General features: G+C 32.0%; 55 protein-coding genes (2 of these 55 cut by a window edge). 34 read left to right on the forward strand and 21 right to left on the reverse strand.

The window, feature by feature from the left end; all coding sequences use genetic code 11:
* The 5 genes in view from H510_RS0105340 to moeB are tightly spaced (at most 26 nt apart) and all read left to right on the forward strand, a layout consistent with a single transcriptional unit that may run on beyond the window.
* Positions 1-113, forward strand: partial view of a hydroxymethylpyrimidine/phosphomethylpyrimidine kinase gene (locus H510_RS0105340; RefSeq protein WP_036692027.1) — the end only. 643 nt of this gene lie to the left of the window's left edge; the window shows 113 of its 756 coding nt (coding positions 644-756); its start codon lies off the left edge, out of view; the stop codon is at positions 111-113.
* Entirely contained in the window at positions 110-739 is a 630-nt protein-coding gene (locus H510_RS0105345; protein WP_026903369.1) for a thiamine phosphate synthase, read from the forward strand. The genes H510_RS0105340 and H510_RS0105345 overlap by 4 nt, the downstream gene beginning before the upstream one ends.
* A 15-nt stretch (positions 740-754) precedes the next feature.
* Positions 755-1,519: a thiazole synthase gene (locus tag H510_RS0105350; protein ID WP_026903370.1), complete on the forward strand. Its 765-nt coding sequence runs from the start codon at positions 755-757 to the stop codon at positions 1,517-1,519.
* The gene (thiH, locus tag H510_RS0105355) at positions 1,512-2,621 is read left to right on the forward strand and encodes a 2-iminoacetate synthase ThiH (RefSeq protein WP_026903371.1); all 1,110 of its coding nucleotides are present in this window, start codon (positions 1,512-1,514) and stop codon (positions 2,619-2,621) included. Before H510_RS0105350 ends, thiH begins: the two co-directional genes overlap by 8 nt.
* A 26-nt stretch (positions 2,622-2,647) precedes the next feature.
* On the forward strand, positions 2,648-3,688 hold the full coding sequence (gene moeB, locus H510_RS0105360; RefSeq protein ID WP_026903372.1) for a HesA/MoeB/ThiF family protein: 1,041 nt from the start codon (positions 2,648-2,650) through the stop codon (positions 3,686-3,688).
* Here the strand turns inward: moeB and H510_RS0105365 are convergent.
* The gene (locus H510_RS0105365) at positions 3,685-4,866 is read right to left on the reverse strand and encodes a glycosyltransferase family 2 protein (protein ID WP_026903373.1); all 1,182 of its coding nucleotides are present in this window, start codon (positions 4,864-4,866) and stop codon (positions 3,685-3,687) included. The two genes, moeB and H510_RS0105365, sit on opposite strands and share 4 nt — an antisense overlap.
* Positions 4,863-5,783, reverse strand: coding sequence for a glycosyltransferase family 2 protein (locus H510_RS0105370; RefSeq protein WP_026903374.1), 921 nt, complete (start codon positions 5,781-5,783; stop codon positions 4,863-4,865). The genes H510_RS0105365 and H510_RS0105370 overlap by 4 nt, the downstream gene beginning before the upstream one ends.
* A gap of 45 nt (positions 5,784-5,828) precedes the next feature.
* Here H510_RS0105370 and H510_RS0105375 point away from each other — a divergent pair, with 45 nt between their 5' ends.
* From H510_RS0105375 to H510_RS0105390, 4 genes are read left to right on the forward strand one after another with little or no spacing between them, the layout of a single operon-like run.
* Positions 5,829-6,362 (forward strand): hypothetical protein, encoded by a 534-nt coding sequence (locus tag H510_RS0105375; protein ID WP_036692030.1) that lies wholly within the window; start codon positions 5,829-5,831, stop codon positions 6,360-6,362.
* 14 nt (positions 6,363-6,376) lie between these two features.
* The gene (locus H510_RS0105380; RefSeq protein WP_026903376.1) at positions 6,377-7,501 is read left to right on the forward strand and encodes a response regulator; all 1,125 of its coding nucleotides are present in this window, start codon (positions 6,377-6,379) and stop codon (positions 7,499-7,501) included.
* Between the two features lie 13 nt (positions 7,502-7,514).
* Entirely contained in the window at positions 7,515-7,853 is a 339-nt protein-coding gene (locus tag H510_RS0105385; RefSeq protein WP_026903377.1) for an STAS domain-containing protein, read from the forward strand.
* Positions 7,850-8,344: a hypothetical protein gene (locus H510_RS0105390; protein ID WP_026903378.1), complete on the forward strand. Its 495-nt coding sequence runs from the start codon at positions 7,850-7,852 to the stop codon at positions 8,342-8,344. The genes H510_RS0105385 and H510_RS0105390 overlap by 4 nt, the downstream gene beginning before the upstream one ends.
* Here the strand turns inward: H510_RS0105390 and H510_RS0105395 are convergent.
* Positions 8,328-9,665: a lipopolysaccharide biosynthesis protein gene (locus H510_RS0105395; RefSeq protein WP_026903379.1), complete on the reverse strand. Its 1,338-nt coding sequence runs from the start codon at positions 9,663-9,665 to the stop codon at positions 8,328-8,330. The genes H510_RS0105390 and H510_RS0105395 overlap by 17 nt on opposite strands.
* Positions 9,666-9,762: 97 nt before the next feature.
* On the opposite strand from H510_RS0105395, the gene H510_RS0105400 reads away from it, so the two are divergent.
* Genes H510_RS0105400 through H510_RS0105420 form a run of 5 tightly spaced genes read left to right on the forward strand, consistent with a single transcriptional unit; the run spans position 9,763 to position 14,499 of the window.
* Complete coding sequence (locus tag H510_RS0105400) at positions 9,763-10,551, forward strand: glycosyltransferase (protein WP_026903380.1); 789 nt, start codon at positions 9,763-9,765, stop codon at positions 10,549-10,551.
* A gap of 3 nt (positions 10,552-10,554) precedes the next feature.
* Positions 10,555-11,313: a glycosyltransferase gene (locus H510_RS0105405; RefSeq protein ID WP_026903381.1), complete on the forward strand. Its 759-nt coding sequence runs from the start codon at positions 10,555-10,557 to the stop codon at positions 11,311-11,313.
* 2 nt (positions 11,314-11,315) lie between these two features.
* On the forward strand, positions 11,316-12,191 hold the full coding sequence (locus H510_RS0105410) for a glycosyltransferase family 2 protein (protein WP_026903382.1): 876 nt from the start codon (positions 11,316-11,318) through the stop codon (positions 12,189-12,191).
* A 15-nt stretch (positions 12,192-12,206) separates the two neighbouring features.
* Positions 12,207-13,163 carry a hypothetical protein gene (locus H510_RS0105415; RefSeq protein ID WP_026903383.1) on the forward strand — a complete coding sequence of 319 codons (957 nt, stop codon included), beginning with the start codon at positions 12,207-12,209 and terminating at the stop codon, positions 13,161-13,163.
* Positions 13,156-14,499, forward strand: coding sequence for a flippase (locus H510_RS0105420; protein WP_036692034.1), 1,344 nt, complete (start codon positions 13,156-13,158; stop codon positions 14,497-14,499). The genes H510_RS0105415 and H510_RS0105420 overlap by 8 nt, the downstream gene beginning before the upstream one ends.
* On the opposite strand, the gene H510_RS0105425 is transcribed toward H510_RS0105420, so the two are convergent.
* The 12 genes from H510_RS0105425 to H510_RS0105485 form a co-directional block, all read right to left on the reverse strand.
* Complete coding sequence (locus tag H510_RS0105425; RefSeq protein ID WP_026903385.1) at positions 14,484-15,686, reverse strand: glycosyltransferase; 1,203 nt, start codon at positions 15,684-15,686, stop codon at positions 14,484-14,486. The two genes, H510_RS0105420 and H510_RS0105425, sit on opposite strands and share 16 nt — an antisense overlap.
* Complete coding sequence (locus tag H510_RS0105430) at positions 15,686-16,300, reverse strand: acyltransferase (protein ID WP_026903386.1); 615 nt, start codon at positions 16,298-16,300, stop codon at positions 15,686-15,688. The genes H510_RS0105425 and H510_RS0105430 overlap by 1 nt, the downstream gene beginning before the upstream one ends.
* Positions 16,297-17,502, reverse strand: a complete 1,206-nt coding sequence (locus tag H510_RS0105435) for a glycosyltransferase (RefSeq protein ID WP_026903387.1) — start codon at positions 17,500-17,502, stop codon at positions 16,297-16,299. The genes H510_RS0105430 and H510_RS0105435 overlap by 4 nt, the downstream gene beginning before the upstream one ends.
* A gap of 5 nt (positions 17,503-17,507) precedes the next feature.
* On the reverse strand, positions 17,508-18,665 hold the full coding sequence (locus H510_RS0105440; protein WP_026903388.1) for an acyltransferase family protein: 1,158 nt from the start codon (positions 18,663-18,665) through the stop codon (positions 17,508-17,510).
* A 111-nt stretch (positions 18,666-18,776) separates the two neighbouring features.
* On the reverse strand, positions 18,777-20,219 hold the full coding sequence (locus H510_RS18310; RefSeq protein ID WP_036692037.1) for an O-antigen ligase family protein: 1,443 nt from the start codon (positions 20,217-20,219) through the stop codon (positions 18,777-18,779).
* Positions 20,216-21,412: a glycosyltransferase gene (locus tag H510_RS0105455; protein WP_026903389.1), complete on the reverse strand. Its 1,197-nt coding sequence runs from the start codon at positions 21,410-21,412 to the stop codon at positions 20,216-20,218. Before H510_RS0105455 ends, H510_RS18310 begins: the two co-directional genes overlap by 4 nt.
* 12 nt (positions 21,413-21,424) lie before the next feature.
* On the reverse strand, positions 21,425-23,572 hold the full coding sequence (locus tag H510_RS0105460; protein WP_026903390.1) for an exopolysaccharide transport family protein: 2,148 nt from the start codon (positions 23,570-23,572) through the stop codon (positions 21,425-21,427).
* Positions 23,569-24,252, reverse strand: a complete 684-nt coding sequence (locus H510_RS0105465) for a TolC family protein (protein WP_026903391.1) — start codon at positions 24,250-24,252, stop codon at positions 23,569-23,571. The genes H510_RS0105460 and H510_RS0105465 overlap by 4 nt, the downstream gene beginning before the upstream one ends.
* Positions 24,252-25,334, reverse strand: a complete 1,083-nt coding sequence (locus H510_RS0105470) for a sugar transferase (protein WP_026903392.1) — start codon at positions 25,332-25,334, stop codon at positions 24,252-24,254. The genes H510_RS0105465 and H510_RS0105470 overlap by 1 nt, the downstream gene beginning before the upstream one ends.
* 1 nt (position 25,335) lies before the next feature.
* The gene (locus H510_RS0105475; RefSeq protein WP_026903393.1) at positions 25,336-25,731 is read right to left on the reverse strand and encodes a response regulator; all 396 of its coding nucleotides are present in this window, start codon (positions 25,729-25,731) and stop codon (positions 25,336-25,338) included.
* Positions 25,732-26,098: 367 nt separating this feature from the next.
* Complete coding sequence (gene yidC, locus H510_RS0105480; RefSeq protein ID WP_026903394.1) at positions 26,099-27,883, reverse strand: membrane protein insertase YidC; 1,785 nt, start codon at positions 27,881-27,883, stop codon at positions 26,099-26,101.
* A gap of 22 nt (positions 27,884-27,905) precedes the next feature.
* Positions 27,906-29,519, reverse strand: coding sequence for a CTP synthase (locus H510_RS0105485; RefSeq protein WP_026903395.1), 1,614 nt, complete (start codon positions 29,517-29,519; stop codon positions 27,906-27,908).
* A gap of 246 nt (positions 29,520-29,765) precedes the next feature.
* On the opposite strand from H510_RS0105485, the gene H510_RS0105490 reads away from it, so the two are divergent.
* Positions 29,766-30,197: a hypothetical protein gene (locus tag H510_RS0105490; RefSeq protein WP_026903396.1), complete on the forward strand. Its 432-nt coding sequence runs from the start codon at positions 29,766-29,768 to the stop codon at positions 30,195-30,197.
* Here H510_RS0105490 and H510_RS0105495 read toward each other — a convergent pair.
* Positions 30,194-31,216, reverse strand: a complete 1,023-nt coding sequence (locus H510_RS0105495) for a DNA/RNA non-specific endonuclease (RefSeq protein ID WP_026903397.1) — start codon at positions 31,214-31,216, stop codon at positions 30,194-30,196. The two genes, H510_RS0105490 and H510_RS0105495, sit on opposite strands and share 4 nt — an antisense overlap.
* Positions 31,217-31,569: 353 nt before the next feature.
* Here H510_RS0105495 and H510_RS0105500 point away from each other — a divergent pair, with 353 nt between their 5' ends.
* Positions 31,570-32,796 (forward strand): outer membrane beta-barrel protein, encoded by a 1,227-nt coding sequence (locus H510_RS0105500; RefSeq protein WP_051291068.1) that lies wholly within the window; start codon positions 31,570-31,572, stop codon positions 32,794-32,796.
* Between the two features lie 44 nt (positions 32,797-32,840).
* On the opposite strand, the gene H510_RS0105505 is transcribed toward H510_RS0105500, so the two are convergent.
* Positions 32,841-33,824 (reverse strand): aldo/keto reductase, encoded by a 984-nt coding sequence (locus tag H510_RS0105505; protein ID WP_026903399.1) that lies wholly within the window; start codon positions 33,822-33,824, stop codon positions 32,841-32,843.
* 27 nt (positions 33,825-33,851) lie between these two features.
* Positions 33,852-36,557: a hypothetical protein gene (locus tag H510_RS0105510; RefSeq protein WP_026903400.1), complete on the reverse strand. Its 2,706-nt coding sequence runs from the start codon at positions 36,555-36,557 to the stop codon at positions 33,852-33,854.
* A gap of 177 nt (positions 36,558-36,734) precedes the next feature.
* On the opposite strand from H510_RS0105510, the gene H510_RS0105515 reads away from it, so the two are divergent.
* The 6 genes from H510_RS0105515 to H510_RS0105545 all read left to right on the forward strand — a co-directional run bounded on the left by H510_RS0105515 (position 36,735) and on the right by H510_RS0105545 (position 43,479).
* Positions 36,735-37,166, forward strand: coding sequence for a DUF2147 domain-containing protein (locus H510_RS0105515; protein WP_026903401.1), 432 nt, complete (start codon positions 36,735-36,737; stop codon positions 37,164-37,166).
* Positions 37,167-37,459: 293 nt separating this feature from the next.
* Complete coding sequence (locus tag H510_RS0105525) at positions 37,460-37,825, forward strand: response regulator transcription factor (RefSeq protein WP_026903402.1); 366 nt, start codon at positions 37,460-37,462, stop codon at positions 37,823-37,825.
* 1 nt (position 37,826) lies between these two features.
* A complete protein-coding gene (locus H510_RS0105530) occupies positions 37,827-38,969 on the forward strand; it encodes a HEAT repeat domain-containing protein (protein ID WP_026903403.1) in 1,143 nt (380 codons plus the stop codon).
* A 6-nt stretch (positions 38,970-38,975) separates the two neighbouring features.
* Positions 38,976-40,457 carry a glycosyltransferase family 2 protein gene (locus tag H510_RS18315; protein WP_051291069.1) on the forward strand — a complete coding sequence of 494 codons (1,482 nt, stop codon included), beginning with the start codon at positions 38,976-38,978 and terminating at the stop codon, positions 40,455-40,457.
* Positions 40,458-40,472: 15 nt separating this feature from the next.
* Positions 40,473-42,536: an LTA synthase family protein gene (locus H510_RS0105540; RefSeq protein WP_026903404.1), complete on the forward strand. Its 2,064-nt coding sequence runs from the start codon at positions 40,473-40,475 to the stop codon at positions 42,534-42,536.
* A gap of 61 nt (positions 42,537-42,597) precedes the next feature.
* Entirely contained in the window at positions 42,598-43,479 is an 882-nt protein-coding gene (locus H510_RS0105545; protein ID WP_026903405.1) for a glycerophosphodiester phosphodiesterase, read from the forward strand.
* On the opposite strand, the gene H510_RS0105550 is transcribed toward H510_RS0105545, so the two are convergent.
* Both H510_RS0105550 and H510_RS19510 read right to left on the reverse strand, forming a co-directional pair.
* Positions 43,466-44,647, reverse strand: coding sequence for a hypothetical protein (locus tag H510_RS0105550; RefSeq protein ID WP_036692041.1), 1,182 nt, complete (start codon positions 44,645-44,647; stop codon positions 43,466-43,468). The two genes, H510_RS0105545 and H510_RS0105550, sit on opposite strands and share 14 nt — an antisense overlap.
* A 2-nt stretch (positions 44,648-44,649) precedes the next feature.
* The gene (locus tag H510_RS19510; protein WP_026903407.1) at positions 44,650-46,395 is read right to left on the reverse strand and encodes a YaiO family outer membrane beta-barrel protein; all 1,746 of its coding nucleotides are present in this window, start codon (positions 46,393-46,395) and stop codon (positions 44,650-44,652) included.
* 223 nt (positions 46,396-46,618) lie between these two features.
* Between H510_RS19510 and H510_RS0105560 the strand changes: the two genes are divergently transcribed.
* The 6 genes from H510_RS0105560 to H510_RS0105585 are packed head-to-tail and all read left to right on the forward strand — an operon-like array spanning position 46,619 to position 51,424.
* Entirely contained in the window at positions 46,619-47,026 is a 408-nt protein-coding gene (locus H510_RS0105560) for a cytochrome c maturation protein CcmE domain-containing protein (RefSeq protein WP_026903408.1), read from the forward strand.
* 9 nt (positions 47,027-47,035) lie between these two features.
* Positions 47,036-49,480 carry a heme lyase CcmF/NrfE family subunit gene (locus H510_RS0105565; protein WP_026903409.1) on the forward strand — a complete coding sequence of 815 codons (2,445 nt, stop codon included), beginning with the start codon at positions 47,036-47,038 and terminating at the stop codon, positions 49,478-49,480.
* Between the two features lies 1 nt (position 49,481).
* Positions 49,482-50,270 carry a Rossmann-like and DUF2520 domain-containing protein gene (locus tag H510_RS0105570; RefSeq protein ID WP_026903410.1) on the forward strand — a complete coding sequence of 263 codons (789 nt, stop codon included), beginning with the start codon at positions 49,482-49,484 and terminating at the stop codon, positions 50,268-50,270.
* 20 nt (positions 50,271-50,290) lie between these two features.
* Entirely contained in the window at positions 50,291-50,623 is a 333-nt protein-coding gene (locus H510_RS0105575) for a 2Fe-2S iron-sulfur cluster-binding protein (protein WP_026903411.1), read from the forward strand.
* A 12-nt stretch (positions 50,624-50,635) separates the two neighbouring features.
* Positions 50,636-50,878, forward strand: coding sequence for a Fe-S cluster assembly protein IscX (iscX, locus tag H510_RS0105580; protein WP_026903412.1), 243 nt, complete (start codon positions 50,636-50,638; stop codon positions 50,876-50,878).
* A 15-nt stretch (positions 50,879-50,893) separates the two neighbouring features.
* Positions 50,894-51,424 carry a KdsC family phosphatase gene (locus tag H510_RS0105585; RefSeq protein ID WP_026903413.1) on the forward strand — a complete coding sequence of 177 codons (531 nt, stop codon included), beginning with the start codon at positions 50,894-50,896 and terminating at the stop codon, positions 51,422-51,424.
* Here the strand turns inward: H510_RS0105585 and H510_RS0105590 are convergent.
* Complete coding sequence (locus H510_RS0105590) at positions 51,414-51,977, reverse strand: hypothetical protein (protein ID WP_026903414.1); 564 nt, start codon at positions 51,975-51,977, stop codon at positions 51,414-51,416. The genes H510_RS0105585 and H510_RS0105590 overlap by 11 nt on opposite strands.
* Before the next feature lie 124 nt (positions 51,978-52,101).
* Between H510_RS0105590 and H510_RS0105595 the strand changes: the two genes are divergently transcribed.
* The 6 genes from H510_RS0105595 to H510_RS0105620 all read left to right on the forward strand — a co-directional run.
* Positions 52,102-52,662, forward strand: coding sequence for a Maf family nucleotide pyrophosphatase (locus H510_RS0105595; protein WP_036692044.1), 561 nt, complete (start codon positions 52,102-52,104; stop codon positions 52,660-52,662).
* Positions 52,663-53,397: 735 nt separating this feature from the next.
* Complete coding sequence (locus H510_RS19515) at positions 53,398-54,819, forward strand: tyrosine-type recombinase/integrase (RefSeq protein ID WP_081659199.1); 1,422 nt, start codon at positions 53,398-53,400, stop codon at positions 54,817-54,819.
* Positions 54,820-54,910: 91 nt separating this feature from the next.
* Positions 54,911-55,582 carry a hypothetical protein gene (locus H510_RS0105605; protein ID WP_026903417.1) on the forward strand — a complete coding sequence of 224 codons (672 nt, stop codon included), beginning with the start codon at positions 54,911-54,913 and terminating at the stop codon, positions 55,580-55,582.
* Between the two features lie 299 nt (positions 55,583-55,881).
* The gene (locus tag H510_RS0105610) at positions 55,882-56,508 is read left to right on the forward strand and encodes an FEKKY domain-containing protein (RefSeq protein WP_155977851.1); all 627 of its coding nucleotides are present in this window, start codon (positions 55,882-55,884) and stop codon (positions 56,506-56,508) included.
* Between the two features lie 168 nt (positions 56,509-56,676).
* Entirely contained in the window at positions 56,677-57,306 is a 630-nt protein-coding gene (locus H510_RS0105615) for a hypothetical protein (protein ID WP_026903419.1), read from the forward strand.
* Positions 57,307-57,334: 28 nt separating this feature from the next.
* Positions 57,335-57,671 carry the 5' portion of a hypothetical protein gene (locus H510_RS0105620; RefSeq protein WP_051291071.1) on the forward strand. It continues 410 nt past the right edge of the window, so the window shows 337 of its 747 coding nt (coding positions 1-337); its start codon is at positions 57,335-57,337; the stop codon falls past the right edge of the window.

Here is a 57,671-nt window from a genome sequence, read left to right on the forward strand (position 1 = left end):
CTTCATATTTAGCCTTAGGTTTTTGTTTGACTGAATCCTGCGAGTTGGCCAAAACCTATACAGAACAATTTTTAAATAGTGAAAAAGGACTTTTAGGATACCATCATTTATGATTTCGAAACTACACTATATCTCGCAAGGAGAAACTTCTGAAGCACATTTAATGGCTATAGAAAGCGTATTAAAAGCTGGTGCTAAATGGATTCAACTGCGTATGAAAAAGTTTGATGAAGCCATGGTTTTGGCTACCGCAAAAGAGGCTAAATCACTTTGTAATACTTATGAAGCAAAGTTAATTATCAATGATTATCCATTGGTAGCCAAGGAAGTACAGTCTTTTGGTTTACATTTAGGTTTAAATGATATGCCTATTCAAGAGGCTAGGGCAATTGTTGGTCATCAAATGATTATTGGTGGTACAGCTAATACTTTTGCTGATGTTGAAAAACGTATTACGGATGGTGCAGACTATATAGGTTTAGGTCCTTACAGATTTACCAAAACTAAAGAAAACTTAAGTCCGGTTTTAGGTGCACAAGGCTACCGCCACATGATACAAAAGATGAAAGAATATGGTTATAAAACACCAATTATTGCCATAGGAGGTATTGTTAAAACTGATATCCCTGAGTTGAAACGCAAAGGTGTATATGGGGTTGCGCTATCTGGCGAGTTAACCAATGCCAATAATAAATATCAACTAATTAGTGAAATACATAGCTTATTAGAAGCAGAATAAAATATAAAAACATCTATGTTAAAAATAGCAGATAAAACTTTTAAATCATGTTTATTTACGGGAACTGGTAAATTTGGCTCTGCCAAGTTGATGGAAGAAGCTTTATTAGTATCCGAGTCAGAATTGGTAACGGTAGCCTTAAAACGAGTTGATTTACAGCACAAAGAAGATGATATCCTTCAACATTTAAATCATCCACATTTAAACTTATTACCTAATACATCGGGTGTTAGAAATGCTAAAGAAGCGGTTTATGCCGCACAACTGGCTCGTGAAGCATTAGAAACCAATTGGGTTAAATTAGAAATACATCCTGATCCGAAATATCTGATGCCAGACCCGATAGAAACTTTATTGGCTACTGAAGAACTGGCAAAATTGGGCTTTATAGTTTTACCTTACATACATGCCGACCCAGTGTTGTGTAAGCGTTTAGAAGATGCAGGTACAGCAGCAGTAATGCCTTTAGGCTCGCCAATTGGTAGTAATAAAGGCCTAAAAACAATTGATTTTCTGGAGATTATCATCTCGCAAAGTAAAGTCCCTGTAGTTATTGATGCTGGCATTGGAGCACCATCAGATGCAGCAAAAGCCATGGAAATAGGTGCCGATGCTGTTTTGGTAAACACAGCTATTGCTGTTGCAGGTAATCCTGTAGAGATGGCTAAAGCCTTTAAAATGGCCGTTGAAGCGGGTAGAAAGGCCTATGAAGCCAAATTAGCAAAAACAGTAAACCATGCAGTTGCAAGTAGTCCATTAACTTCTTTTTTAGATGTCTGAGTTTTTAGAAATATTTAAGCAATACCATTGGGATGATGTTAAAGCATCTATCTACAATAAAAACCATATTGATGTTGAAGAGGCTTTACACAACCCCAAAAGAGGTTTAGAAGACTTTAAAGCCTTGGTTTCGCCAGCAGCATCAGCTTATTTAGAGCCTATGGCACAATTAAGTCATCAGCTTACGCAAAAGCGTTTTGGTAAGACTTTGCAAATGTATATTCCACTTTATTTATCTAACGAGTGTAATAACATTTGCACTTATTGCGGTTTTAGCCTCGATAATAAAATCAAAAGGAAAACGCTAAGCCCCTTAGAGATTATGCAGGAGGTAAGTGTTATCAAAAATATGGGGTACGACCATGTTTTACTAGTTACAGGCGAAGCCAACCAAACGGTACATGTAGATTATTTTAAAAAGGTTTTAGATTTGATTAGACCTCATTTCTCACATATATCTATGGAAGTACAGCCTTTAGACCAAGAAGATTATGAAGCTTTAATCCCGCTAGGTTTAAATACTGTTTTGGTTTATCAAGAAACTTATCATCAGGAAGATTACAAAAAACATCACCCGAAAGGGAAAAAATCAAATTTTGAATACCGTTTAGCAACGCCTGATAGGTTGGGGAGAGCCGGAATCCATAAAATGGGTTTAGGTGTTTTAATTGGATTGGAAGATTGGAGAACAGATTGCTTTTTTACAGCCTTACATTTGCAATATCTAGAAAAAACCTATTGGCAAACAAAGTACAGCTTATCGTTCCCGCGATTGAGACCTTTTAGTGGTGGTTTAGAACCAAAAGTAGCCATGAATGATAGAGAATTGGCACAATTAATTTGCGCTTATAGGATTTTTGATGAAGAGGTAGAATTGTCTTTATCTACCAGAGAGTCAGCTTCTTTTAGAAATCATATCATTAAAATGGGAATTACCTCTATAAGCGCCGGAAGTAAAACCAACCCAGGCGGCTATACCGTAGAGCCAGAATCTTTAGAACAGTTTGAAATTAGCGATGATCGTAGTCCGCAAGAAATTGCCCAAATGATAAAAAACAGCGGATATGAGGTTGTTTGGAAAGATTGGGATCAAGTTTTGTAAATTGCTGAGCTTTTAAATATGATAAGATGGACTTAAACGAGGCAGAAAAGATAAGATATAACAGGCAACTCATTTTACCTGAGCTAGGTTTATCTGGCCAGAATAAACTTAAAAATGCCAAAGTTTTAATGATTGGTGCTGGAGGTTTAGGTTGCCCGGTTTTGCAATATCTGGCTGCAGCAGGAGTAGGGCATATAGGCATTATTGACCATGATGTGGTTGATGAAAGTAATCTTCATCGTCAAATTTTATATAACCATTTAGATATAGGTAAAAACAAAGCTTTAGTTGCCCAAGAAAAATTGTCTTTGTTAAATCCTTTAATCAAAACTGATGCTTATTCCTTTAAGTTAAGTGATGAAAATGCTTCAGAAATTATCCAAAACTATGATTTAATAATTGACGGTTCTGATAATTTTAAAACTCGGTATTTGGTTAATGATGTTTGTGTTACCTTAAATAAACCGTGGGTATTTGGTTCTATTTTTAAATTTGAAGGTCAGGTTGCTATTTTTCATCCCGAAAGGGCAAATACTTATCGTGATGTTTACCCAGAAGCTCCAGATGAAAGTACAGTACCCAATTGTGCAGAAATTGGTGTTTTAGGAGTGCTACCGGGTTTAATAGGTTTGATAATGGCTAATGAAGCTATCAAGTTTATTTGCGATATTGGTGAAACTTTATTGGGTAAATTGTTGGTTTATGATACTTTAGAGAATGATTTTAAGATTTATCAACTTACACAACCCAAACTAAAAATAGAAGAAAAACCATTAAAAGCGGATAAAAACGTGGCCACAGAAATAGAATTTGACGATTTAGAACAATTAGGAAATTATTATTTATTAGACATAAGAGAAGAGTGGGAGTTTGAAGATTTTAATAAAGGAGGTACCAATATCCCTTTAAATCTTTTACCTCAGCAATTGCATGTATTAGCAGGAGAGGATAAAATTGTTTGCTGCTGTAATTATGGTAATAAAAGTAAAATAGCAGTAAAACTTATTAAAGACCAATATCCTTATAAGGAAGTTTATAGCGTAAAAAACGGTATAGAAGAGTGTTAAGCTACTTTTCTTTTAGATTTTTCCCATGCAGCAGATTGTTGGCCTTTAAAATATCTGATAGTGCCTGCCAAGGCTGCATAGTTCATTAAACAAAAATAATAAGGAATAAAAAACAGCTTAATTTTTAGTTTTTTCTGTTCTAAAAACCAACCCAAAGCTGATGCTGTATAGAAAAGCACTTGCATAAGCAAAATTACTTGGTATAAAAGTAAATCTGGATATTGGTAAACAATTAAACAGTTTAAAATAAAAGCTACCAACATTAAAGCTGGTGTAACTGCCCATCTCAATACTTTATGACTAATGTATTGAAAAGTTAAAATAGGATTATTAAAAGGATTAGCAGCCTTTTTTAACCTAAAAATAGATTGAATTCCGCCAGCTACAATTCTAATTTTTCTTTTAAGTTCTTCTGCGGAGTTTTCTGATGCGGTTTCAATAGCATAAGCCTTTGGCTCATAAGCAATAATATAACCTTGCTCTGCAATGCGCATGGCTATCATGTGGTCGTCTATAATGGTATCGCTTTCTACAGGTTGGTATAAAGCAGTTCTGATACTGAATAGCTCTCCAGCTGCGCCAATACTAGAATAAAGCTCGTAATCCCATTTTTTTAAAGCCGATTCATATTTCCAATAAAAACCTTCTCCGGCAGCGCTGGCATCAGCTTTTTCATCAACCATAATGCGTTTTTCGCCAGCAACAGCACCAACTTTAGCTAGTTGGTAATGTTTTACAAGTTCTTTTATCGCCTCGGGATTTAAAAAAGTATTAGCATCCGTGAAAACGGTAATTTCGCCTTTTATGTAGGGGATAGCCCTTTTAATAGCTGCCATTTTTCCTGCTCTACTATCTTGATGAAGCAGCTCTATATCTTTATACTGACTAATAATTTGCGGTGTTTGGTCTGATGAGCCATCTGTGATAAACAAAATCTGAAACTTATTTTTTGGATAATCTATAGCTAAACAGTTTTGTATTTTTTCTTCTATAAAATCTTCCTCGTTAAAAGCAGCTATCAATAAAGTTGTATTTGGTAAATGGTTATCTACTAGGTTTTTAATCTCTTTTTTAGGTTTAAAAAGTCTTTTTATTTTTATCAATACAAAAAGTAAAATTCCATAGCCCAAGAAAGCGTAAAACACCACAAATAAAGAAAACCAGAAAAAAGCTATCATGAATTTTTAATTTTAAAGCCTAAATTTTTGCTGTTTTTAGGGTTGGTAAAGTTCCATAAAACACCTTTTAAAACCCATTTTATTAAATCTTTTCTGCCTTTTAAAAGGTATTGAAGCATCATTCTAGGGCAGGCAATGCTACAATAATAAATACTAAAAGCAAAAGTGTTTAAAGAGCTAGTATTTTTTCTGATGAAAAGCATCCTGTTTCTTACAGAGAAATAGGTTTTTAATGCGCTCTCTTTGCCAACACTTACTGATTCTTTATGGTAAATATGTGTTTTTCCGGTAAACCATATTTTTTTACCCATTCTTTTAAACTTCTCGCACCAATCTAATTCTTCGTAATACAAAAAATAATTTTCATCCATTTGCCCAGCTTTTTGTAAATCGGTTTTACGGCACATTACAGCGGCACCGTGGCAATAACCAGTTTCGTTACTTATTTCTAGGTATTGCCCATTATTAGTTTCAAACTGGCCAATACAATCATTTCTGGCAGTTAAATAGTTCAGAGGAGTGAAACCTGCATATTGTATCAGGCTTTTATCTTCATGGTAAAGAATTAATGGAGATAGTAAGCCAATGTCTGGGTTTTGTTCCAATTCAGAAATCATGGTTTCTATGCAACCCGGGATTATTTCTGTATCATTGTTTAAAAGGAAGAGATAATCTCCTTTGACAACTTGTAAACCTAAATTGTTACCACCGGCAAAACCAAGGTTTTTTTCTGAGCGTATAAAAACTATTTCTGGGTAATGTTTAAGAAATGTTTCATGATGATTTTCATCACTGCCATTATCTATCAAAATAACTTCTAAATTAGCAGTTGAATAATGTGCCTTAACTGATTTTAGAAAATCTATTGTAGCTTGTGGCTGATTATAGTTTACAGTGATGATGGAGACTAAACGCATTGGTTAAAGAGAATAAAAAATATACAGCTTTCAAAATAAAAGATTTTGTCTGACGAAAAAAACATATCCGAGCAATTTAAGGCCTTTAAAGACCTTGAAAACAAAGATTTAAGTTTGGAAACAAAGTTAGATGAGTTAATTCTATTGCTTGAAAAAAATGAGTTAGATACAGAGAGCATTAAAAAGATGCAACAGAAATTTAACCATGTGGTTAATAAAAAGATTGCGCAGAAAGCTACTATTAATGAAATTAAGGATATATCCTTAAAAAATTTAGATCATATAGATAAGTTAAATCAGCTTGAAATTTTATTAAATACAAATCATATAGACTCTAAACAAGCTAGCAAAATCAAAATAGAAAATGGTCTAGTAAAATTTGTTAAAGTAATTATTGGCTTTTTGATGATTACACTAGGTTTTGCCATGATTATTTTACCTACACCACACTCTTTTGAGATGTTTACCATTTTTTGGTTTAACCCAAATGATGGTGTTACCTTAATGGATTTAATTTCTTTGATTATCATTGCTACGGGCGTGTACATAGTCATCAAATCTTATGTTAAATTTGATTAACAAAATAATACCACGTGAATAATAAAATACTTTTGGTAGACGATGAGGTTTTACAGCTAAAAATCATTGAAAGATTATTAAAATCTAATGGCTACCAGTGTGTTTCTGTCACATCTGTTCAACAGGCCGAGGAGGTATTGAAAAATTTTGTTCCAGATTTAATCATATCTGATTACGAAATGCCAGAGGCTAATGGCTTTGTTTTTAGAGAGAGATTACTAAAAAATGATGATTTAAAAAATGTACCTTTTTTATTCTTAACATCCTTTAATCAGGATGATTTGGTACAAAAAGGACTAGATTTACAAGCCTTAGATTATATTGCTAAAAATATACCTGCTACACAGCTTTTAGCAAAAATTAACAATATCATGAATACCGTTCATGAGCAATATCAGAAATCATTATCAGAAATAACAAATATTGCTAAAAGGCTTAATTTAAATATCGTTCCTACTAAAGCGCCATTACTTAAAAATTTTGAAATACATTATTTTAATCATTCTTACCAAAATCATCCGGGCGGAGATTTTATTGATTTTATAAAAGTTAATGATAGATATACTTTTTTAATATTAGGTGATGTGATGGGGAAAAAATGGGGAGCATGGTTTTTTTCTTTTAGCTTTTTAAGTTACATCAGAGCAGCTGTAAGAATATGCGTATTAGATGGTACGCTCTCTTTAAACGATATCCTAAAAAAAATAAACAAGGTTATTTATGCTGATGATTTTTTAAGAGATATTTTTTCTACCCTAAGCATGGTTTTAGTGGATGATGATGAAGCTAAGCTCATTTATGCGGGTGCCGGAGATTTACCTTTATTGAAATTTTCTTATCAGCATCAGCAATTATTGTCTTATAAATCTGAAGGGATTTTATTAGGCTTTTTAGAAGATAGTAATTTTCCTGAACAAGAAATTGCTTTTGAAGTAGGAGAAGAAGCTTATTTAGTTTCTGATGGGATGATAGATTTTGAAGTTAATGCAGTAAAAAAATCAGATATTAATTTACTGAAGCAAAGGTTATATGATTTAAAAATATCAGGAAAATCAACCGAAGAAATAAAAGAAATTTTATTTAATAGTCAAGCATCACAAATTGATGATTGTAGTTTTATCATCATCAAAAGAAAATAGTTAATTTTAAAACATGAAAATAAATAGTGTAAAACAAGATAATTGTCTGGTTATTTACATCAATGAAAATGAGGCAAATTTTTCAAAATCAGATAAATTTAAAGAGCTAGTTTTTCAAGAGATTGATCAAGGTAATTTAAATATCATTATCTCATTTAAAGAGGTTAATTATTTAGATAGCTCTTTTTTAGGTGCGGTTGTAGCAATTTTAAAGCATCTTATTCCGCTAAATGGTAAATTGGTATTAACACAACTTAATCAAGATATTAAAAACCTATTTGAGTTAACCCGCTTAGATAAAGTGTTTAATATTGAATATGATTTTTCTGAAGCTTTAAATGTTTTTAAATGAGTTTAACTTTACCTCTTATCATACAATCAGAAGCACCACAAAAGCCAGAAGAAATTCATGATTTTGTTATATCATTTACAGATTTACTTTGTAAGCATATTAAATTTTTAGAGGCAAAGGTTTTAGCTAATATCAAACTTATATTAATAGAATATTGCACCAATGCTTTAAAACACGTTGCAAATGAAGTAAATATCATCCAAGCCGAATTTGATAATCAAATATTACAATTAAAAAAAATAGATAAAGCACCCAAATTTAAAATGGGAAATTTGATACTTTCTCAAGACATTTTAAGAAATTATTCATTTATAGAACTTGATGCCCATAGTTTTCAATTTGTTTTAAAACAAGAGTACCAGCAAAAAGAAATACTCTTAATACCAGAACATTTTGGTTTTGAAATAGTGATAAGAGCATCTAAAAAATTTACTTACTCTTATCAGGAAGATACCAAAGAAAATATTTTTTGCGCTACGTTAACTTTCTAGTTTTAATAATTGCTACAATAGTTTGCCAGCTGCCTTTATAAAGACTTATAAAACTAAATTTTTGATAATCTTGTAAAGCAAAATAACCAACACCTACTGCTATTAAAGTAGGTACCAAAGTAGCTAAGGCAAGGCCATAAATATTTCCCAATGTAAATACCCCAATAATATCAAAAATGATATTTGCAGCAAGCATAACCATCACTTTGATAAAGTTAACTCTTGGTTTGTGTATAACATCAAGGGTAAGAGCCATAAACCTATCTGCTGGATAAAGCAATGCAAATAGCATGAATAACCTTAATACATTTGCTGCCTCTGTTTGGGTATATTGTGGTCCGCCAATCAGAGCAATGGCAAAATCTGCTAAAAACAAAGAAAGTATAGCTGCTGGTATTAAAAAAATGGTTAGCAAACCAATGTATTTAGACATCTCCTCAATAACCAGTTTGTTTTTTGCTTGATTATAAGCTGTAGATAAACTAGGCATAGCAGTAGCAGCAAAACTTCTTAGTGGAATTTCTATAATTTCTAGAAGTTTTTGCCCTAAATTATAAATTGCCAAAGCGGCATCGCCTAAAAAAACTTTAATAATAATAGTATCAGATGTTCTGAAAAGATTTGCACTGATAGTTGTTCCGACACTAAATTTTCCAAAATTGTATAAAGCTAAAACGCTTTCTTTACTTTTTCTATTAAACAATTGTATACCAGACCATCCTTTCAAGACAACAAATAAACTGGTGATAAAAAACGATAAAAGATAGGCATACAGCACATATTGTAGATTTACTTTACCAGTAATAATTAGCCCGGTAATAAAAATTATAAAAGAGGCTGTATTAATGGTTCTGATATATAAAAGCCTATCAAAACGTTGTTCGCCCTGCATCATATTGGTAGCCATATAATAGGGTAAAGAAACAATATAAGTAATGCCAAACCATTTTAACAGTAAAGAAAAGCCTATATCACTAATATAATCTTCTAAAAAAAAAGCAGGAATATTAAGTCCAATAAATCCTAAAGTTATCAGTAAAGCAATATACCAAGACGAAGCCACAATTTCCTCTGCTTTTTCTACAGACGCACCAGCATAAAACTTTATAAATGCAGTAGTTAAAAAGCCAGATCTAAAAGTTTCAAGAAGTAAATAGCCAGTGGTAAAAAAAATCCATATACCCATCTCTTCTAAACTAAGCGCATGAGACAGTAAACCATAAGTTACCATCCCTAAAACAGACATCACGGCATTTCCAGTTAAAGATAAAAAATGCTTGTTTTTGATGATAATAAACAGTTTATGTAGATATTTAAACATGAATTTTTATAAACAAAATAATTTCTTGTAAAAAAATAAATACTTCTTAAAATTTATAGCAATTTAACTAGTTTTAACAAAAAATAACAGCTAGCAAATGCACAATAATACATATAGTTTTGAAGATATTGCGCTTTTAATTACAGTTTACAATAGAAGCTCTTCTTTAGAGAGGTTACTTAAAGCTTTTGATGAATTAGGAATCTGTTTTGGAGAAATAATTGTTTCTGACGATTGTAGTAAAGCACAACATCAAGAAAAAATGAAGCTTTTGCAGCAAGATTATCCTTTTAAGCTTATTACAACCCCAATTAATAAAGGATTAGCCAATAATCTTAACAAAGGGCAAAATGCCGTAACCAAACCTTTTACGCTATACGTACAGGAAGATTTTATTCCTCAACCAGTTTTTATAAAAAATCTGGAAAATGCAGTAAAAATCATTAAAAAAGATACATCTGTTGATACCATAAGGTTTTACGCTTACTTTCCTTATCCTTATACAAAACCTTATGATACAAATTTTGATGAAATGATTTTTAAAAAATCTATTTTGTACTGGAATCACTTAAAATTTTATGTTTATAGTGATCATCCTCATCTTAGAAGAAGCAATTTTTTAAAAAAGTTTGGATACTATAAAGAGGGGATACAAATGGATAAAACAGAATTTGAAATGGCCTTATCATTTATAAAAGGTAATGGAAAAGGGCTTATTGCCAAAGATATTTATGCTTCTTTTGAGCAAAAAAATTCGCCCGATGAACCTAGTACTGTAAACCGGAAATCATGGAGAGAGGATAAATCATTAATCATTTTAGGTTTAAGAAAAGTATTTCTACTTTACAGGTTTCTTAAAAATACTTTCCAACTTTACAGCAAATAAAAGATGGCTATTTTTTCAAACATCAGTTTATTAATTACCCATTACAACAGAACGGCTTCTTTAGAAAGACTTTTAAATTCTTTTGTAGATATTGATATTTCTTTTGGCGAGATTGTAGTTTCAGATGACGGTAGTAAGCCAGAGAATTTAAAACGCTTAACTGATTTACAAACAAAGTTTGATTTTAAATTGGTAAGCACTCCCATAAATAAAGGCTTAGGAAATAATATCAACAAAGGGCAAAAAGCAGTTAGTAAACCTTTAACCTTATATGTCCAAGAAGATTTTATTCCTTGCGGGGATTTTTTAAATTATTTAACTCAAGCAGAAGAAATTATGATAGCAAAGCCAGAGCTGGATATCATCAGATTTTACGCTTATTTTAAATATCCATATTTAAAACCTTATAAAAATGGATTTAGTGAAATGATTTTTAAACTGTGGTATCCTGGGTATAAAAAGTTTTATATGTATAGCGACCATCCGCACCTCAGAAGAAGTAACTTCCTAGAAAAGTTTGGATATTATACAGAAGGAGTAAAAGGCGATGTTACCGAGTATAACATGATGATGAGTTTTTTAAAAAATAGAGGTAAAGGGATGTTTCATCAACATTATAGAACCATCTTTAATCAAGAAAACTCCTCTGCCGAGCCCAGTACGATGAAACGTGATTTTTGGCGAGAGTCTAATAACCCGCTTATCAAACTGATGAGACATGGTTACAGGCATCTGAAATTTAATATAGATTATTTAAAGTAAATATGTTATACTTAAAATTACCCACTTGGTTAAAGCAGCATTTGTACACACAAAAAGGCTTTGCTGATTTAAGCAACACAGAAATTGAAGATTTAAAACAAAGGATTAAGGTTTTTACTCATGATACACCCGATGTTTCTGTTGTTATACCTGCGTGGAATGAAGAGAATAACATTTTTAGAGCAGTTTCTTCTCTAGCATCTAACATCACCAATCTTAAGGTTGAAATTATTGTCATTAACAATAATTCTTCTGATCATACACAAATGGTTTTAGATACATTAGGTATTAGAAGCTATTTGCAGCCAGAGCAGGGCACACCACATGCCAGACAAATGGGATTATATAAAGCTAAAGGTAAATATCATTTATGTGCAGATTCTGATACTTTTTACCCACCCCGTTGGATAGAGTTAATGACAAAACCCATGCAAGATAACCATGATATTGTTGGTGTATATGGTAGATATTGCTTTATTCCGTTACCGGGAGGCAGTAGGTTAGCGCTTATCCCTTATGAAAAACTAACAGGTATTATGGTAAGGATAAGAAATATAAACAAGCAATTTATAAATGTATTAGGCTTTAATATGGGGTTTAAAACCGATGTTGCAAGGTCTACTGATGGTTTTAAAGTAGAGGGTGTACGTAAATTTGATAATGCAGCCGGTAGCGATTATTATATAGAAGAAGCAGAGGATGGGCAAATGGCTATTCGTTTAAAAACAAAAGGCAAATTGTTTATGGTAACACATCCAGATGCTAGAGTTTTTACTTCATCAAGAAGGTTAGTTGCCGAGGGAGGAATCTATCAATCTTTCATAAATAGGTTTAAACTTAATTTAAGCAGAATGAAAGAATTTTTGCTTGGTAAATAAAATTATTCATTTACTATGAAAATAATAGCGCTCAAAATCATCAGTTTATATACCAAAATTAGACATTTTACGGTGCCAGTTACATTACGGTATTTTTGTAGAGATACTTATTATTGCCGTTTTCAGCAGCTTAAATATATTTTTAAAGACTATTTTTTTAAGAAACCTTATAAAGAAATTACATTTAGCGGAGAATTTGCTCCAGAATTACAATTTGTCTTACCTTTTGCCTACTGGCATTATAAAAACGGAACTTTACTAAAAACACAATCTTCTGTACATACCAAAGCTTTATATTTTTTTTCTCCACAGCATAAAGAAGTATTCACCAATAGAACAAATGAAGGCAATTATAACTATGAAGTACCCAGGGTACTTTACAGTCATAATTACAATATGAGTAAATGGTGTAAAGTACCTTTAAAAAAGCATTATCAAAACAAGATTTATGTTTTTGAAAAGCCTACATTGATTATCGCTAACAGATATAACTCTGAGTGGGGTGGGCCTCCAATTAGCTTTATCCCTATAAACGTTTTACAAGAACTTATTCCCCAACTAAAAGAGAAATACACCATTGTTTACAACAGAGCCAAAAGTGATTATATTGTTAATGATAACAGCAATATATTTGATCTAGAGGATTTTGAATGGCTTAGTAAATATCATCCGGATGTTACCATCATGAATACGCTTTATGAGCGAGATAAACACTTGGTAGATAGCTTTAATCATTTACAATTAATGGTTTATGCCAACGCATCTTGTTTTATTTCTACGCATGGTGGTACGGCTACTTTGGCAAGTTATTTTGGTGGGATTAATATTATTCTTTCAAAAAAAGGCCCAGAGCATTATTTTAAATGTTATAAAAAATTATATCCAAAATTGTCTGATGCAGAAATTTACCACGTAAAAACTGACCAAGATTTAATAGCAAAAACAAAAGAAAAGTTTCTTGACAATGCTTGAAAAGTTTAAAAATAATTATTGGATTGTTTCTGGTACTTTAAATTTCTTACAAAATTTTTCTGGAGTCTTGTTTGGCTTTGGTTCTTTTTTTTTCTTAGTCAGAATTTTATCTAAAAATGATTTCGGTGTATGGACATTATTTATGTCTACCACAACCATTTTAAGTGTTTTTAGAGATGGTTTATTAAGAAGTGCAACCATCAAATTTTTAGCTTCTACAAACGATAAAGAAGAAAAAGGTAAGATTATATCGAGTTCATTCTTACTAGCTATTTTCATAACACTTATAGTCTTATGCTTACTTTTATTCTTGTCTGATGAACTTGCTAGCATATTTAATGCGGCAGAGTTGTCCTACATGCTTAAAATTTATGCGCTGGTTTTTATTTCAAATGGCTTATTAATGCTTTTTAATTTTATAGAGCAAGCAAACTTAAAATTTAAAGGTGTTTTTTTAACTAATCTAATTACTCAAGGTGTTTTTTTCGCTTATATCTTATATTGCTTTTTCTTTCATAAGTCTATTGGTTTAACCACCTTGGTAATGGTACAGTTTGTATGTTCTGTTTTAGCAACTATACTCTCTTATAGTTTAGTTAAACAATACCTGTACTTGTCTTTCCAAATTTTTAGAAATCATTTAAAGTCTATATTTAATTACGGTAAATACGCCTTCGGCACATCATTAAGTGCTATTTTATCCAATACTGTAGATCAAATGATGTTAGGGAGTATGATAAACCCGGCAGCCGCTGCTGTTTATAATATTGCAGTTAGAATATTAAATCTTATCGAGATACCTACCGGTGCTGTAGCTACCATTGTTTTTCCACAAAGCTCTAAAAGAGTAGAAACTGAAGGTTTAGTAGCAGTAAAATATCTGTATGAAAAATCTGTTGGAACCGTTTTAGCCATCTTATTACCACCTTTAATACTTATTTATTGTTTTACTGATTTAGTGATATTTTTATTAGCCGGAGAACAATATGCAGATAGTGCGAACTTATTACGTATAACTTTATTAATAGCCATATTTATGCCTTTTGGTAGGCAGTTTGGCGTTATTTTAGATTCTATTGGTAAAACAAAAACAACGTTTTATACCGTAGTGGTAACTACTACACTTAATTTAAGTTTGAATTATTTTCTGATTAAAGAAATAGGAGTTATAGGTGCGGCTTACGCTACCTTAATAGCTATGTTTTTAAGTTTTATTTGGGCTCAGGTATTATTACGGAAAATACTAAAAGTTAGCCTCTTAAAATGCTTTTACTATGCTTATAAGTTTTATCCAGATTTTTATAAGCAATACATAAAAAGCTATTTTTCTAAATGATGATGGATGATTTTATATAAATCTTTAATTCTGCTTTCCCAAGTATTTTCTGCAGCAATTGAAATCCTTTGATTTACTTTTTCTTCAATATTATTAGTCAATTCATCCTGTATAGCATCAGAAAAACTTTGTGCATCATTACAATATTTAACTATACCCTTAGTAAAAGGTTCTAAATCAGGATTAAAATTTGAACAAACAACTGGTTTTCCTACACCCAAATATTCAAATAATTTTAAGGGAAAAATAGTAGCGCTTACCTCGTCACTTTTAAAAGGTATGATAGCTACATCAAACTTCCTCATCATATATGGCACTTGCTCATAAGATACCCAGCCAAAAAATACAATATTGCTTATATCATAAATAAAATCGGGTACTTGCTCTTTTTCAACAGGGCCAACAAATAAGAAAGTTTTATCCTTATTCAAAAGGGCTAAATCTTTAAGGAGGTTATAATCTATTCTTCTCTCGATATTTCCTAGATAACCTATAACAGGACCTTTAATATCATTTAATTTTTTAATATCCTCTGGTATATGATGGGTTATATTATTAAAATGATAGATATCAGCCGCATTTGGTATGAAATAAGTATGAGGATTAATTTTTATTTTTTCTCTATAAAGTTGTTTACTGGTACATATCACCAAATCACATGCTTTTACTATTCTATATTCAGATTCAAAACCATGTTTCATATCATACTCAACTCTTATAGGGTCGATACAATTATAAATGTAAAGCTGAGGTTTTAATAAAGAACCCAATTCTGCATAATGAAAATTGAATGAGTTTATAAAAATAACTTTTTTAATATTTCTCTTTTTTATATGATATTGTAAGCATTTTAATACTATTTTCTCATTTAATTTTTGGATAAACCTATAAATTTTTCCTTCCGGAATAAAGTTTACCGATAAGGTTACAGGCGGAATAATTATTTTAAGATTTTTTATATCCGTATCTAATAATTTTCCTTCTTTTCTAAAGAAAGAATCTTTTCTTAGGTTATATTGTTCGGTGTTTTTTAAGGTAAAATAATCTTTTAAAGTAAAAGGATTATCAATTAAATAGACTTGGTTATGTTTGGCAAATTCTTTGGCAATATTATAACTTGTTGATTGCAAATCGCTATCAAACCTATTAAGACTTAAAATAAAAATAGCAGTATCCTTAAGTTCCATTATAATTTTTCCCAAACTTTTGTCGTGAAATTATATTTTTTTATAATCCTTGCCGGATTACCCCCAACAACACAATAATCGGGTATATCTTTAGTAACTACACTATTAGCCCCAACAATACAATGTTTACCAATTTGTACACCAGCTGTTATAACCGCATTTGCACCTATCCACACATTCTCGCCAATGTTTATAGGTTTTGTAATAACTTTTTGCTCTGCCGGTGCTATTTCTACATTTTCATAACCATGGTTAAGACCCGATATCACCACATGCTGCGCTATAATAGTTTTATCTCCAATATTTACAGGTCCAATAATTACTGATGATACCCCAATAACACATTGTTTACCAATGATAACATCGCCAACAGCATTATTTATAATCGAAAAACTTTCAATAAGAGATTGATCTCCTAATTTAAATGGATGATTAGGAAAAATATCTAATCTACAAGACTTTCTAATAATAGATGATTTACCTCTGTGCCCGATAAAAGGAACTACAAATGTTCTTACCCACCATCTGGGTCTAAAATCATTTACAGGAATAAGCATCCACAAAATAAACTTCTTAAGTTTAGGAGATTGCTTTATTTTTTCTACTAAAGTCATGATGTTATAACTTGGTTTATCGCTTTATAAATTTCAATTACAGAGTTTTCCCAGGTGTGTGATAATGCAAAATTTATCCTTTGTTTCTTGATATTGATATCGTTCTCGTTTAACGCTTGATTGATGTACTGGATGTACTCTGTTTTATCTTGGGCTAGGTAAACATAATCAGAAAATGTTTCCATAGCTTCTGTTTGGGTTGCAACTACAGGTTTACCTAAAGCTAAATATTCATCAATTTTTCTAGGGTAGTTGCCAATGGTAACTTTATTTAACTTTTGTGGATTAATACAAACATCAAAACTGTTAATATAACCTGGTAATTCTTTTATTGCTTTCTGACCAAGGAAGAACACATTTGGAATACGATGCAATTTACTTTGTTGAAAATCATGATCCATTGGTCCAACCAAAACTATGTTCCATTCTGGTTTGCCTGTTGCTATATGTTCAATAATATCTAGGTCTAACCGTAAAGAAGATAGATTACCAACATAACCAATAATAGGTTTTTGTGAAGGAATATCTTTTGGATGATAAAGTAAATCAGGATTGGTAAATAACTCAAAATCACAGCCTTGCCCTACATAAAATGCTTTTTCATTATATTGTTTGCAGTAATTAGCCAAGTAAACAGAATTGGCAACAGCTAAATCACTTTTTGATATCAATAAGGGTTCTAATCGGTTACCATGTCTTCTCCAAAAATCAGTTCCTAGCATAAAATCTCTGGAGTAATAAATGGAGATTTTAGGTTTTAAATAATCTTTCAGATAAAAGCTATCATAAATATCATTATCATTAAACAGTACAAAATCTTTAAAATCTAAAGCTTTTATCGCTTTTTGTATAGCTTTTGCAAATCTTTTATTATTTATTTTATTGATAACATCAAAAATAAAATTATCCGGTAAAAAATTTACTGATTCTAAGATGGTATCTGGATAAAGCGTATACAGGTTAGGTTCAACCTCAAAAATGTTTGTTTCTTTATTCTGAATTATTGAAATTCGCTTTTTGGTACTATCATCTTTTTCTTTTTTGAGTAATGCTTTGCGTTTTAGAGGCGAATTAACATAAAGTACTCTATGGTGTTTAGCCATCTCTACAGCAATATTTTTACAATTACTGCCAATTTCTGTATCCCATGCTTGCTGCCCTACAATAATAATATCCTGATTAAACAATTGCTCTGAAGACATATCGTCTATTTTTTAAATTTTAATTTAAACTTTTCCGGCCAGTTTTTATCCATAAAAGGTTTTTCTAAGATTAGAAAACAAATACCACTAATGATAAGAATGATGGGCAAAAATATGGCTAATTGTATAAGTAGGTTGATGGTGAAATTATTGGTAAATGCGATATGTTTTGTGAAAATAATTAGAAATTCTGCAAAAGGAAGATGAATAAGATAAATGGTATAGCACATGCCGCCTATAGCAGTTACCCATCTGTTTTTTATAAATTGATTGGTGATTTTCCCTTTAAAAGCGCCTAAGAAAATAAAAAATAAGGATACCATAACAAGGAGCCTGCTGTATAATTCATAATCCCAGCTCCATCCAAAAATTAAACAGATAAATGCTATAAACGTGATGATATCATAATTTAAAGTTTGTTTAATACCATTTTGCCAAAAGTTTAGAAAAATGTCAGCAATAAAAAAACCGAGCAAGAAATATTGTAAATGACCTAAAATAGTAAAACTGTAAGGGTTATAATAAAGTTTAAAATATTGCTGTATAAGAATAATGGATAACAGTGCTAAAGTATTTACTAACCATCTTAACTTTAAATTTTTAATATAAAAAAACGCCCATGCTATAAATGGTGCCAATATGTAAAATTGTATTTCTATTTCCAATGTCCAGGTAGGAGGGTTAAAAATAGACCATTCATTAAAAATTAAGGTGTGTGTATAGGTGATATTAGCTAAGTAATTAGGTAAGTATTCAACAAAAGATTTTTGTTTAACAATAAGAAAAATAATAAAAAAAATAGTCATCCATATTAAATACGGGGGTTCTAAGCGTGTTAATCTTCTCCAGTAATAATCTTTAAGATGTATTTTTTTTTGATTGTTTAAGTAATGCGCTGCAAAAGGTAAGGCTAAAATAAATCCGCTAATGACAAAAAAAATGTAAACGCCCAAAAAGCCTCTGTAAGCTAAAAAAAGAGAGAAATCTTCTTTTAAGTCTGTTGTAAATGGTATGGGGCTATTTCTGGCAAATCTTTCTGCCATGTGTTGTATTAAAACGGGTATAATTGCTAAAAATCTTAAGCCATCTATCTCATTAATAAATTTTCCATTAGAGGTAACTCTCCTCAGCTGATCAGGAATACTAGATAGAAGTTTTATCATTAAGACTTTTTTTGCTCTTAAGTTCGTTAATACCTTTTTTAAATCCAATAATAAAAAATAATATTGCAAAAGGTATAATTATTTCAAATGGCATATCAAATAATATTTAATTTATACGTATTCATCGTCTTTTAATTCTGGATTGTCAAATTTTGGAATTAAAAACACATAAGCCCAAGACATATACATAATGATAGATGATGGTAAGCCATTCATAACCTCGTTACCATAACTGCAAAAGAATAATCCAGCAACCCCCGATGTTAAAGCGATAGCTTTTGTCTTCAATTTTTTATCTTCTATATTCCAAACCAAACCGCATGATTTGCCTAATAAGTACATAATAAATGAAAACCAAATAACCAAACCAACCACACCATACATTACCCAAATTTTTACCCAATAGCTATCCGGCGGAATAGAAGATAAATATTTATCAGAGTTATACTTATCACCATTAACCCCTGTTATACCAACCCCTCCTCCAAAAGGTAAGTTTTTAAGTGCTTCTTTTAATTTAGCCTGATTCATTAATCGGGCATTTAAAGATGCGTCTTGTGGGTCTAATGCAGTTCTTAATCTTCTAATTTCATAATATTGATTTCCGTAGGTTGAGTATTTTAGAAAACTAAAAAACATCAGAGAGCATATCGTTCCAATAATTAAAACTTTGAAATTTTTTGTTAAAAAGATGGCGAAAAAAGCTCCTGAAACTAAGGCAAACAAAGCTCCTCTGGTTCCAGAAATAAGCATCCCGTAAATTAAAATCGAGGCTGCGATACCCAAAAGTACTTTTTTCCATAGTTTAAAAGGACCTAAAGCGAGTACTAAAGTTACCAAAGCCATGTGGGCTTGTGATGCTCCAAACTGTCCGGCATCAGTAAATAAAGAAAAAACCCTGAGCTCGCCAAAAACAATATGTGTAAAATCTGCCCCCTCATTTAACCATCTTTGCTCTTCTGATGATACCCCTATGTATAATTGTTTTACACCGTACAAGGCTGCAAATACCGATGCTCCGATCGTAACTTTAAAAAATGTATTTAAATCTTTTTTCGAATTAAAGATAATAAAGGCTAATGGGGCAACCATAAGCCAGTTTAGTGCAGTAAACCTAATTTCATTTAACCAGCCTAATAAACTTGCTCCGGCCGGATTTAATACTTCTAAAATATTAATGATAAACCAAATTAAAACAAGTAGACAGTAATCGTTATTAAGGTTAGACCATTTAAATTTATTGGCATTTATAAAAATTGATACCCAGGTAAGCCCTAAAATCATCTCCATAGATGGCCCTAAAGGTAAGAACGGGAAATTTTTCATAATACCTGACAGCAAAAAGCAATAAACCAGATAAAATAAAAAACCTATTCTAGGGTCTTTAATGGTGGCTATAATAAAAATTAATGCCGCTGTACCAATGGTAGAGGCAAAAAAAGTAATAATTCCGAATTGTATGGTTAATAAGCCCACAAGAAATGATAGTAATAAAGCACCTATGCTTATCACTACTGCTTTTCCGGTATCAGACTGTAAAAACGCTTGTTTCATAATTTATCTTTATTATACCCATGCTTAGTTGCTACAGATTTTTTATTTGCTTTTATTGAAAAAAACAATGAAATCACCTGATAATAAATAAATATAGGTATAGAAATTAAAGCTTTTTTAATGCTATCATCTGTTTTAGTTTGATAAATAGGAATAAGAAAACCAACAACAAAAATTAATATGAATATTATCCAAACTATAAATAATATTGGATTTATAAATATATTGACGAAAGCAAATAGTAAGGATAGTAATAAGAAAATAAATAGGGGAGGTCTTAATAAAACTAACCCAAAAAGAAACTGATTGACGTTAAACTTTATAGCTCCCTTAAAAATTAATGAAAAGCCAAATTTAAAATATTTAAACCAAGTGTTTATCCACCTAGAGCGCTGATTAACCAATTGGTCTGTGGCACTTGTTTTTTCATCAAAAATGATAGCATTTTTATTAAAAGCAATTCGCTTACCTTTCTTTAATATCTCATACTGCAAAACCTTATCAAAACCAGCACCTTTAATATTTAAATGAGCCAAGCATTCTTCATACAAGGCTACTTTAAAGGCCATACCAGAGCCAGAAAGTGTTGATGACGAACCTAGTTCAAATAAAATTTCACCATCGTAAAAATGATAATAAATATCTCGGGCTGCATCTAAGCAAGCATAGGTCGTATTAAGGTTTTTAGCTGCTCGTAAGCCTTGTACTGCTTCGTAGCCTTGTAAAAAGAAACGGTTTAATTCCTGAAGCATATTGGGGTTAAGCAGGTTATCGCTATCTACAATCACTAAATTATCATGTTTTCTGATAAAATTTTTTATAGCATAAAAATGAGAACCAGTATTACTAGCTATTATTTCATCAGGAATAAGTATACTAACTTTTTCGTGGATGATAGATAAAGCAGGGTTTTCTTTATCACAAGCATCAGCAACTACATAAATATGATAGTTTTGATAATTTGATTTTAATATAGAAGCTAAAACATCAGGAATTTGCTGCGTCTCTTGATAAGCGGTAACTATAATAGCTAAATCTTGTTCTTCATTTAATGTTACTGCTTTTTTTAATTCCTTTTTATGATGGAGTTTCCATAACAAAAACAATATAAAAGGAAGAACAAGATTTAATGCTATGTAAAACTGTAAAACATTAAAAGTATTTTGGATAATAATTTCTACAGCTAAATACATATTTTACATAGCTTAAATTGCAATTTTTGGATTTTTCTCAACTTTATTAAATATCCAACCTAAATAGTTAGGGTTAGAAACCAAATAATCGCAGTGTTCTATTTTTTCTTCCGGTAAAGAATTACCAAATTTAAAAACACCTATATTTTTATCGGTGTAAACTAACCATTCTTTAGCTTTATTTAAATCTTTTAAAGCACATGTATCTATCAAAATAATATCAAACTTACTTTTTAAATCATCAAAAAACTGCGTTATTTCTTCTTCTTTGATAACTTCTAGTAAAGATAAGTCTCCGCCTTTATTAGCTAAAATGGTAATAATGGTATCAGAATAAATTTGGTTTGATGCGCTAAAATCTTCTAAATAAACTTTAGTAACCACACTTTCTGAAATTGATGGATGATCAAAGTTACCATCTATCAATAAGACCTTTTTACCAAGCATCGCAAAAGAATAAGCTAAGCTTAAAGAAAAGAATGTTTTACCTTCTTTATGATCAATACTGGTGATACCTAAAACTTTATCTTTTTTGTATAGTAGATCTTTTTTGATTTCGAAACGGATAGATCTCATTTGTTTTTTAAACAAAAGCTTGTCATCATCCAAGTCTTTTTCTGTCCAAATGTCTTTTAAATCACTAAGATTATTAATTTTTGGAAGTTCTCCTAATATAGGTTGTTTGGTAACTAAAGCGAGTTCTTTAGCAGTTGAAATAGATTTATCAAATAAGAATATCACCAATAATATAGCCACACAGAAAATAAAGCTAATGATACCACTTAGTATTACAAGTAACATCTTTTTAGATGGTTGTGGTAAACCTGGCATGGCTTGTTGTATAAGCCTTAATTTAGCTTTATAATTAGATTGCATGTTAGCATCATTGTATTTGTTTAATACATCTAAATATTCGCTACTGGCAACATCTATATCTCTTTCATAAGATTGTACGATAGCCTCAAATGGCACAAGATTTTTAAACTTGGCATTTAAACCTTCTAAATGGTTATTGATACTATTGATACTATATTTAGCTAAATCGCTAGAAACCTCAAGATTAAGTTTTTCTAAAACCAGTTTTTCTTTTGATGCTAGCGGGTTAACAATATATTTATCTGTTGCGTAGTTAATTTGATCAGACAGTAACTCTTGTAAAGAATCTACAACTACCCTAGTATCATTTGTAAATCCACTTCTGATATGCCTGTCTGTTGCGCCTTTTAACTTTTGCTTGGTAGAAACTATTTCCTGATTAATTTTTGTTAAAGTTGCATCTAAATAACGTCTGTCTTTAGGATTAAATTTAGCATCGATACCGTAAAGTGTTTGACTAAAAGATTCTATATTTTTCTGAGCTTCAAGTTTTTTACTCTCGAAATCCATGATTTCTCCGTAAAGAATTTTAGACTGCTCGTGTAAATTAAGTACGTTATTGGCAATTTTGAAATTCTTTAACGTATTCATTTTTTTATTTAAAGAATCTCTTTTCTGTTGTAATAAATTACCCAAATAAGTAGTTCCTCTAATTTCGCTTTCTTTACTAATTCTGGTGTAATAATCAATAAACTCGGTTGCTAAAGTATTAACCACAAAGGCTGATAAATCGGGATTTTCAGAATCAAAAGTTATCGTAATAAAATCACTATTGTTGTTTCTGAAAATAGTTAATTTCTTTTTTAAAGCCTCTTCATGGTATTGCATAGAAACTAGCATTTCTTCTAATTTCTTTTGCTTTTTATCCCATAATAATAAAGGTTCATTATCAGCATACTTTTTTTCAAAAGCTTTAATAGCTGCTACCTTTTCTGCCTCACTTAAATCCGAAACAATATCACTATACTTTCTAAAAGGTTTCTTACTTTTTAAATCATGAATCATAAGTTTATAAGAAACTAAATCAATAGTTTTCTTTAATCTCATGATTTCCATTAAGTTGTTAAACTTTTGATTAACCTGTGATTCATGCGTATTGCTATTATCACTTTGCAATAACCTTTGCGTCTCATCAACTAAACCGGTAGCAATCTGCGCTTCAGATTGATAGGCATCCAACATATTTTTAGATAAAAAATAAGTAATGATAACCGTTACAATAGGAATAATTATTAAAATAAATTTTTTCCTATTTAGTACCTTGAAAAATTTATTAAAGTTCATTTTTTAATTTCTTCTAATGGTTGTCCTATAAGTTCTTCTAAAGCAGCTTTTGAAATAAATAAAGCACCTTCTGCATCAATTCTAAATTGTAACTCATTTGCTAAGGTTACGGATGATGATGAATAGGTTTCGTAGCTGGCTTCTCCTTTTTCGTATTTATATTTTACTTCTTGAGCCAAAGAATAGGCGTCTTGATAAGATTTGGTGCGTACTTTAACAAGTGTTAAAAACTGTACGTAAGAAAAGTATCTCTTTTTTACCTCATTAACCAATGTTAAAGTATATTGATCTTCTTCTAATTTTGAAATATTGTAAGCTGTTCTAGCAGCTTTTGTTTCAAAAGGTTTTTGTATCAACGAACCTAAATTTAAATTGATACCAACTTGATAACCATTTAACAGGTTTGGATTCTGAAGATTGATCGTAGAGTTGTCAAAGGGTCTGTACAAGTAAGTAAAGTTTGCAACATCTAACCAAGATACTTGTGCCCTAGATACATTGGCTTTAGCTATAGCAGATTGGTTGCTTAAAACTTTTACCCGAGGATAATTTTGCTTAGCTCTTGAAATTAAAGTATCAAGTAAAACGTAATCTATTTCCTCTGTAATAGAAACTTGTGCATTTGCAGTACATACAAAGCCAAATAACATCAAGATAGTTTTGAATATAATTTTTTTCATCAAACTTTTTCTTTTTGAATTAATGCAGGAATAGTTTTTAATATGATTTTGAGGTCTAATCTTAAAGAATAGTTACTTGCATAAAAGTTATCAAGTTTTTTTCTTTCTCTATCAGACATATCCTTTTTCCCTCTTTTACTAATTTGCCAAAGACCGGTTAAACCAGCCGGACCTAAAAAGCGCATAGACCATTCATTAGTAGTAAGTTGCTCTGCCTCGTATAAAGGTAAAGGCCTATTTCCAACTAAAGACATGTCACCTTTTAAAACATTAAATAATTGTGGCAGCTCATCTATACTAGTATTTCTTAAAAAATTACCTAGTTTGGTTACCCTAGGGTCATTCTCTATTTTAAAAAAAGCAGAATCTCCATATTGATTTTTCTTTGCTAGCTCGGCAACTAATTTGTCGGCATCTTGGCGCATAGATCTAAACTTATAAAAATCAAAGATTTTATAGCCGGTACCTACTCTTTTACTGATATAAAATACAGGTCCTTTAGAGTCTAATTTAATCAACACTGCTACAATAATGAAAAAAGGACTTAAAGCAATAAGTGCTAATAAGGATAAAACAATATCGAATAACCTTTTACTAAATGGAATTTTATATTGTACAGCAGATATTTCGGAGATATTGTTAACCTGAGAGCGTAATAATTTGTAAAATGTTAGAAATTTTATTCTCTCTCTAACGTCCTGAAAATGAATAGAAGGTTTATAGCAATCGCTAACGCCTAGTTTTAAAGCTAACTGGAATAGTTGCTGATCGTTTTCCTTTAATAGGAAACAAATAATTAAATTTCTTGTTAACCAATTATTTTTAATAGAACTAACTAAAGAAACAACTTCGTTTATATTGTTACTGCTTACTTCAATCAAGATGACACTATTTAATCCGTCTATAGATAAGTTCGCAATAGTTTCTTGTAGATGGGTGAGGGTTTCTAGAAATCTTAAGTTAAAAGATTCTTCTTCAAAAGCAGAACGTATATCCTGTTCATAAATTTCGGCATGACAAAATATACTAATCTTTGATAATTGATTAGAATCTGTAGAATTCTTAAAATTTTGGAATTGCATTTTAGTTAAGCAAAGTTTTAATTTTCTCCTTTAAAATACCAGGATTAAAAGGCTTAGCCATTAAGCCGCTTATCTCGTAAGGTATTTTAGTTTTGATATTTTCAATAGATTCTGAACCTGATAATACAATTAAAGGAATATCTCTATAAAAACCGCTTACTTTTATGGATTTAACTAATTCAGCGCCATCAAAATATGGCATTTCCATATCAGAAATAATCAAATCAGGAATGTTTCCATTATCTAACCAACTTAAAGCATCAAAGCCATTATTTCTAATGATGAGTTCGTAATCATCTTTAAGTATGAATTCTAATAATTTCAAAATAGCTAATTCATCATCAACTAAGAGAATTTTTTTCTTTGTAGAGGTTCGAGCCATATCTATTAGTTTCATAAAATTAATTTAAATATACAAAGCAATACGCACAAATAATGCCTTTGGTTGTAGGATTTATAAAAAACTATTTTCGTGGATGGATTTTATTTGTAATCAAAAAATGAATATTTGCTATAATTTTAAAAAACAACTGTTATTGGTTTGTTTTTGTAATGTATTTGCACTTTATTGTGTTTGTAATTATGATAATGGCAAATATAAAATACTAATCCTATTATTATAATAATTTAGATTTTGTTCTGTTAAGTGTTTTCTATAAAAATGAAGCATCAAATGAGGTTGGGGTTTTTGTTGCTCAATTGTGGAAATTTATCATGTTAACGGGGAAAATAAAAAAGCCCCACTTTTATTGGGGCTTTAAAATTTACTTTTTCTTTTTTTGTTGTTCTTTCAATTGTTGCTGCTGCCTCATCATATCTTCCAGCTTTTTCTGGAAACCACTTTTCTTCTTTGCACTTTCAGGCTTTTTCTTAAACTCTTGAATTTGTGCATGGATTTTTTCATCATCAACAAAATATCTAATTAAATATTGCTGTGCAAAAGTTAAAATATTAGCACAGAAATAATAATAATTAAGACCTGCCGGATAGGCATTTAAAACACCAAAGAAAATGATAGGTGTGATATAACCAATATACTTCATTTGCCCTTGCGCACCAGAAACTTGATTGTTAAAGTAAGTGTAAATCAAAGTGGAAATGGTCATCAATAAACACATTAAGCTGATATGGCTCCAACCTAAAAGCGGAATAGGTGCGAAGGTGATTAACTCATCATAAGTAGATAAATCTTTCATCCATAAGAAACTCTCATGTCTTAACTCAAATAAATTTGGGAAGAAATAAAAGAATGCAAGTATAAAAGGCATCTGGAATAATAGAGGTAAACATCCCCCCAATGGGTTTACACCAGCCTGCTTGTATAGTTTTAAGTATTCTTGTTGTAAAAGGGTAGGGTTATCGTCTCCAACTTTCTTTTTTATCTCATCCATCTCTGGCTTTAAAACTCTCATTTTAGCCATTGATAAGTAGGATTTATAAGTAAACGGAAATAATACTGTTTTTAAAATAATGGTTAACAGTAATATAATAATACCATAGCTCATGTTAAAGCCTTCAAAGAAATTGAAAACAGGTAAAACTAAGTATCTGTTTATCCATTTTAATGGGCCCCAACCCATTTTTACTTGCTTTTCTAAATCGTTACCTTGTGCTCTTAACTGCGAAAATTTATTAGAACCAAAATAGTATTCTAACTCATACTGATTAACTTGTTGGTTTTTAAAAGGAAGGTTTAAATTGGCTTGATAAGCTTTTACTGCCGAGTTATTAGCAACAGTTTGTACTTTAAGTGTACTATTCTTAAAGCCATCTTTGCTCATTAAAGCAGCAGAAAAGAAGTGTTGTTTAAAAGAAACCCATGCTAATGTCTCCTCTGCGAAAGCTTTTTCCTCACTTTCTGTTTCACTTAAATAATCTACATCTTCATTAGCTATTTTATAATAAGTGGTAGAGTAGATACGCTCGTTTTGAATATCCTTTTCTTGTTGCTGTAATTCAGCAGCCCAATTGATGGCCAAGCCCTTATCAGCGTTTACTTTATTTTGGAAACCACTTAATACAATGTTAAAATCAACTTTATTACTTCCTTTAGCTAAAGAATAAGTGTAATTAACAAAAGAGCCATCGGCATTTGTGGCTTTTAAAACTAATTTATCATCCTGTACAACTTCTTTGGCAAAGAAAAGGTTGCTGGTGTTTAGGTTTTGATTGTTTTGGCTATAGGCTATTCCGAAATTGTTTTGCTTGTTAAATAAAACCACTGGCTTGTTAAGCTGGTTAGTTTCATTTTTAAGTTCAACACTAGAAACTTTACCACCCAGTGTAGAAATAAAAACTTTTATTTTATCATTTTCTAAGGTTAAAATTTCTTCTTTTTGTACAACCTGATTTTGTGAATTGGTATCTATAGGTAAAGTTGTAGTTTTTGCTACAGCAGCAGGTTGTTGAACTCCTTTTTTTGATTTAGCAATTGAATCTTGTACAAATTCTTCTCTTTTAAGCTGCTCTTCAGATGGTTTTAGCAAAAATGTTGAGCCAACTAATATGACTAAAATCAGGAACAAACCTGTAAACGTATTTCTATCCATTATATCTATTTATATGCTATTCTTAATGCTTCTTTTTTGAATGTTCTAAAGAAGCGGCGACAAATTTAACAAAAAGTGGGTGAGGATTAGCAACTGTTGATTTTAATTCGGGGTGAAACTGTGAAGCAATAAAGTAAGGATGAGTTTTTAATTCAACAATCTCTACTAAATTATTCTCCGGATTAATACCAGAAGCTATCATACCAGCAGCTTCGTATTGTTTTAAGAAATCATTGTTAAACTCATATCTGTGTCGGTGTCTCTCTGTAATTTTTGATTTTCCGTAGATATTATAGGCTTTAGAACCTTTTTTAAGCTCGCAAGGGTAAGAACCTAAACGCATAGTGCCACCCTTTAAGGTAACTTTCTTTTGCTCTTCCATCATAGATATAACAGCATGCTCGGTATTTTCATCCATCTCTGTACTATGTGCATGCGTTAATCCTAAAACGTTTCTTCCAAATTCTATAACAGCACACTGCATCCCTAAACAGATACCAAAGAAAGGAATATTGCTTTCTCTTATAAACTTTATAGCCGTAATTTTACCTTCTATACCGCGGGCACCAAAGCCTGGTGCTACCAGTACACCATCTAGTTTACCTAGTTTTGCCTTTACATTCTCTTCTGTAATACTTTCAGAATGGATACATTCTACACGTACTTTACATTCATTAAAAGCTCCGGCATGTATAAAAGATTCTGTTATAGATTTATAAGCATCAGGTAACTCCACATATTTACCTACCAAACCAATTCTTACTTCTGCTGTAGGGTTCTTTAACCTGCCTAAAAAATCTTTCCAGCTTTCTAAATCAGGTTCGTTTTTAAGCGGAAGTTTTAATTTACTTAATACTGTACGGTCTAATTGCTCTTTTAGCATTAATAAAGGCACATCGTAAATGGTGCTGGCATCAATAGACTCTATAACAGCATTTAAATTTACGTTACAAAATTGGGCAATTTTTTTCCTGATATCCTGGCTGATGTGGTGTTCTGTTCTACAAACCAAAATATCTGGCTGTATACCATACTCTAACAACATTTTAACTGAGTGTTGGGTAGGTTTTGTTTTTAATTCTCCGGCTGCAGCCAAAAACGGGATTAATGTTAAATGGATAACTAGCGCATTGTTAGAGCCAACTTCCCATTTAAATTGTCTTACAGCTTCTATGTAAGGTAAAGATTCAATATCACCAACAGTACCACCAAGTTCGGTAATCACAATATCAAAATTTCCGCTCTCACCTAATAAGCGCATATTGCGTTTAATTTCATCAGTAATATGTGGAATAACTTGTACTGTTTTACCCAAGAATTCGCCTTGTCTTTCTTTATTGATAACGTTTTGGTAAATTCTACCTGTTGTAATGTTGTTGGCTTGTGATGTCGGGATGTTTAAGAAACGCTCGTAGTGGCCTAAGTCTAAATCTGTTTCGGCTCCATCTTCAGTTACAAAGCATTCGCCATGCTCATAAGGATTTAAAGTTCCCGGATCTATGTTGATGTAGGGATCAAATTTTTGGATAGTTACACTGTAACCCCTTGCTTGTAAAAGTTTAGCTAATGATGCGGAAATAATACCTTTCCCTAAAGACGATGTAACGCCGCCCGTAACAAAAATATACTTAGTCATTGTATGTGGATAATCTTTAAAAACTTAGAATTTGAGCCTAAAAAATGCCTCTTTTCTAAATCTTTTTGTACGGGATTCAAAAGTAAGGTTTTTTTCTGATAGTATAATAGGTGTGGAGAAAATACCCTTTGTGGATAAGCATGAATATGATCTTGTACTGCTTTTAAATGATTAATAATCAGTACTTCGCAGCAATTTTATTTTTTACATATTATTTCTGTTATTTTTGCCCTTAAATCGCATTTTATGGATCATATATTCAGAAACCTACTTATTAGATATCAGAACTATTTTATAGAGTTTTTTCAGTTAATAGAAGATAAAAATCTTATAAAAGAAGAGCAACAAAGTGCCGCACAAAAAATCAAGAATTATCTGGAAAGCATGCCAGAACTTGTGGGCGATTTTGATATTTTCTTTTCCATCTCTAAGCAAAGTGGAGCTTTAACGGCTACTTGGAGTATCAACATCAGTGAAAACGGTTTTAGCGTTCGTTCTTACGCTGTTGATGATTTAGATGAAATGGATGAGTGGCATTTTAATTATTATAGCCATACTCAGGAATATGAGGGTAACTTATTTACCGATGGTGATTGGGATTTGTTTCTAGACGAAGTAGCAGAAATTGATGACGCCGGTGGCGAGAAAATATCTTGTGAATTGAGTTTTAAAGTTTAATGCTGATAACACCTCCCATTGGCATTTGTGGTGTTACGTTTGCATCTGTCGCCAGCTTTTGTAACTCCTGAACATTGTACAGCTGCTGATGTTTTTAACTCAGCTTCATTGCTTTCATTTTGTTCTAAAAGCTGTTCTTGTTTGACAGTGCTTTTTTCGTTAATAGATGTTGTATTATCCCACGACCAGCATGGTAAACACAGTGTTTTTTCTATAACTTCTTCCTGCTCATTAGGCAATGCAAAAAAGAAATCAATACCTGTAAATTTTTCTACACTATCTACACTAACAGCATAATATTGAAGTGGTTGTGTACTACTTTTATTCTCTAAAATAAAGCCTATACCCTTAATATCAGGTAAGTTATAATCTAAAATAACTTTATAATAATATTTAGGTACGCTTACTTTATTTACACCTATACTTGGTAAGCTACCATTTAAAACAGGACCAGTTGCTATATATAAGGCTTCATTTTCTACAGCCCAAGTTCTAACTAATTCTTCCAGTTTTTTCCATATACCACGGTTAAAGCCAGGGTTTTGCGGACTCATGTTACTATAATAAAAGCTTTCTGCCATGGCTGTTGCAGACCATCCCATATCTGCTGCTGGGGCCAAATGTCCACGGTCATAGCCAGAAGAAGTGTAATCTTTAGATTGAGCTGTGCCGGTTTTAACTTTTGGATCTTCTATAAATTTATCTGTTCTGTTATAAAGTTTAACAGTTTTTTCTTTTGTGAGTTCGTAGGCTACCCAATTGGCTTGCTCGTGTGTCTCATTATAAGAAAGCGAAAATCCACTGTGGCGGATAACCACATCTTTAGACATCATTTTTGGAATTTCTAACTGAGCTATTTTAGCGATTTTAGGATTCCAAGTTTTTAAACTATCTGCATAAGTCCAAGTGCCGTTTTCCCATAACCAAACTTTTTTACCACTTGTTGTGGTAGCTTCCTGTTGCCCAAATACATCATAAAAAGTAAAGTACAATAAAAAAATCAATAGGAGTTTCTTCATGAGCGTTAGATAAGCTTTTTGTTTGGCTAAATTAAAAGATTATTTAAATACCTAGCATTTTGATTTTTTTAAATGATAGAGGATATATAGGGATAGAGACTTTTTTTAGTAAAAAATAGGTTTCATTTTGTCCTTCCATTAAAGCCTTTTACTTTTCGCTTAGGTTACCTCACTTCGTTTTGACTTTCAATAAATATTTACTTTATTTAATTTAAATTCTAACTTATGAATACATCCTGTGGAATTAATGATGATGAAATACAAGGAAAATTGTACTTATTGTAGTTTGTTTCTTTTTTACGTTTTTTAATTCTACCTGTTAAATAATTCTACCTGTTAAACAACAAAATAATATGATAAGAAAAATTTGGATTTTACTTTTGATAGTAGTTTCTAGCTTTAAATCAGATGCTCAAATTATTTTTGAGAGCGGCTATTTTATTACTGATGCAGATGAAAGAGTAGATTGTTTGATTCGCAATATGGATTGGATAAACAATCCATCAAAATTCCAATATAAGCTTTCTTCAAATGATGCCATTAAAGTAGGGGATATTCATACAGTAAAAGAATTTGGTATTAATCAAGTTTCTAAATATATAAGAACTCAAACAAAAATTGATAGATCTTCTGACCGTATAGAGGAAATGGATGCTGAGAGAAATCCTGTTTTTCAAGAAGAATTATTATTCTTAAAAGTTCTTATAGAAGGGCAGTTTTCTTTATTACAATATGTGGATAACGGTTTAGTAAGATTTTTTTATAAAACTAAAGACTCAACTGTAAATCAATTGGTTTTTAAACGATATATGGTAGATGATAAGGTTTTAAATAACGATTATTTTAAGCAGCAATTACTTATCCTTTTTAATAGTGAAAAAATAGCATTAGAGGATTTTACACGTCTTAAATATGATGATAGAGATTTAGAAAAGCTATTTATCAAGTATTATGAAGTAAATAATTTAACTTTTATAAATTATCAACCTAAAAGGAGTAAGTATCTATTTCATTTAACTATTAGACCAGGGATTAACTATAGCAGTTTGGAAATAGAAAGTGCTATAAACGATTTGCTGAATACTAATTTTGGAAGTAGTTTAGGGTTTAGATTAGGTGCCGAAGCCGAATTTATTTTGCCTTTTAATAAAAATAAGTGGGGAGTAGTAATAGAGCCTACCTATCAACATGTTAAATCAGAAGAATTTAAGCAAACAAATCAAGTATCTGGTGGTGTTTTAATTTCCAAATTTGATTATAAGGCGATAGGCATACCAGTAGGTATAAGGCATTATTTTTTTCTTAATCAAAAATCAAAATTGTTTTTAAATGTTAATTATGTATTTGACTTCGGTCTTAATTCAACCATTAAATTTTTAAGAAATGATAATTCGGTTTATTCGTCATTTGATATTAAATCAATTTCAAGCTTAGCTATGGGTATTGGTTATAAATTTAAGAATACATTAGGCATTGAGATGAGGTATCAACCTAGTCCCAATATATTGAGTGAATACCCATATATGACATCTAATTACAACACACTTTTGTTAACACTTGGATATTCGTTATTTAAATAATACCCATAGCTTATAGTTTATTTAATCATTAAAAGCAAAAAGATTTACCAAAGCTGGTGTACATCAGCTTTAATATAAGTATCGTAAATATGTTTAATCACATCTTTTTGTTGTTGGTTTAAAGTTGGGGCTTCTTCAACTTTTAAATTGTTTAACAGTTGTTGCGGACTAGATGCACCTGGTATCACGCAGCTTATCTCAGGAAACTCTAATATCCATTTTAAAGCTAAAAGTGGTAAATCATAATCAGGGAAATGCTTTTTAAGCTCTTCAACAGCATCTAATCCTTTGTTATAATCTATACCAGAGAAAGTTTCGCCTTTATCAAAAGCTTCGCCATTTCTGTTAAATGTTCTATGGTCATCTTTACCAAAAGTAGTTTCTTTGGTGAATTTTCCGGTTAACAAACCGCTGGCTAAAGGTACACGAGCAATAAGGCCGATGTTTTTCTTTTTAGCTTGTTCAAATAAAAGTTCTGTTGGGCGTTGTCTAAAAATGTTGAATATCAGTTGTAAGGTACAAACATTATCAAACTCTATGGCTTTTAGCCCTTCTTCAATTTTCTCAACACTAACGCCAAGATTCAAGATTTTTCCCTCTTCTTTAAGCTTGTCAAACAGCTCGAAAATTTCTGGACGGTATAAAACTTCAATAGGAGGGCAGTGTAGTTGTATTAAATCTATCTTTTCTAGATTCATATTCCTTAAGCTGCTTTCTACAAAGTTTCTTAAAGCTTTTACCGTATAAGATTGGTTAATATGTGGGTTAAGCTGGCGACCACATTTGGTAGCCACATAAATTTCTTCTCTTCTGGCTTTTACTATTCTGCCAACGGCTTTTTCACTTTCGCCATCGCCGTAAACATCGGCAGTATCAATAAAATTAATACCTGCATCAATAGCTGCATTTAAAATTTTATCAGCATTGTTGTGGTCAAATGCATCTCCCCATTTGCCACCAACTTGCCAAGTTCCTAGGCTAATTTCGGAGATTTTTAAGTTTGTTTTTCCTAAAATTCTGTAATTCATGTATCTTAAAATTGGTTTATTTTTCTGTTACTTTACTTGATAACGATAAATGGAGCGCCCAAAGTTGCCATTTTTATCCATACCTTCTACAACAATTTTACGAGGACCTTTATCATCACTATTAAAAAATTCAAAACTAGCCTTGCCTTCTTTATCTGTATTTATATAAGGATTCCAGTAAATGGTAGAACGTATATCTTGAGCTTGTAAACTGGTTCTTGGACCTGTATATTTAGGTTGGTAAAATTGTCTTTCTACTGCATAGCCTTTTGGTTTAATGGTTATAACATTGGTTGGCGCAAACAGCTCTTGTATTTGAGCCTTGGTAGCAGGTACTTTTTTTATCTCTTTCATGATGATAACCAAAACACCGCTGGTATTGCTTCTTCTATTGATACCTGATAAACCATCATTATTGAAAACCTGGACAGATTCTATTCCTTTTGCATCTAAACTATTGAGGTAAGCAATATCAACAGGCATATCGTTTACATAAATCTCTACTGGTATTCTTATCCCTTGGTTATAGGTTCTGGTGATGAATAAATTATTATCTACAAATGTTAAACCCGAGGCACTTAAACAGTTAACCAATAGGCCGCAGCCGATTAATTGGTCGCCGGTTGTTGTTCTATCAGCCATCATGTTTAGACCTGATAAAGCGGGGAAGTCTAAGTGGCTTTTTTTAGTTGTTGCGGTAGATTTTATGACAACTTCTCTCAGCATCAGCGAGTTATTATTAATCATTTTACTGTTTCTGAGGTAAGTATTCAAGGTGCTATCAATATTTAAAATGTCATCAGCAGCGTTTACATTGGCATAAATAGCAGGGAAAGCTTCGCCATCAACATGAATCCTTAAATCTTTAGAATTTAAGTTGTTACGGGCATTCACAATCACCTCGGCAGAATCTTTAAAAACCATATTACTGAATTTAAATTTACCTTCAGCATCTGTTGTGGTAGTGGTAGAATAGTATTTCTCTGGAATTTGTAACAGCAATCGGCCTTTGTCTAAAGGCATACCATTACTTTTTCTGATGGTTCCGGTAATATCAATACCCTGCTCTGGTAAGAAAGTTAAGTTTGGAGCTTTATCAGCAATAATATCTTTATAGCTAAATCTTCTGTAGCCTTGGGTAAGCATCAATAAATCTAGATGAGCAAGTTTTTGATCATCCATCTTATTGAAATAATAATTAGGTTTTTCTATATAACCTTCTAAATTTGAGGTTAACAACAAATTGCTATAAATGGTGGTTTCTGTATCTTCATCTGCCGGAACTTTGGTTTCATCTATCACAGCAACAGAAAAACTTCCTTCGGCAAGTTCTGTTCCACCGCTATTGGTTATGTTTACTTTAACCTTTTGTCGGCTATTATAAGCTTGTAAATCGGTACTTAAGTTTATTTTTAAGTCATCATTACGCTTTAAAAAAATAAGACGCTCACTTAAAGGCTCTCCAATAGAAGAAAATAAGGTAACCTGTAAAATACCTGTTGGGAATTTGTTTTTAGGAATTTGACCTGTAAATACAGTGCTTTTTAAATCGCTTTGTGCAGCATAATAGATAACTCCTGCACTTTTAGCAACAATATAAAAGGCTTTGTTCAGATTTTTATCTACATATTTTTGATTAGCATAAATTTTTAACACTAAGTTTTCATCAATAGTTTTAAGCGCTATGCGCATGCCTTCTGCTTTAACTTCTGGTAAGGGTATAGTTTTTTGGTTGCCATCTGCAAAAGTTACTTTTGCCTGATATTTTTTATTAAGCTCTGGTACAAAAGAAAATGCACCCATACCTAAGTGCTGTGAGGTAAATTGAGCTATCTCTTTACCGCTTTCATCCATAATAACACCTTTAGAATTAATACCTAATCCATCAGACTTTATTGCTTTAAAAGCTACTTGTGTAGGTATACCATCAATTAAGTCGCCTCCCTCAGGAAAAAACTGAATATCATGTTCTAATAATGCAGTTTTTAAAGGAAAAGAGGCTTTGTAACTGGTATTGCTACTAATCTCTACAGTGGTAAAAAGTTCGCCACGATTAATACCTACTTTTGGCGAAGTGTTTATTTCTATGTTCACAAAGCCTTTATCATCGGTAGTTTCTCTGCCCTTAGCAACACGTTCAAAATCTGCCATAACCTCCCAGCTTACTTTTTTATTGATGATAGGCATGCCACGGTCGTCTTTAAACTGAATTCTAGAGTTTACTTTAATAGCTTTATCTGTAACAGTGCCTTTATAAGTAATGTTGGTGTTTAGGTTTTTATTAATAGCATCACCAATAACTATATTTTTCGTAAATAAATAAGCTTGATTTTGGTTTAACATCCATTTGGTATAAGCCCTAATCCGGTAGTTTCCTTGTTTATAAGCAAGATAATTTAAAACAATACTTCCTTGTGTTACGCTGTTTTTTACAGGTAGTTTTAAACTTTCTACCAAAGAATCTTTAGCGTTAATTAATTCTACATGTAAAATTTTGCTTAGTGGCGAGGGAATATGTTGCTCTAAAGCAACATAAGCTTTAAACCAAATGGTATCTCCAACGGCGTAATAAGGTTTATCAAAATGTAAATGAACTTTTTCTGATGGGTAGGTTTGATAATACTTAGCAGTTTTTTCTAATATATCTTTTAATGGTATTGTTGTTTGTGCTAAGGAAATAGAAACTTGGCAAAACAAGAAAAAGGATAGTAATACGAGTTTAATTTTGTTCATCAGGAAAATTATAAGCTAATACAAAGGTTAAATATAAAGATAGCAGCTATTAAAATAGGATGTTTTAACATTTTTTTACAATCCTGTTTGTTTACTAAACAATTTATAATCAATTTTTGTAATCTTATTTTGAAACATACGTTATAAACCTTTTATCAATTTTTAATACACACATATATGAAAACAAGATTATTTTTATTAACACTACTAGTGGCTGGCTTAAGTAGTTTTGCGCAAAATGCTGATGCTGTAGTTGGTAAGTGGTTAAACAAGGATAAAAACGCTCATATCCAGATTTTTAAAAAAGGAAATGCCTATTTCGGAAAAATTGTGTGGCTAAAAGAGCCTTTAGATGAAGCAAAAAAACCTAAACTTGATGAACAAAACCCGAACGAAGATTTACGGAAAAGACCTATCCTAAACTTAGAAATTTTACAGAATTTTAAGTTTAATGATGGCGTTTGGGAGGATGGTACCATTTACGACCCAAAATCTGGTAAAACTTATAGCTGTAAAATTTCTATGGAGGGTAAAGATAAACTCAATGTAAGAGGCTTTGTTGGAATTTCTTTAATAGGAAGAACAGATAACTGGACCCGGGTTAAGTAAATTTTATTTTTATTAATAAAATGCCTCATTACAAAATAATGGGGCATTTTTTGTTTTATAAACCCTATCATGAAAACAAACCAAACATTTTAATAAGCCAAAATCATAAGCAATTATTCGTTAAAGCAGTATTAGAAAAATTAGGTAAGATGGGCTTATTAAAATATATTTGTTTTTAAGGGTTATTATGTAGAAAAAAATCGGCATTTGTGATTTTTGTTCTACATATTTAAGGAAATCTTTAGAAGTGGATTTAACGTATAACAATTATATACTTATTATTTTGAGAAGACATGGCGAGAATATTACTAGTAGAAGACGAAGAATTGATGTTAAAAGCGTTAGAGTTTAGGTTAAAAAAAGACGAACATGAGGTAGAGATTGCTAAAGATGGTAGAGAAGCGCTACTTAAAATTCAATCAGCAGATTTTGATTTAATTATAACAGATATTATGTTACCCTTTGTAAGTGGCTTAGAAATTATTGGTAAAGTTAAACAAACACCACATTTAGCAAAAACACCTATGATTGTTTTATCGGCTGTAGGTTTAGAAAATGTGGTTTTAGAGGCTTTTGAGCTAGGTGTTGATGATTTTATTACCAAGCCGTTTAATTTAACAGAACTTACCATAAGGGTAAAAAAGTTACTCAAAAAATAGCATGTTATTAAGTGTTTCTGTAGGCGAATATTTAAAAAGCCTCTTTTTTGATAGATTACCGTTTTTTCCTGATAACATAAGAATTTCTTTGTTTATCATCATGTTTTGTTTGATAGCAACTATAGAAATTTACCTGTATGTTTTTCTTAAAAAAGCAAAAAATAAGAGAGACAATTATCTAAATGCCAATTGGAAAGAGAAGATAAGTAACATGTTAAGTAACATCATCATTTATGGTGATGAAGACGACGGATTAGAAAACGTAGTAAATCATTTCTTACCTCGTTTTAAAAAGTTACCACTTAAAAGAAAAAGAGTGAGGAACATTCTGATTGAAGAAATTAGAATCTATCACTCTAATTTTACTGGTTTTACGGCCGATGTTTTAAAAGAATTATTTATAAAATTAGAACTTCATAAATACACCCTAGAAAAGTTAAAAAGTAATTACTGGGAAATCCAAATTGAAGGTATCAGAGAAATAGCTCAGTTTTGGTTATATGAGTATGACCAATTAGTTTTTGCCTTAACAGACCACGAGCATGAAATTGTGCGTATGGAAGCCCAAACTGCACATGTGAGGTTAAATAGAGATAACCCTTTTAAATTTTTAGATCATATGAGAGGGAGAATTTTGCCATGGCATCAATTAATTTTATTTGAAATCATCACCAAAGCTAAATATGTTAAAATTCCTTCATTTGTTAAATGGTTAGGTTCTCGTAATGATTCTGTAGTGATTTTTTGTCTTAAATTAATTGGTTATTATCAACAATTAGATGCTCTAGCAGAAATTGTAAAGCTTTTAAAACATCCTCAAGAAGAAATCAGGAAAATGTCTGTTTGGGTAATTGGTAAAATGGAGGCCGAGTTTGTAGAAGAAGAATTGTTGAAAATCTATCCTAAAGAAACTCAAAAAGTTAAATTAGAAATTTTAAGCGCTTTGGGTAAAATATCATCAGGAAATTATCTCAGCTTCTTAAAAGACTGTTTGCTTACTCCTGATTTTGAGATTAAGATGGGAGCTACAAAAGCTATTTTAGGACATGGTAGAAAAGGTAAACTCATGTTACAAGAATTGCAAAGTGTAGTGTCAGCTAAAAATAGCCAAATTATTGCCCATGTGTTGGATGCCAGAATTTAAAATATAATGGAAGCAGGCTTTTACTTTTTCGAGCAAATTTTTAATAGTGCAATATTTTATTTTGCGCTGGTGGTAATGGCTTCCTATATTTTTCTTTGCTTTTTTTCGGCATTAGAGATGAAAGCCTACATGCGTAAAAATAGCTTTATTGATTACCGAGAAATATTAGTCTCACCCTTTGCACCATCAGTATCTATTTTAGCACCAGCCTATAACGAAGAAGCAACTATTGTTGATAACGTAAAGTCTATCATGTCTTTACATTACAGTAATTTCGAAATTATCATTATTAATGATGGTAGTAAAGACCATTCCTTAGAAAAATTAATACATGCCTATCAATTAGAAAAAGTTGATTTTTGCGTAAACGAGCAGTTAAATCATCAACCTATACGTGGTATTTATAAATCCAGAAATTCATCCTATGCTAAATTAATTGTTATTGATAAAGAAAACGGAGGTAAGTCTGATGCTTTAAATGCCGGTATTAATGTTTCTTCTAAAGATTTATTATTATGTATTGATGTAGATTGTATTGTTGAGCAAGACGCCTTATTAAAATTGGTAAAACCTTATTTAGAAGAAAAGAAAAGGGTTATTGCCACCGGTGGCGTGGTACGTATTGCCAATTCTTGCGAAGTAGAAGATGGCCGTTTGGTAAAAGTTCACATGCCTAAAAATATCATCTCAAGATTTCAGGTTTTAGAATATATTAGAGCCTTTTTAATGGGTAGGATGGCTTGGAGCAGGTTAAACGGTTTGTTGATTATATCAGGTGCTATGGGCTTGTTTGATAAGGAAATTGTTATCAAATGTGGAGGCTACAGCCACGAAACCGTTGGAGAAGATATGGAGTTGGTAGTACGTATGCGGAGGTATATGCATGACCATAATTTAAAATATCAGGTTGTTTACATCCCAGACCCCCTCTGTTGGACAGAGAGCCCTGTAGATTTTAAAATCTTAGGAAGACAAAGAAACCGCTGGACAAGAGGTACTATTGAAACTTTATGGACACATAGAGATTTATTTTTTAATCCTAAATACAGCATTTTAGGAATGTTAAGCTATCCCTATTGGTTGTTTTTTGAGTGGTTAGCACCAATTTTAGAAGGCATTGGTATCATAACTTTTATTTTATTAGCCTCTTTCGGTAAAATCAATTGGGAGTTTTCTTTGATTTTATTTACCATGGTTTATACCTTCTCCATCTTACTATCAACCATAGCTGTCTTGTTTGAAGAAAGGTCTTATCATCAATACACTTCTGGTAAGGATGTATTAAAATTATTATTACTAGCCTTTATAGAACCTGTAGTATATCATCCCTTAACTATTTATTGGTCTATAAAAGGTAATATTGATAAATTTACAGGCAAAAAAAATTGGGGAACCATGACAAGGGCTGGTTTTACCAGTAATCAAAAAAATAAATTAGAACCATCCTCAGCCCAAAATTTAAAAACTAAACAAGAACAAAGCGCTTAAACAATTTTAAAATTAATGAAAGACCATTATAATTTTGATGAAGAAAATCTAATACTTAAAAAGACTAAAAGAGCGCTAGTACAATTTGCTCATGTTTCTTTAGCTTTCTTTATCATGATTTTACTGCTAAGGTTGTTAGAAGTGGGTGTCATGGTCAAAAGCTATCAAAGTCCTGAAAATAGCTTACAAGTATTTGTTTATGCTTTTTTACTAGACCTCTTATTATTCCTTAAAATAAGTTTTTTCTCGTTTGTGATTTACCTCCTAACCGTTCAAATTATAATAGGAGATAGGCGTTTACAAGTTAATATTTATGCAAGTATAGCTAGTTTTAGCCTTGTTGTTGCCTTGTTGCTTACCAAGTATTACCATACTACTTTATTACCTCTTGGTGATGATATTTATGGCTATTCTTTATCAGAAATTAAGCAAACGGCTTTGGCTGGTGCTTCTTTAGATGTATTTTCTTTATTATTTTTTGTGATTTTGATGGCCGTCCTCTGGCTGCTGATCATTTATTTAAGTAAATTAACATTTATACCACTTAAAGCGGCCATCGTTTTTGTTTTGCTATCCTTTTTGGCTGTATTATCTGGATTTAGCTTTTTACCAGAATCTAAAAAGTTTAAATCAGAGTTTGATTATAATTTAGCCGTAAATAAAACAGGTTTTTTCTTTCAAAAATCTTATGATTACTTTACCAGAAACGAGCCGGAAGTAGATATTTATGCAGAAAATTATATTGAAGACGCTACATCAGAAAGCAGTGCAGACGGAATAAATAATGTTAAATATGTAGATGTAAAATATCCTTTTTTAAGAGAAAACAATACCGAAGATGTGTTGGGAAATTTCTTTCATAAATTTGATAGTCCTCCAAATATCATCTACATACAAATAGAAGGCTTAGGCAGAGCTTTTAGTGGAGAAGGTGCTTATTTAGGCAGTTTTACACCTTTTTTGGATAGCTTAGCACAAAAAAGTTTATACTTCGAAAATTTTCTAGCCGCACAGGGTAGAACTTTTGCATCCTTACCATCGGTGTTAGGCTCATTACCTTTTGCCGAACATGGCTTTGCAGATCTTGGAAATAGAATGCCTAACCATTTAACGCTCATCAATATCTTAAAAGCAAATAATTACCATACCAGATTTTTATCAGGTTTTGATTTAGATTTTGATAATGAAGGATTGTTTTTGGCTAAAAACAAAATAAACGAAACGGTTTCTATCCGTAACTTTGGTGAGGCTTATCAACAAATGCCAGCCAATAGCGGGGGCTTTACCTGGGGTTATGGCGATATGGATTTGATGTTAAAAAGTGTTGATTATTTAAATAAAGCACCAGAAAAACCAGGTTTAACCATCATTCAAACCGTAAGCTTACATACGCCCTATCAGGTTATTAATCAATCAAAATATCTTGAAAAATTTGAACAGCAACTGGGCATATTGGGTATAAGAGAAGATGAAAAAGAAGCGTACAGAAAATATAAAAATATCTATTCTACCATATTGTATAGTGATGATGCTGTTAAAACGTTTATAAACAGCTATGCTAAAAATCCATCGTTTGAACGTACAATTTTCATCATATCCGGAGACCATCGTTTACCCGAAATTCCGATTGCAACAAAAATAGACCGTTACCATGTACCGCTCATTATTTATTCTCCAAAACTTAAACGTACCGCTCGTTTCAAATCTATTTCTAGCCATTTAGATATAGCACCATCTATCTTGGCTTTTTTAAATGCTAATTACAACATCAAAACACCAAAACTGATTAATTTTATAGGCTCTGGTTTAGATACCGTAAAATCATTTAGAAATATACATAAATACCCATTAATGCAAACTAAGAATGAGCTTAGTGATTTTGTTTATGGTAAATTCTTCCTCAACCAAAATACATTATTTGCCATAGATGATAAAATGGGGGTAGAGGCTATAGAAAATGAAGATATGAGATTGAAATTGTTTAACGAGTTAAAACAGTATAAAGTAAGAAATGATTTAGTTTCAAAAGTTAATAAATTAGTTCCCGACTCTGTTTATTTAAAATTTGTGAACTTTTAATTCATAAGAATGTTAAATATCATAATCAATTTTTAAAATTTTTAATAGGTAATCACAAAAAATGATAAAACAAACAAATATTAAAATCTACTTTTTAAGTCTACTCATTTGTTTGTTATCAGTTTCTGGTTGCAGAAAAATTATTCCGGAAGCAGAAACAGATATTTTATTTCTCGGACATAAAGGTGCGGGTAGCAACAATTTTAACGATGTAAATATGGAAAACACCTTAAATGCGGTAAAGGAAGGCTTTGCCAATTTAGATGGGGTAGAGCTAGATTTGCAGATGAGTAAAGACGGCACCATTTGGGTTAATCATAATTTTAATGTTCATGACTTTAATTGTTTAGAAGGTTTGCCTGAGCAAAATATTCCATTGCTAACTGATGCCGAGATTGAAGAAATAACCATTTGCCATAAAGGTAAAACAGATAGGCTTTATAAATTATCAGAAATTATCAGTTATTGGAATTTAAACCCTCAGTATTATTTGTTTATGGAGGTTAAAGTTTTTTATGATCCCGCTTTTGAGTTAATTGGAGGGCTAGATGCCTACTTTAGAAGAATGGCTACTGCCATGATCAATACTTTAGCAAATGTTGATAAAACAGATAATTTGATTATAGAAATTAACAGTAAATCTTTTATTGATTTGATTAAAGCAAACGATAAAACTAAAAATATCAAATGCTTATTAATACGGTCTGGAACTCTGGAAAGAAAAATACAAATAGCACAACAAGAAGGTTATGATGGCTTAAGCCTAAATTATGAAGATACTGACCTAACAAAAGAAACAGTAAGAGCGGCAAAAAACCTAGGCTTATTTATCAATTTATATACACCTTATTACAAGTCGGAGATTGTGAAAGCTTTTGAAATGGAACCTCATGCTATCCAAACCGATAATATGGATGCAAAACGCTACCTTAATGTGAGGTAGTTTTTGGTTTTAAATCATTTTGATAATCTGTAATAATGGTGTTAATAAGTGGATAATAATATTCCCAAAAGAAACTTACCCTTTCAGAAGCGATACTTCTATCATAAAAAAGCTTTCTAAAAAAGTGTATGCCTTTAAAGCTCGAGGCATTTAAAGCAATAGGATTATCAGCAAAGTCACCAGCAAAATAAAAGAATTTATAATCATCTCTATAATGCTCTATAACGGCCGGAAATTGTGGGGGAATATTGTTGCTTTCTAAAATCGCTCGGCCTTTATCATTAACTTTAATATCATAAAAAGAAATGATACGATTATTCCTCGAAGTTTTAACAATATCAAACCAGAATGGATATTTCATAGTGGTAGGGATATTGTATTTTTCTCTATCCTCTTTAGCTGTTAAGATATAAGGTACTTCAGCATCCAAGTGTTCTATGTTTTCAAGAATTACAATTTTATCGCTCTCATTAACAAAAGCTATCCCAGATTTTAAGTAAGGCCATTGTTGATTATTTTGATTTTTGTAATTTTCAATAAGCCATCTAGGTAGTTCTTTGTTTTTATTGGTGTCTAAAGAATCAAAATATCTGCCTACCCATCCAGTCCATTGTATCTGAAACTCCTTCTCAAAAGCCTGCCTCAGATATTTTGGTGTAGGTGTGCCAATAGTATTAAACTCGGTAAGAACAAGTTTTTTACGTTTTTTCATTTTTTTTAAAAAGGCCATGTCCTCTTTAGCAAGTCCACCATAAATCAATTTAGAGCGCTCTGTGCTGGCTAAAAGCTCTTTCCATTCTTTTAAATAAATGCCATAGGTGTCTGTTACATAGGTAAGGTCACTATCGTCTGCCAATTGTTCTAGTTGTTTATCATCAAATCTTTCTAATCCTTTTAAGGTATATTCCTGATTGGGTTTAGGAAAAAAGCCAAAATAATCATTCCCAACAGTATACAGTTTTTCTGATGTTTTGGAATATTTGTTATACCTCAGGAACCAAGTTAATGAAGCGTGTTCTTGTCCTTTTTTATTCAGTACTGTTTTATCAACAATGGCAATAACAAGTTTTGTTTTGGGCCAAAAAACCCAAGTTAAATACATCCATAAAGGTGTTAAAATAATGATAAAAAACAGGATGGCGTTAAGTTTAAATTTCCTTTTTCCCATGCTTAAAACCTTCTGCTATAGCCAATACCAAAACTAAACTGATTTCCCCAAGTATCTGTACTGTACTCTTCATTAACCCAACTGATATCCAAACCTATCAGGTGTTTTCTTTTTAAAACCCTGTTATAACTGATAGCAGCTTTATAGGATTTTAAATTGGCAAAACTATTAATAAAAAGTACTCTTACAGGGTCATCAGGAGATACACCAGTTCCAGCAGCAATATTAAAGAAATCATCCATGTCATCAGAAAAAAATAATCTTGCTGATGCAGTGAAAGAGTATGACCAGGCGGTTTCTCCGGGCGATATGAATGAGCGGATGTTGTAAAAATTATTTCCCAGATATTTACCTATAGCACCGGTAAATAAAAACGTATTTTCAGAGAATCTTAAATATCTAAATCCGATTTCTGCCTCATAACTTTTAGGTAATGTAGCAAATAAAGAATAACCAGCCCTAAAACGTGGGAAAATAGGAGATTCAGAAATGGCAATGCCAATATATTGGTAACCTACGTTTTTTAAAGAGGGATAAGCTTCTATTTCGCCTTGTAAGCCTTCAGAGTCAAAGCGATTGGCATAATAAAATCGGGTATTTACCCTGCCTAGTTTTTTTGACCTATAACCATAACTTATGGTTGCAAAATGCCAGGGTTCATCAAAGCGTTTATCAAAATCAACATATTCATAACTTATACCTATCCTGTTTCTTAGGTTGGTAAGCTTTAAATCATCTAAATAAGCTTTAGCAAGACTATCTTTTAAGATGCTGGGCTTACTTTCTAGGAAATCTATAGCATCAAATGGTTTAAATTGAGCATTAAAAACTTTTGCTTTTTTGATATAAAATAAGGATGTATCCGGATGATAATTTATACCCAGTTCGGCAGTTTTTAAAGCCAAGTCATACCTATCTGCCCAATAATCAGCATCGTAAATACCACTTAAAGCATCTATATCATCATATTGCTTTAATAAAACTTTCTGAAATTCGTTTTTAGCACTATCTGTTTTATCGCTAAAGGTATACAGCCTGCCCAATAAAATTCTTAAATCTTTATAATCAGGACTTTGCTTAATAGCTTGTTTCATGTAAGCAATAGCTTTGGGATAATTATTAAGGGTATAAGCTTCTTTTTTAGCTAAAATCATCAAAGAATCAGAACTTAACCTAGCTGGATTATCCCAAACCTTCTTTCTTTCTTGATAAGCCAATGCTGCACTTTGAACAAAAACCTTGTCAGATTTAAATCTGTCTTGGATATCATTATTGAGTTTACTAGATGCAGCAATATCATTTTCTAGCAGTAATGCTTTTAGTTTTTTAAGGTAGAAAGAACTAGAATCTGGATAGAATTGTATACCCATATCTGCGGCTTTAACCGCTTGCTTATATAAATTATTCCAGTAATACAGGTCGTAAAGCCCATTAATAGCATCTAAATGATTTGGTTCTTGCTTTAAAACCATATCATAAGCCATTTGAGCACTATCTATTTGGTCAGAAAACGTGTAAATTCTCCCCAAAAATGCTCTTACATCGGTATAAGTGGGACTTTTTATCAGCGCTTTTTTTAATAATGTGATAGCTGCCGGATAATTATTATGGGTATAGGCCTCCTTTTTTGCCAATACCATTAAAGAGTCTGAACTCAAATCTTCCTGAGCAACCGTAATTTTAACATGTATAAAAAGAAATAGAGAGAGTAAAACAAGATTTTTAGTGATTTTAGGCAATAGTTGCATTTTAAAAAAGCTGATTTCTAGTATAAATATTATTCAAATGCTGTTCCATATAATTATCTTATTTATAATGATTCTAATTATATTAACATTCTTGATATAATTATACGTAAAACTTAGGGTTTTGTATTTTTGTAGAGATAATATAAAAAATAAATTTTATATACCCTATTAAACAAGCAAAATATTTCAAAGCTTCTGGTTGTATAAACAAATAAATAAAGAGATGAAAAAGAGTTCAATTATTGGGATGATTATAATTGCAATAGCAATTGGTGTTATCATGAGTACTTATGCTGATAGTAGTACCTATGGTTCATTTGGTGATGCGCAAGAAACTCAAAAAGAATTACATGTTGTAGGTACTTTAGTAAAGGAAAAAGAAATGGTTTACAACCCAGAGAAGGATGCAAATTATTTCTCTTTTTACATGCTTGATAATAAAGGAAAAGAATGTAAAGTGGTATTTAGTGGTTCTAAACCACAAGACTTTGAGCGTTCTGAACAAATTGTTTTAACCGGACAAATGGTTGGCTCTAGTTTCCATGCCAACAAAATTCTTATGAAATGCCCTTCTAAATACACAGAAGATCAGGTAGAGGTTGTAGAAGTTAGTGCACAAGCTAAAATTTAAAATTTTTTAATGGATATACAATTTGCAGGTGAACACCTGTTGCCGGGCAAGCTCGGCCAGTTCTTTATTATACTTTCTTTTGGTACATCTTTATTATCCTTAATTGCTTATTACATGGCAACGGTTAATAAAGATAAAAGCGATTTATCTTGGTCTAAAATTGCCAGATATAGTTTTTTTATCAATGTTATAGCTATCATAGGTATAGGTTCTTGTTTATTCTATATCATTTATAACCACATGTTTGAGTACCATTACGCATGGGCTCATTCATCCACCAAACTTCCTGTTTATTATATCATTTCTAGTTTTTGGGAAGGTCAGGAGGGCAGTTTCTGGTTATGGGCTTTTTGGCAAGCTGTTTTAGGCTTAATCCTAATTAAATATGCCAAAACATGGGAAAACGGTGTCATGACTGTGATGGCGTTGTCTCAGTTATTTTTATGTTCTATGCTGTTGGGTGTAGAAGTTCTAGGGGTTAAAATAGGTTCTTCTCCTTTTATTCTTTTAAGAGATGCCATGGAAGCACCAATTTTTTCCAGAGCAGATTACCTTTCTCTCATTCCTGATGGAAATGGTTTAAACCCTTTACTACAGAATTATTGGATGGTTATACACCCTCCAACCTTATTTTTGGGTTTTGCTTCTATGATTGTGCCTTTTGCTTATGGTATAGCAGGTATTTGGGAGAAAAGATACCAAGAATGGGTTAAACCTGCATTGCCATGGTCTTTATTTGCCGTGATGATATTAGGTACGGGTATCATTATGGGATCTTTCTGGGCTTATGAAGCATTAAACTTTGGTGGTTTTTGGGCTTGGGATCCAGTAGAAAACGCCTCTATCATTCCGTGGTTAACTTTAATTGCTGGTGTACACGTATTAATTGCATATAAAAATTCTGGACATAGCTATTTTACAGCCCTTTTCTTAATTTTCATCAGCTTTGTGCTGGTATTATACGCTTCTTTTTTAACCAGAAGTGGTATTTTGGGAGATACATCTGTACATGCCTTTACCTCTATGGGTATGGATATTCAGTTATTGATATACCTAGGCGTGTTCTTTATCATTCCAACTATTCTAATTGTAAAGCATTGGAAAAATTTCCCTATCACCAAAAAAGATGAGGATACTTATTCCAGAGAGTTTTGGTTGTTTATAGGAGCCATTACGCTATCCGTATCCTGTATCCAGATTATAGCCACAACTTCAATACCTGTATTTAATGCTATTTTTGGTACAGAGGTAGCACCCCCAACAGATGTTATCCAACACTACAATAAATGGCAAATTGCTTTTGCTGTGGCAGTAGCCGTAATTTCTGCTTTTTCACAATTTTTAAAATACAAAAAAACCGATGTACGTAAATTCTACATCAGCATAGCCGTTTCTTTTGTAGTTTCCTTATTGCTTACTGCAGTTTTGGTTTACGTAACTCAAGTATATACCAATTTCATGTACATTGTATTAACTTGGGCCTCAGTATTTGCAATTTTGTGTAACGCAAAAATTTTAGGCGAAGCCTTTAAGGGTAAATGGAAACTTTCTGGTTCTGCAGTTGCGCATATAGGTTTTGCTTTGTTATTGATAGGTGCTTTAGTTGCTGCCGCTACCAATAAAGTGATTTCTATCAACAATACCAGCATAGGCTTTGGCGAGGAGTTTGCAAAAAACAACAATCCAAGAGAAAACATCATCCTTTATAAAAATGATCCTGTTGTTATGGATAGGTATACAGTTACTTATCTGGGCGATTCAACATCAGGTGTTAATACCTATTATAAAGTAAATTATAAAGCTTTTGATGATAAGGGGAAGGTTAAAGAGAATTTTAATCTATATCCTAATGCACAACAAAATGCTAAAATGAGGCAAATTATTGCTTCGCCAGATACCAAGCATTATTTGTTACATGATGTTTACACTCACGTAAGTAGTGTGCCTCTAAAAGAAGAAGAGCATGTGCATGATGAACATACAGACCATTCTGAAGATGAGCACTACGAAGAACCTGTACCTCATGAAGTTTCTATTGGAGATACCGTAAGGTTTAGAGAGGGGATGATTATTGTGCGAGGTGTTAATAAAAATGCCGAAATAGAGAATATTGCTTTAACTAAAAACGATGTTGCTATTGGCTTACAGTTAGATGTTATCACAGAAAGTAGTACCTACAAATCAGAACCTATATTCTTGATTAAAGGTAATGCTAAAGTAGATTTTGGCAAAAAAGTAGATGAAGCTGGCTTAAAGCTGCGTTTTACCAATATCATGCCCGAAAAAGATAAATTGGAGCTTACCGTTTATCAAAAACCAAAACAAGATAAAAAAGATTGGATTGTGATGAAAGCCATCATGTTCCCTTATATCAATCTATTCTGGGGTGGTACCATCATCATGGTGATTGGCTTTATCCTTTCTATTTTTAGAAGACAAAAGGAATTAAAATAGGATGAATATTGCTGTTTTAGGAGCAGGAAATATAGCTTGGCATTTATCAAAAGCTTTGATACATGCCGGGCATCCCGTAAAACAAATCTGGAACAGAACAGCCGAAAAAGCAGTAGCTCTGGCCCTAGAAATTGGTGCCGATTCTATCACCCATTTAAATCAAATTGATGCCGATATTGATTTAATCATTATTGCGGTAAGCGATGAGGTTATTACCTCTATAGCTAAAGAATTACAGCTATTGCCTCAACAATTATTGGTACATACATCCGGCTCAACCGCTTTAGATGTGCTATTGCCTTATACCCAAAAAGTTGGGGTACTTTATCCTTTACAAACATTCTCTAAAGCTGTTCAAGTAGATTTCTCTCAAATACCGATAGCAATTGAGGCTTTTGATGAAAGCAGTACACAAGTTTTGTTTAATTTGGCCAAGGCTTTATCTACTAAAACTTATTACATCAACACTCAACAAAGGTTAATGTTACATACAGCAGCAGTATTTGCCTGTAACTTTACCAACCACTTTTATACCATTGCACAAACATTAATGCAGCAATCTGGTCTTGATTTTAATTTGATAAGACCATTAATACAAGAAACGGCAGCCAAGGTGCAGCAAATATTGCCATCAGAAGCACAAACGGGTCCGGCAAAAAGAAACGACCAGCTTACCATCCAAAAGCATTTGGAATTGTTGCAAACCCATACAGCATGGAAATTGCAGTATCAGCAAATAAGTCAAGACATAGTCAAAATGTATGCAAAAGACACGTCTTCGCTTAAATAAATTATTACTTTTGCCAAGGCATGAATATTTACAAGATTAAAATAAATTTCGAGGAAAAAGGTTTAGAGCCAAAAGAGCTGGCCATTGCAGAAGGAGAATCAGTCTTAGACGTTTGTCTGGATAATGGGATAGAGCTACAACACAATTGTGGTGGTGTTTGCGGTTGCAGTACCTGCCATGTGTATGTAAACAAAGGCGAAGACCATATTCAGGAAATATCAGATAAAGAAGAAGACTTTATTGATAGGGCTGTAAATCCCAGGATAAACTCCAGACTAGGTTGCCAGTGTGTGATGATAGACGGAGACATAGAAATTACAATTCCAGACCAATCTCAATTCTTAGGTCATTAAATATAATTATACATGAATAACGATAAATACGCTTTACCCATTCATTGGAATGACTATGAAGATATTGCCATGGGACTTTACGAAAAGTTTGGCGATGAATTTGGCGAATCTAAAATATACCGTATACGCTTTACAGACTTAATGAATTGGGTATTAGAACTACCTAGTTTTGCAGGCACTAAAGAAGAGTGTAATGAAGGGCATTTAGAGCAAATCCAATCTGCCTGGGTATACGAGTGGAGAGACAACCAATAAGTCTTCTAAATACCCATGCTAGATAAACTTAAAAACATAAACACATTCATTTTTGATGTCGATGGTGTTTTAACCAATGGTCATGTTTTGGTAACAGAAACCGGCGAACAGTTAAGGCAATTTAATATCAAAGATGGTTATGCTCTACAATTGGCCGTAAAGAAAGGGTATAACATTATTGTTATTTCTGGTGCTAAATCTAGCGGGGTAGAGAAAAGATTATTAGGTTTAGGTATTAAGCATATATTTTTAGGTGTTTCGGATAAAATGGCTGTATACCATCAACTTATCAAAGAAGCAAGGCTTAAAGCTGATGATTTTCTTTATGTAGGTGATGATATTCCTGATTTAGCGATTATGAAATTGGCACCTCTGGCCGTTTGCCCTTCTGATGCTGTAGAAGAAATAAAAGAAGCAGCACATTATATATCTCCAAAAGCTGGTGGTGCTGGTGTTGCCAGAGATATCATAGAAAAGGTTTTAAAAATTCAGCAAAACTGGTTTGATGCTCAGCCTAGTGCACATGATGGTGCCATCAGCAGGTAATATCTTTTAGTACATCATTCCATCTAAAATTACAAAGCCATTTTATATCCTTGCTAGAGGCATAAAAATTGGTTGTTGCTACAGGTTCAATCACTTTTATATGAGCCAAAATGGTATTTAATACTCTTTTAATACTAATCATACAATTTTCTACATCCGGTTTAAAATACCGGTCTGTTTGATATTTAGGGTCATCAGTAGTTTTTAAACTCATGATAACACTTTCTTCGCTGCTATCAAACTCATGGTTAAAAGCTATACTTTCTATCTCTAGCCAAAAGATGTTTTTTTGAGAGAAGCAGTTATTCAAAATCTTAATATAATCGCCAACCTGGGCAGTTCTTTGTACTTCATAACCAAAACGATCATGCAAAATAAACTGCGAATTTAAATTTTGTAAATGATGTTTACCCCAATGGTTAACATTTAATAAACGTTGTCTGCAATCTCTATAAAATTGCCAAATTTGCGAGGCATTATCCATCCGTATAAATGCTCTAAACTCTTTTTCATGATGCTTAGCATGCTGCAAAGGTTGAAATTGGTTTTTCATGTCTTAAACAATGATAGGTAAACTAGCAAAGCATCAACATAATTGATACCAAAAAATTAAATTTAAATTAGCGCTTTATTTAGGATATTTTTATCCGCATAAGGACTCAAAATTTATTAAAACCATGAATAACAAACTCTATTTAGCATCAAAATCACCAAGAAGACAAGAATTGTTAAACCTTATGGGATATAGTTTTGAGCTGCTTTTAAAAGATGTAGATGAAAGTTATCCCGCTGATTTAGCCCCTACAGAGGTAGCTGCTTTTATTGCCGATAAAAAAGCCGCTGCTTTTGACATCCCAGAAAATGGGTTATTAATTACTGCCGATACCATTGTTTTAATAGATGATGAGATTTTAGGAAAACCTACCAACGAAGCTGATGCTATAGCGATGATTGGCAAATTGGCCGGAAGAAAACATCAGGTGATTACGGGGGTAAGTATAAGATCAGCCACGAAGCAAATTACTTTTAGTGAAGAAACTTTGGTTTATTTTAATCCTTTAAGCCTTGATGAAATTAGCTATTATGTAAAACACCACAAACCTTTTGATAAAGCAGGTGCTTATGGCATACAAGATTGGATAGGTTTAATAGCTGTAAATAGGATAGAGGGTTCTTATACCAATGTGATGGGTTTACCTACCGATAAATTAAGAAAAGTTTTACTGGCAGAGTTTTAAATACCTTATGGTATAGCATCTAAACGGGGTTAAATCCATCAATTTCCATTATTTCTTTTTTTTAGAAGGATTAATTTTTCACATCTTATTCGCCACTGGTTGGGTGCTTGGCTTATTATAGTTATCATAAGCAGAATGAAAATTTAAAAGGTTTATCGTAAGAAATATCCATCAGGGGTATGTTTTTACAAGTATAGTCTTCTCAAACATCACAGCAATATTGCTGCTGGATATATCCTTTTAAATTTCGTTAATCTCATTTTTTTTCATTTTAAATTCAGCATAAACTGCATCAGAATTTTGGCTTTACCATTATAAAACTTAAACCATAGCTAACAGGGTACTAACAGGGTCATAACAGGGTACAAACTATATTTAATACCCTATAAATAACCTGTGATTTACAAGTTAGTATAGAGTAAGTTAAGAAGAAGCTAAAGTGTAGGGATGAAGTGTTGAATACATGAGTTTATAAAAAATATTTTTAAGCTATACTGATGATGAGTAATGCCTCAAATATTTTATAAAATCACTTTAACCAAAAAATAGAGTATTTACGAGCTTAACCTATAGTTTAATGAAGGAGTTTGTTTAGGTGTTACCGATGTAGATATGTTACTTACAAGTATATCATAAAATTATCCGTGTATATCCGTGTATATCCGTGTATATCCGGATATACACGGATAATAGTTTTCTTAATCCTTATTATTGTTGGAATTTTTAGATAAAGTAATGAAAATCGTTTTATATGTAAGGCTATCTAAACATCATGAAAAACAGGTTTATACGTATTTCTTTCAGAAAAATTTAGCCTTATTTAAATGGTTATTGAATTTAGATTTCTTTAATTATGATGCAAAGCTAAAACTTCTCTATACACTAGCAGATGATGATATTCTGGAAAAACTGGTGAGCTTATCAAATAATAAATTGGTTATAAATAAAAGTTACATACAGGCCGATGCGATTAAGCAAGCACAAAGAGTTAATAAGAAGGTTCAAAATCGTTTTGAAATACCCAAACATGATTATAAACAGTTACGCTTATTTGTTAAAACTGCTATTATACAGGATAAAAAGTTTTATTTGTTAACAACAGAGCATGTAAATAGATGTAAAGAAGTTATTAAAGGACATGATTTTATCCAGTATAATAGGAAGTTAGACGCTTTTTTGATTCCGCATCAAGAAAAAGACTTATTAAGTTTACTTAAGATTGTAAAGGGTAAGCTATTTATAGCTATTCATCAACACGTTAATATTCAAAGTTTGTATTTAAATTCTCTTATTTGGAGTCAATCTTATAACGTTGATATAGAAGTTCCAAATTCATATTTATTGCATCTGAAAGCTAATAATTATAGTTTAAACACCATACAAAATTACTATACATCTTTCTTTCAATTTTTATGTTACTGCCGTTATTTAAATCTTGATTATCAGAAACTTACTCCAGAAGAGATAAATAATTTGGTTGTTAAATTAAGCTTAAAAAACGCTCTAAGCACTAGTAGTTCTCATTCGATCATCAATGCCATTATGTACTATTATAGAAGTTTATTAGGTTTAAAGGCTTATCAAAATCAAATTATCAGACCTAAGAAAGAGAAAGTATTACCTAAGGTAGTGGATTCAAACACTATAGCCACTATCATTAAGAGTTGTGAGAACATAAAGCATAAAGCTATGTTATCGCTCATTTATGCTTGTGGGCTTAGGGCTAGCGAGTTAATTAATCTAAAAGTAGAAGATATTGATAGTAAAAGAATGTTGATACATATACACTATGCAAAAGGGAAGAAAGATCGTCAGGTTATGTTATCAGAAAAGCTATTAACAATATTGAAATTATACTATAAGGAACATAAGCCCAAATATTATCTATTTCAAGGGCAATACGAAGATCAGTATGCTGTAAGCTCTTTAAGACAAGTCTTGAAAAAAGCCTGTTTAAAAGCTGGAATTAAGCAACCCATAACATTACATTGGTTAAGGCACTCTTTTGCAACACATCTTTTAGAAGCCGGTACAGATATACGCTATATACAACAGCTTTTGGGGCATAGCAGCACCAAAACCACCGAAATTTATACTCATGTAAGTACAAAGCATATTAGCCAAATAAAAAGTCCTTTAGATAATTTGAATATTTAAAATCTAATACTAAATTGTAACTTAATCGAAAAATATGCGCTATAGTATAGCGGATATTTACTAGTTATAGCCAATTTTAAAATCGATAACAATGGGATTAGACATGATACCAATGGGGAAACCCAAACCTGGATTTGAGAAACGTTTCATTGAGATATTTGAAATGGTTTCTAAAGACAATATTCCTCAACCTTCATTTCTTGACAAACTTAAGGGGAAAAAATATCCGACCAAAGACGAACTTTTGCAAGAATGGTTAGCTAACCAAATCCAGACTTATGAGACAATTAAAGCACCGAGGGTTGGAAGGGACAAAGAGGCTGACGAATGGATTAGAAACAAATACAATGAGATTGAACAAAAGGTCCCTATAGAGCAATTCTTGAAAGACTATGACGGCTATTATGTAATTGAGCTTGCAAAAGAACAAGACGGAGTTCCTGTATATATTGCAATGGGACAGGACGAAAATGTGTTTCGTGGACAATTCCTTCAAGACTGCATTGACTTAATCGGCGAAGATTTGGTAAATGAAGCGTGGGAGACAAAACTTGCTGAAGCAACATTAGATTATGGGCAAAGACTTATGACAATTGCAGACAAAATCGCAAACGAAAAGAATTTACAATATTTAAAAGACCAGCGTTTACCACCCGATACAGACGAAGACAGTATTGAAAGTAAAATTCATATAGTTTTCTCTCTTGCAAAATGGTTAATCTTTTATGGAAAAAATGGACATGGCTATGAGGCTGACTTCTAAAAGAAAAACTGGCTATAACAGCACCTACCCAAAAGGCTGGGGTAGTGGTTTTTCCGAATGTTAAATGGAAAATCGAGAAGTAACAGAAATAAGAATAAATTTGAGTAAAAGATCAGCCCTCCGGGTAGCTGCGAAACGTCAAACTGTCTAAAAACCTCAAAATTGAAATTCTATATACGGACACCTATCTTACAAAATTCTTGTATATTCAATTCTCAGCGATTAGATTTAGGTTTTTAGACAAACTGACGTTATAGCCAATTTTAGGACGACACCAAACTAACGACAGAAACAGAAATTTGAAACGAAAAATCACATACGGACTTTTGACAATTCTACTTTTTGGAGGGCTCTATTTCGGACTTCGTTTTGCATACGGACTTTTTACGCCTTTCAACTTTTGGACAGCGGGACAAGACATTAAAAACGGAAAAATTCAAATAACTGAAATTGGAGAAATGCCATTGAACTTTGAGCAAAAACAAAAACTTGCTAACTCTTATGGTTTTGACTTTAATCTATTTGGTTGCAATGTGACAACAGACGTAATAAACGGGACAGAATATTACAATAAGACAATGGTTCACCACTTGGAAAGCAAATATGGTATTGGTTGGTGGGCAAAATTTAATGCTCAACTTGACAGCATTGACAAGGCAAATTCGGCTGACCTGACAATTGACAAAGTATTAGACCTTGTTGCAGAACGGAAGATAGTAAAAGACCAAATTAAACTCATTGACAGTTTATCAAAAAGCCAAAGACACATTTCACTTGTTCCGACCATGGACGACTCAACGAAAAATATTTACCTTGTGAAAGTTGGCGAAGACAACGGAATGAATTTAGTAACTTATTACAACTTTTTGGTGGACGCAAACTCAATGACAATTATTAACGCAGACGGAAAACTTGAAGGACAATGAAAAGAAAAACTGGCTATAACAGCACCTACAAGAAATTGGCGATTCAGTGGTTAAATGAAGTTTTGTGCTTCGTATCAAGTTCGGTGGTGGCAGACAGTTTTCGTCTCCGAAATCGCCAACTTCTTGTAGCTGCAAAACGTTATAAGCCATTATAAAAACTCGACATAAATGAACCACTTGAAATTCTTGATACTCACATTAGTCTTATTTTTTTGTGTAAACAAATCTAAGGCACAAGTCGACCATTTAGAACCAGTAGGAGGAATCTTTGATGTTTATAGCTTTCAGTTTGATTATTATTCCAGTGTAAGAAAAGTACTTTTCAATGGGTTGACTGATGACCCTGAAATAAGATTTTTAGTAATGCCATCATTTAGTCCAGAAAATGTTTTAGATATAATCAAAGACGAAGAAAAAGATAAATATTATATTGAGTATCACATAGCAGAACAGAGCATTTGGTATTCGAAAAATAAAGCTGATGTGAAAATATCTAAATTTCGAAAACAGTTATCAAAGTCTTCTGTGGAACTTATAAAAAACCTGTACCGAACTGCGATTTTAAATTCAAGATTTATCCATAAAGAAAGTTTAGGAGTTGACGGAACTCAATACTTTTTTTCAATTAACGACAGAGGTCTTAAAACTGGAACCGTATGGTCACCGGGGGAAAAGAGCTCAATGAGGGAATTAGTTGAAGTGGGATATGGTTTAATTGAATTTGTTAAAAGTGACAAAGTCGAAATCAATAACGACCTAGAAGAAAGAATAAGAAATTTAATTATAAAACTAAAATAACGGCTTATAACAGCAAATTTGTTCAAAAATGGCTGACGGTGGTTTACGTCGATTCATCAGTTATTTATTTAATTTAGTGCGGTACGACGATGGTTCTGCAAGCAATGCCATTTCTGCACAAATTTTCAAAACGTTGTGCGTCATTTTAATGAAAGACCTGCTAAACATATTAATTGCCGAAAGACAGACACTTTTACGTGGACTAACAATCTCGTTTTTACTTGTTTTTCCATTCACGTTCTTGCCGACAATAATTAGTAACGGTTGGACTTTACAACCAATTATTCAAAGAATTCCAGACTCGACACTTTATGCTTTTGGTTTTTCATTCATAGTGGTAGTTGCTTCTGTGCTTCATAATTACA

Origin of the sequence: Pedobacter glucosidilyticus DSM 23534, from assembly GCF_000425145.1 — a bacterium.
GTDB lineage: Bacteria > Bacteroidota > Bacteroidia > Sphingobacteriales > Sphingobacteriaceae > Pseudopedobacter > Pseudopedobacter glucosidilyticus.

Excerpts from the sequence above, each read along its gene's own strand:
- H510_RS0105345 (WP_026903369.1), top strand. The coding sequence starts at position 110 with ATGATTTCGAAACTACACTATATCTCGCAAGGAGAAACTTCTGAAGCA.
- H510_RS0105350 (WP_026903370.1), top strand. The coding sequence starts at position 755 with ATGTTAAAAATAGCAGATAAAACTTTTAAATCATGTTTATTTACGGGA.
- thiH (WP_026903371.1), top strand. The coding sequence starts at position 1,512 with ATGTCTGAGTTTTTAGAAATATTTAAGCAATACCATTGGGATGATGTT.
- moeB (WP_026903372.1), top strand. The coding sequence starts at position 2,648 with ATGGACTTAAACGAGGCAGAAAAGATAAGATATAACAGGCAACTCATT.
- H510_RS0105365 (WP_026903373.1), bottom strand. The coding sequence starts at position 4,866 with ATGATAGCTTTTTTCTGGTTTTCTTTATTTGTGGTGTTTTACGCTTTC.
- H510_RS0105370 (WP_026903374.1), bottom strand. The coding sequence starts at position 5,783 with ATGCGTTTAGTCTCCATCATCACTGTAAACTATAATCAGCCACAAGCT.
- H510_RS0105385 (WP_026903377.1), top strand. The coding sequence starts at position 7,515 with ATGAAAATAAATAGTGTAAAACAAGATAATTGTCTGGTTATTTACATC.
- H510_RS0105390 (WP_026903378.1), top strand. The coding sequence starts at position 7,850 with ATGAGTTTAACTTTACCTCTTATCATACAATCAGAAGCACCACAAAAG.
- H510_RS0105395 (WP_026903379.1), bottom strand. The coding sequence starts at position 9,665 with ATGTTTAAATATCTACATAAACTGTTTATTATCATCAAAAACAAGCAT.
- H510_RS0105400 (WP_026903380.1), top strand. The coding sequence starts at position 9,763 with ATGCACAATAATACATATAGTTTTGAAGATATTGCGCTTTTAATTACA.
- H510_RS0105405 (WP_026903381.1), top strand. The coding sequence starts at position 10,555 with ATGGCTATTTTTTCAAACATCAGTTTATTAATTACCCATTACAACAGA.
- H510_RS0105410 (WP_026903382.1), top strand. The coding sequence starts at position 11,316 with ATGTTATACTTAAAATTACCCACTTGGTTAAAGCAGCATTTGTACACA.
- H510_RS0105415 (WP_026903383.1), top strand. The coding sequence starts at position 12,207 with ATGAAAATAATAGCGCTCAAAATCATCAGTTTATATACCAAAATTAGA.
- H510_RS0105420 (WP_036692034.1), top strand. The coding sequence starts at position 13,156 with ATGCTTGAAAAGTTTAAAAATAATTATTGGATTGTTTCTGGTACTTTA.
- H510_RS0105425 (WP_026903385.1), bottom strand. The coding sequence starts at position 15,686 with ATGGAACTTAAGGATACTGCTATTTTTATTTTAAGTCTTAATAGGTTT.
- H510_RS0105430 (WP_026903386.1), bottom strand. The coding sequence starts at position 16,300 with ATGACTTTAGTAGAAAAAATAAAGCAATCTCCTAAACTTAAGAAGTTT.
- H510_RS0105435 (WP_026903387.1), bottom strand. The coding sequence starts at position 17,502 with ATGTCTTCAGAGCAATTGTTTAATCAGGATATTATTATTGTAGGGCAG.
- H510_RS0105440 (WP_026903388.1), bottom strand. The coding sequence starts at position 18,665 with ATGATAAAACTTCTATCTAGTATTCCTGATCAGCTGAGGAGAGTTACC.
- H510_RS18310 (WP_036692037.1), bottom strand. The coding sequence starts at position 20,219 with ATGAAACAAGCGTTTTTACAGTCTGATACCGGAAAAGCAGTAGTGATA.
- H510_RS0105455 (WP_026903389.1), bottom strand. The coding sequence starts at position 21,412 with ATGTATTTAGCTGTAGAAATTATTATCCAAAATACTTTTAATGTTTTA.
- H510_RS0105460 (WP_026903390.1), bottom strand. The coding sequence starts at position 23,572 with ATGAACTTTAATAAATTTTTCAAGGTACTAAATAGGAAAAAATTTATT.
- H510_RS0105465 (WP_026903391.1), bottom strand. The coding sequence starts at position 24,252 with ATGAAAAAAATTATATTCAAAACTATCTTGATGTTATTTGGCTTTGTA.
- H510_RS0105470 (WP_026903392.1), bottom strand. The coding sequence starts at position 25,334 with ATGCAATTCCAAAATTTTAAGAATTCTACAGATTCTAATCAATTATCA.
- H510_RS0105475 (WP_026903393.1), bottom strand. The coding sequence starts at position 25,731 with ATGAAACTAATAGATATGGCTCGAACCTCTACAAAGAAAAAAATTCTC.
- yidC (WP_026903394.1), bottom strand. The coding sequence starts at position 27,883 with ATGGATAGAAATACGTTTACAGGTTTGTTCCTGATTTTAGTCATATTA.
- H510_RS0105485 (WP_026903395.1), bottom strand. The coding sequence starts at position 29,519 with ATGACTAAGTATATTTTTGTTACGGGCGGCGTTACATCGTCTTTAGGG.
- H510_RS0105490 (WP_026903396.1), top strand. The coding sequence starts at position 29,766 with ATGGATCATATATTCAGAAACCTACTTATTAGATATCAGAACTATTTT.
- H510_RS0105495 (WP_026903397.1), bottom strand. The coding sequence starts at position 31,216 with ATGAAGAAACTCCTATTGATTTTTTTATTGTACTTTACTTTTTATGAT.
- H510_RS0105500 (WP_051291068.1), top strand. The coding sequence starts at position 31,570 with ATGATAAGAAAAATTTGGATTTTACTTTTGATAGTAGTTTCTAGCTTT.
- H510_RS0105505 (WP_026903399.1), bottom strand. The coding sequence starts at position 33,824 with ATGAATTACAGAATTTTAGGAAAAACAAACTTAAAAATCTCCGAAATT.
- H510_RS0105510 (WP_026903400.1), bottom strand. The coding sequence starts at position 36,557 with ATGAACAAAATTAAACTCGTATTACTATCCTTTTTCTTGTTTTGCCAA.
- H510_RS0105515 (WP_026903401.1), top strand. The coding sequence starts at position 36,735 with ATGAAAACAAGATTATTTTTATTAACACTACTAGTGGCTGGCTTAAGT.
- H510_RS0105525 (WP_026903402.1), top strand. The coding sequence starts at position 37,460 with ATGGCGAGAATATTACTAGTAGAAGACGAAGAATTGATGTTAAAAGCG.
- H510_RS0105530 (WP_026903403.1), top strand. The coding sequence starts at position 37,827 with ATGTTATTAAGTGTTTCTGTAGGCGAATATTTAAAAAGCCTCTTTTTT.
- H510_RS18315 (WP_051291069.1), top strand. The coding sequence starts at position 38,976 with ATGGAAGCAGGCTTTTACTTTTTCGAGCAAATTTTTAATAGTGCAATA.
- H510_RS0105540 (WP_026903404.1), top strand. The coding sequence starts at position 40,473 with ATGAAAGACCATTATAATTTTGATGAAGAAAATCTAATACTTAAAAAG.
- H510_RS0105545 (WP_026903405.1), top strand. The coding sequence starts at position 42,598 with ATGATAAAACAAACAAATATTAAAATCTACTTTTTAAGTCTACTCATT.
- H510_RS0105550 (WP_036692041.1), bottom strand. The coding sequence starts at position 44,647 with ATGGGAAAAAGGAAATTTAAACTTAACGCCATCCTGTTTTTTATCATT.
- H510_RS19510 (WP_026903407.1), bottom strand. The coding sequence starts at position 46,395 with ATGCAACTATTGCCTAAAATCACTAAAAATCTTGTTTTACTCTCTCTA.
- H510_RS0105560 (WP_026903408.1), top strand. The coding sequence starts at position 46,619 with ATGAAAAAGAGTTCAATTATTGGGATGATTATAATTGCAATAGCAATT.
- H510_RS0105565 (WP_026903409.1), top strand. The coding sequence starts at position 47,036 with ATGGATATACAATTTGCAGGTGAACACCTGTTGCCGGGCAAGCTCGGC.
- H510_RS0105570 (WP_026903410.1), top strand. The coding sequence starts at position 49,482 with ATGAATATTGCTGTTTTAGGAGCAGGAAATATAGCTTGGCATTTATCA.
- H510_RS0105575 (WP_026903411.1), top strand. The coding sequence starts at position 50,291 with ATGAATATTTACAAGATTAAAATAAATTTCGAGGAAAAAGGTTTAGAG.
- iscX (WP_026903412.1), top strand. The coding sequence starts at position 50,636 with ATGAATAACGATAAATACGCTTTACCCATTCATTGGAATGACTATGAA.
- H510_RS0105585 (WP_026903413.1), top strand. The coding sequence starts at position 50,894 with ATGCTAGATAAACTTAAAAACATAAACACATTCATTTTTGATGTCGAT.
- H510_RS0105590 (WP_026903414.1), bottom strand. The coding sequence starts at position 51,977 with ATGAAAAACCAATTTCAACCTTTGCAGCATGCTAAGCATCATGAAAAA.
- H510_RS0105595 (WP_036692044.1), top strand. The coding sequence starts at position 52,102 with ATGAATAACAAACTCTATTTAGCATCAAAATCACCAAGAAGACAAGAA.
- H510_RS19515 (WP_081659199.1), top strand. The coding sequence starts at position 53,398 with ATGAAAATCGTTTTATATGTAAGGCTATCTAAACATCATGAAAAACAG.
- H510_RS0105605 (WP_026903417.1), top strand. The coding sequence starts at position 54,911 with ATGGGATTAGACATGATACCAATGGGGAAACCCAAACCTGGATTTGAG.
- H510_RS0105615 (WP_026903419.1), top strand. The coding sequence starts at position 56,677 with ATGAACCACTTGAAATTCTTGATACTCACATTAGTCTTATTTTTTTGT.